Raw genomic sequence first — 40,505 nt, forward strand, 5'->3', positions numbered from 1 at the left:
ACGGTGGCGCTGGCCTCCGTGCGCGCCACCCGCGAGACCACCGTCCACGACGGGTCGGACACGCTGCGGGCGGTGGCCGGCACCCCGGAAGCCGGCGAGGTGGTGGGCGACGAGGTGTTCGACGGCAACAGCGAGGCCGCGATCTTCCCGGGCGAGCTGCCGGCCCGCGCCGAGGCGGTGCTGGAGGGCGCGGTGGAGCCGGGCTCGCTGCGCTTTCCGCGCTTCCGGCCGCCGCTGGTCAGGCCCGACGGGCTCGGCCGCCCCGGCCACCTGCCGCAGATCCGCCTGGACCGGGCGATGCAGTTCCTGATCGGCGACCGTCTGGCGTGACGATGTGTGCGACTCCGCGGAGCCTTCGAGCATGACCTCCGGCCAGAAACCCCGCGCCTTCCGGATCACGCCCGAGCCGGCCGCCGAGCCGAGCGTCATCACGACGCCGCTCGCCGCCCGGCCGCCCCAGGCCCGGATCGTGGACGAGCCCTTCGAGATCGTTGATGCCGCCGACGGCGTCGCCGTGCCGGTGGCGCCGCGGTCGCGCTCGCCCTGGGGCACCCTGTTCCTCTCGGCGGTGGGCGGCCTCGTCTCCCTCGGCGTCGGCCTGTCGGTCGAGCGGATGATCGCCGACCTGTTCCAGGCCGCCCCCTGGCTCGGCTGGGTGGCCCTCGCGCTTCTGGGACTTGCCGCGCTGGCGCTGCTCGCGATCGTGGTCCGGGAACTCGCCGGCCTGCGGCGCGAACGGAAGATCGAGCGCCTGCGCCAGTCGGCGCTGGACGCCCTCGCCACCCGCGACCACACCGGCGCGCAGGCGGTGGTGCAGGCGCTCTCGACCTTCTACGCCGACCGCGACACGCTGTCGGCGGGCCGCGCCCGGATCGACGCCGCCGCCGACGCGATCCTCGACGTGGACGACCGGATCGGGCTCGCCGAGCACGAGCTGCTGGCCGGTCTGGACCGGCAGGCGCGCAACGCCATCGCGACGACGGCCAAGCAGGTCTCGGCGGTGACCGCGCTCAGCCCGCGGGCGATCGTCGACGTGGCCTTCGTGGTGTTCGCGGCGGTGCGGCTGCTGCGCCGGATCGCGGCGATCTACGGCGGCCGGCCGGGCTTCCTGGGCTTCCTGCGGCTGGGGCGCGCGGCGCTCGCGCATCTCACCGTCACCGGCGGGATGGCGGTGGGCGAGAGCGTCATGCAGCAGGTTCTGGGGCTCGGGATTGCCGCCCGGGTCTCGGCCAAGCTGGGCGAGGGCGTGCTCAACGGGCTGATGACCGCCCGGTTCGGGCTCGCGGCCCTGAATGTCTGCCGTCCGCTGCCCTTCGTGCGGGAGGCCCCGCCGCGGCTCGCCGACGTCGCCGGCGAGCTGCTGCGCTCGGCCGAGGCCGAGCCGAAATCGTAGCGGGCTACTTGGCGCCCGCGGCGGCGCGGCGGTTGGCGATGCGGGAGAACATGTTGCCGGTATAGTCGGCGGTCTTCGGCTTCTCGGGCTCGCCGAGCTTGGCCTCGAAGGCCTCGATCCGCTTGAGCAGCGTCACGTCGTTGAACAGCGAGCTGTTGAAGTTGCTCTGGGCCCGGGGGCCGAGGGCGGTCTGCACCGCTTCGAGTCGTTCCAGAAGCTCTTTGCGCGTCACGGTGCTCTCCAGGGGCGGCTTCGGGACGAAGGACCGCCCGTACCGCCACTGAAGGGGCCGGTGGTAAACAGCGCGTTAATGCGGTGATCGCGTCGGGGATCGGAGCCTGGTCGTCGGCGGGTTCCGTGCAGCCCTGCCATTCAGGTCCGTCACACGGACAGACCCTTCAGGAACCCGGCGAGCCGCATCAACCCTTCGGGCCACGGCCCGTGCCCGCTCGCCACGTTGATATGGCCGGATTCGCCGGCATCGACCGTCAGCGAGCCCCAGGCATGGGCGAAGTCGTCGGCCCGGTCGTAGCGGCAATAGGGATCCGTCCGGCTGGCGACCAGAAGCGACGGGAAGGGCAGGGGGTCCCGCGGCACCGGCGCGAAGACGCGCGCCGCCGCGGGCACGTCGGGGTTCTCCTCCACGTCCGGGACGGAGACCAGCAGGGCGCCGCGCACCACCCCCGCGGGAAAGTGCGGCACCGCCTCGACGCAGGCCACGACGCCGAGGCTGTGGGCGATCAGGATGACCGGCCGGGTCGCCGCCGCGACCGCCTCGGCGATGCGCCCGCACCACGCCTCCGGCGTCGGGGCGTGCCACTGGTCCTGCTCCACCACCCGCGCCGTGGCGAGGCGGCCCGCCCAGCGGGCCTGCCAATGGTCTTCCTCGGAACCTCCGAGCCCCGGGACGATGAGGATGTCGCAATCGGCGGTCTTCATGTCGGATTGCCTAGAGCGGACCGGCGGAGACGTCGAGACCGCCCCGTCATTCGGCCGCGATCGGCGCGGCCTGCTCCAGCGCCTGGATGTGACGGGCGATCTGCATGGAGGCGCGGTTCTTCGCCTTGGCCTCGATCTCGAAATCCGCCCAGGCGAGATGGCGGGCGACGAGATCGTTCACCGCCCGGTTCCACATCATGTCGGAATGGGCCGCGAGATTCCGGACCGCGTGACCGGCCCCGCGCAGGGCGGGGAAGTCGGGCAGGGCATCCGGATCGCAGTCGGACGAGACTGCCTCGCGCGACACGCTGATATGGGCCACGGGCCGCACGCCGCGCCAGGACTCCGTCACCCGGGCGATCCGGGGATCGTCCGGTTCGAGGTATGCGCCGCCGCTCTCGACCCAGTGGTGGTGCAGGTCGAGCACCACCGGCACGATGTCGGCGAGTTGCAGCACCGCGTCGAGGCCGAAGACGTTCTCGTCGTTCTCCACGGTGACGAGGTCGCGCGCCACCCGGCTCGCCCGGGGCAGGGTCTCGCGGAAGCCCGCGACCCCGGGGTCGCCGGCGCCGACATGGATGTTGATGTGGGCGCCGTGCGGGTGCCAGCCGCCGCCGTAGCCCATCCGGTCGAAGATCTCGGCGTGATAGTCGAGTTCCGATAGGCCGTTCGCGATGGCCGCCGGGTTGCGGCTCGCCAGCAGGCAGAACGGCCCCGGATGGAAGCTCAGGCGCACGCCGAGCCGGCGTCCGAGGGCTCCGGCCTCCGCGAGGCCGCGCTCGACCAGCGCCGCCATCTCGGGCTCGGCGTAGATCGCCTGCGCGATGGGGTGAGTGTAGCCCGGCAGGACGTTGCTCGCCATGCGCAGGAGGCGCTCCAGGGGCGGCCGGGCCCCGACCCAGGCGATCTGGCGGGCCAGCGCAGCGAGGTTGTGGGCGACGAGGCCGGCGAGCTTGGCCCGCCGGGCGGCGGGCTCCAGCTTGGTGAGATGGGCCATGGTCACGCTGGTGAGGTTCATGTGCAGCGTGGCCTCCCGCTCCGCCTTGAGGGTGGCGTGGGTGCCGGGAGGCTCGTCCAGGACAAACTTGCAGCAGAATCCGAGGCGGGGCTGAGCGTGCATAACGGGCACAACGCGCGGAGGGCCGCAGCGTCCCCGCCAAATGCGCGGAACGGCCACGGCACGACGACGTTGGGAGTCCCGAGCGCGGCAGTTCCGCGCACTGGCCCCGATACATGCCTCCGTCACCGTCGCGTTCGACCGGACCATCCGAGACCGGCTCGATCCTGTGGATCCTGATGCTCGGCTCGGCTTTGGTCGCCCTCGCGGCGGCGCCGGCGCGGCGCGGCGTGTCGGCGGCTCCCCCCGCGAGCGAACCGCCCAGCGACCGCGAGCCGCCCGCCGGCGATCGGGGTTTGCAGAAGGGCGTGGCCGCGGGCGCGCGCTCGATCTCGGGGCGCGCCGCGCAGCTCACCGCCGCGACGCAGGCCGAGCGGGGCCGCGCCGCCGACAGCCCCACCGAGATGACGCGGTCCGGCTGGAAGGACATCGCCGTCCGGGTCTATCTGGAGTTCAACAAGGACCGGGTGCTGGCGGTCGCCGCCGGGGTGACCTTCTACTCGCTGCTGTCGCTGTTTCCCGCCATCGCCGCGCTGGTCTCCTGCTACGGCCTGTTCGCCGACGTGACCGTCATCAACGATCACCTCGCGCAGCTTCACGCGGTCCTGCCGTCCGGCGCGGTCGAACTCATCGGCGATCAGGTCAAGCGCATCGCCGCCAAGGGCAGCGGATCTCTCAGCATCACGTTCTTCTCCAGCCTGCTGCTGTCGCTCTGGAGCGCCAACGCGGCCATGAAGGCGATGTTCGATGCGTTGAACGTGGTCTACGAGGAGGAGGAGAAGCGCAATTTCTTCTGGCTGAACCTCCGGTCCCTCACCTTCACGGTGGGAGCTCTGCTGTTCATCATCATCGCGCTCAACGTGATTGTGGTCGTGCCGGTGGTGCTGAACTTCCTGGGCCTCGGCTCGACCGCGTGGCTGCTCGCGGCCCTGCGCTGGCCGGCGATCCTGATCGTCCTGCTCGGCGGCCTGTCGGTGCTCTACCGCTTCGGGCCGAGCCGGGAACATGCCCGCTGGCGCTGGGTCGGGGTCGGCAGCGTGGTCGCGGGCCTGCTCTGGCTCATCGCCTCGCTCCTGTTCTCCTGGTACGTCGCCAGCTTCGGCACCTACAACGAAACCTACGGCTCGCTGGGCGCGGTGATCGGCTTCATGACCTGGATCTGGATCTCCTCCACGATCGTGCTGCTCGGCGGCGAGATCAACGCCGAGCTGGAGCACCAGACCGCCCGCGACACCACCACGGGCGCGCCGCTGCCGATGGGCTTGCGCCGGGCGCGGATGGCCGACACCGTCGGCGCGGCCGCCTGACCGCGGCCTCGCCGGTGCGGGACGCGGCATCGCGATACGCTCCGGGACTGCCGAAAACCGTGCGCAATCCCTATATAGCCTCGCGAAAAGGGAGATCGTCATGGCCGACACGCCGACCACCAGCCCGGACACCCGCAGCGACGCGGAATGGCGCTCGACGCTGACGCCGGAGCAGTACCGGGTCCTGCGCGAGCACGGGACCGAGCGGGCCGGCACGAGCTGCCTGCTCGCCGAGAAGCGCGCCGGCACCTTCACCTGCGCCGGCTGCGGGCAGCCGCTGTTCGAGCAGGGCACCAAGTTCGAATCCGGGACCGGCTGGCCGAGCTTCTTCGAACCCCTGCCGGGCGCCGTCGAGACCACGGTGGACCGCAGCCACTGGATGGTCCGCACCGAGGTCCACTGCGCCCGCTGCCAGGGCCATCTCGGCCACGTCTTCGACGACGGCCCGGCTCCGACCGGCCTGCGCTACTGCATGAACGGCGCGGCGATGAATTTCGAGCCCGCGGAATGAGGCGCGTTCCGGCCTAACCTGGGTTCGGAATTCGGGCTCAAAAGCCGGGATATCGGGGATAGAAGGCGCCGCGGCCGGAGCCTCGACCCGATCCGGTCTTGATTTCGTCGCGTTTTTGCTTAGCGCTCTATAGTCTCAGGTTGTCGCTGTCCGGTGATTGGCGACGGAAGCGGTCAGGCTCTGACGAATACGGCGTGGCAGTCCAGCTTATACGCCGTGCGGGTCGGTTCCACTTGCACCCTTCCGTGCGGCCCGGCGGCGCTGAGGGCTGTCCGCCGGATCGGCGCACTGCCGACCAAGCGGGAGGGGTTTTGAGTTCATGAGCACCGTTCGCCGATTTCTGGTCGCACCGTCCCTGGTCCGCCTGATCCGCAAGGAGCGGGGCGGCGCCCGGATCACCGAGGGGCACTTCGCCCCGCAGGGTGGCCGCGCGTCCTATGTGCGTGTCGACGGCCAAGTCTGCCAGCTGGTCCTGGTGAACAAGGGGGCGGACGGCATCCCGGTCGAGGAGCGCACCGACGTGCCGCGCGCCCACGGCGACGCCCTGCTGGACGTCTGCCCCGGGAAGGCCGCCTACGACCGCACCACCCTGAATGCCGGCGGCCGCGAGATCGCCATCGACCGCTACGTCACACCCGGCAGCCTGGACCTGATCAGCATCACCTTCGACAATGACGGCGATGCCGCGGCCTTCCATGCCCCGAGCTGGTTCGGCCGGGAGGTCAGCAACGAGCCGGCCTTCGAGCGGCAGGCCCTCGCGATCCAGGGCGTGCCGGCCGCCGAGGAGGTGGCGCTGAGCAACGCCGCGCTCGACGCGGTGCTGGACCTGATCGAGCCCCGGTTCGGCTTCGGCCGCTACGGCAGCAGCAGCCGGAACGCCGAGTCCGACGAGGGTGCGACGAGCGCCATGCGCCGGGCCGTGACGCCGGCCGCCGCAGCTGCCCCGGCCGCCGCGCCGGTCGTTCCGGCGCCCCCGGCCCCGGAGCCGGCTGCGGCCGCGCGCCCGCCCGAACCGGCCCCCGAGCATCACCCCGAGCCGGAGCCTCAGCCGGAGCCCGCGCCGGAGGCGGCCGCGCCCGCCGAGACGCCCGCCGCCCAGACCGGCCCGGGGGACCCCTTGCACGGGGATGCCCGCATCGACGACGTCATCGAGAGCCTGTCCCAGGCGCTCGGCGCTGCGATCCACCAGCAGCCCGATCACGCGGCGGAGAACAAGGACGCGAAGAGCGAGGATCCCGCCTCGATGTTCGAGCGCTGGACCGTCCGGCCCCGCCGGACCCAGCAGCAGACCTGAGCCCACGATAAGGCGCCATGCAGACGGGCCGCAGCGCAGATCGCGCTGCGGCCCGTCCGCGTTTCGGGACCCGGCCCTCCTCGGGCGGTCCCGGGGGATCCGGACCTCTGTGCCGGGTGCCGACGGCTTGCGACGCAAGCCGCATCTCCGCTCAGGCCTGGGGCAGGGGTGGGGCGGCCCGGTCGCTCAATCGCGGATCACCACCGTCGCTCCGCCGCGGCTGCGGGCGAGGCCGAACAGGGCGGCGGCATGGCCGGGCGACAGGCGGATGCAGCCGTGGCTCGCCCGGCGCCCGAGGGCCCCGGTGGCATAGGTGCCGTGGATCGCGTAGCCGCCGCGGAAGAACATCGCGTGCGGCATCGGAGAGCCGTGATACTTGCGGGAGCGCCACATCGGCGCCATCAGCCCGACGCGGAACCGTCCGCTGGGCGTGACGTAGCCGCGACGGGCCGTGGACACGGGCCATTCATAGGCCGGATAACCGTCGACATAGACGCGCATGCGCTGCCGCGACTGGTCGATCCGCGCGACGACGCCGGCCGAGGCGGGCTCGATCAGGATGCCGGTGAGCAGCACGCCCAGGAACGCCGTTCGGGCCCGGTGGAATCCAACCACGGACACTCTCCAGAGATCACCGGATGCCGTCGATTGGCCGGCTCAGTCCGCCGGAGACCAGAAACAGCCGCGCTACTCAGCCTGCGCGCACTTGTCAGACGAGAGAAGTGACTTCGGCCGGGATCGACAGATTTTTGTCACGGATGGTTCCCGGACCATAACCGTGCGGGCGTTGAGGCGCCGGATGATAATCGCTAGCGTGCCGGCACAATGGGAGGGTGCGCGGTCGTCGCACGGGATGGACATGGCACAGGCAATCCACGCGCCGGCTCCCGCCGCAGCGCCCCGCGAGCCTTGGTACAAGGTGCTCTACATCCAGGTCCTGATCGCCATCGCGCTCGGCGTGCTGCTCGGCTGGTACGACCCGGCCACCGGCAAATCGATGAAGTGGCTCGGCGACGCCTTCATCGGCCTGATCAAGATGATGATCGCGCCGATCATCTTCTGCACGATCGTGCACGGCATCGCGTCGATCGGCGACCTGAAGAAGGTCGGCCGGGTCGGGCTGAAGGCGCTGGTCTATTTCGAGGTGGTCTCCACCATCGCGCTCCTGATCGGCGTCATCGTCGGCGAGGTGATCCGGCCCGGCGCCGGGTTCAACGCCGACCCGTCGAAGCTCGACGCCAGCAAGGTCGCGACCTACGCCAGCAAGGCGGCCGCCGATTCCACCGTCGCCCACATCCTGGCGATCATCCCCAAGAGCTTCCTCGATCCCTTCGCCACCGGCGACCTGCTTCAGGTGCTGCTGATCTCGATCCTCACCGGCGTCGTGGTGACGAACCTCGGAGAGCGGGCGGCCGGCGTAAACCGGGCGATCGACACCGCCGGCCAGATCTTCTTCCGGATCATCGGCATCATCGTGAAGCTCGCCCCCGTCGGCGCCTTCGGCGCCATGGCCTTCACGATCGGCGAGTACGGCATCCAGAAGGTCTACGACCTCGCGTGGCTGGTCGGCACCTTCTACATCACGGCGCTGCTGTTCGTGCTCGTGGTGCTCGGGACGATCGCCCGGATCGCGGGCTTCTCGATCCTGCGCTTCCTCGCCTACATCAAGGACGAGTTGCTGATCGTGGTCGGCACCTCGTCCTCCGAGACGGTGCTGCCGCAGCTCATGACCAAGATGCGCCGGCTCGGCGCCTCGGACTCGGTGGTCGGCCTCGTCGTTCCGACCGGCTACTCGTTCAACCTCGACGGCACCAACATCTACATGACGCTGGCCACGCTGTTCCTGGCGCAGGCCGTGGGTGTGGACCTGTCGATCAGCCAGTACGCGACCATCATCCTGGTGGCGATGCTGACCTCGAAGGGCGCGTCGGGCGTCACCGGCGCGGGCTTCATCACCCTGGCGGCGACCCTCTCGGCGATCCCCAACAGCCCGGTCCCGGTGGCCGCCATGACCCTCGTGCTCGGGATCGACAAGTTCATGTCCGAGTGCCGCGCGCTCACCAACCTCGTGGGCAACGGCGTCGCCTGCGTGGTGGTCAGCCGCTGGGAAGGCGAGCTCGACGTGGCCAAGCTCAACGAGGTGATGGCCCATCCGCTCGCCATCGGCACCCACATCGCCGACGAGGCGCCGCAGCCGATGGGAACCGACAGCAAGGTCGCTGCCGCCGAGTGATGGGGTCGCCCGCGGCAGGATCCGGGGGGCGCCCGCGCCTCGGCATCGATCTCGGCGGCACGAAGATCGCCGGGATCGTCCTGGGCCGGGACGGCTCGACCCTGGCCGAAGCCCGGGTGGCCGCCCCGCGCGGCGCCTATGGGGAAACCGTCGAGGCCGTGGCCGATCTGGTCCTGCGTCTCGAAGCCGAAGCCGGTATGCCCTGCAGCGTCGGAATCGGCATGCCGGGGAGCCTGTCCCCGGCGACGGGCCTCGTGCGCAACGCCAACTCGCACTGGCTCAACGGACACCCGTTCGCGGCCGATCTCGAGCAGCGGCTGCAGCGGCCTCTGCGGATCGAGAACGACGCCAATTGCCTGGCTGTGTCGGAGGCAATCGACGGTGCCGGCGCCGGGGCCCGTGTGGTCTGGGCCGTGATCCTGGGAACCGGCGTCGGCTCCGGCATCGCCCTCGACGGGCGAGTCCTCACGGGCCGCAACGGCATCGCGGGCGAATGGGGCCACGGTCCCCTGCCGGCCCCCCGCGACGACGAGCGACCGGGTCCCGCCTGCTATTGCGGCCGCCGGGGCTGCGTCGAGACCTGGCTGTCCGGGCCCGGGCTGGCGGCGGACCACGCCCGGCGGCACGGCGGGAACCTCACCGCGGAGGCCGTCGTCGCCGAGGGCCGGACCGGCAGTCCGGCGGCGCAGGAGACGCTGGCCGCGCATCTCGAGCGGCTCGGGCGCGCGGCCGCCCAGGTGGTGAACCTGCTGGACCCGGATGTGATCGTGATCGGCGGCGGCCTGTCGCGGATCCCGGAGCTGATCGCCGGCCTGCCGGCCGCGATCGCCCCCCATGTCTTCTCGGACACCTTCGACACCCCCATCCGGGCAAGCCTGCACGGGGACGCATCGGGCGTGCGCGGCGCGGCGTGGCTGTGGGAGGCAGAGGGCGCCTGATCCCGGCCAGGGCCCCCTTGCATGATCGGCCGCCCCTTGCACGATCGGCCGCCCGCGGCCCGCGCGACGGGTCTCGGATGCGCCGTCAGCCGGGCCAGCTCGCACGGTCCGCCCCGCCGGGCTGGGCGGCCGGCGCCCCTTTTCACCAACACGTTCCTTGCCGGCGCGCGGGGGGCAGGGCAGGGCTAAGAAGCCCCCCAGACCCGAAGCCCCGATGATCGTCCGCACCCGGCCCAACCTGCTGACCCTGCTGTTCACCCTGCGCGGCTCGATCCTGCCGCGGGTGGCGCCGAAGCTCGCAGGGATCGTCGCGGTGTCCTGCGCGGTGGTCTGGGCGGAATCGCGATGGCCCGAACTGTTCCCGGTCACCGCGGGGGTCACCCCGTTCACGGTGGTCGGCCTCGCCCTCTCGATCTTCCTGAGCTTCCGCAACAACGCCTGCTACGAGCGTTGGTGGGAAGCCCGGAAGCACTGGGGCAACCTGATCGGCGAGGTGCGCAACCTCGCCCGCATCCTCCCGGCCCTGCTGCCGGAGCGGGAGGCGGCGCGCCAGCTCCGACGCCTCTCGGCCTTCGCCCACGGGCTTCATGCCCGCCTGCGCGCCCTCGACGAGGCCGCCGCGGTGGGCCGGATGAGCCCCGGATCGGACCTGTCGGGCCCGAATCCCACCGACTCGATTCTGGGCGCCATCACCCGGGACCTGGCCGCGCTGATGCGCGCGGGCGGGCTCAGCGACATCCAGTTCGGCATCCTCGAAGCCCGGATCGAGGCGCTGTCGGGCGTGCACACCGCCTGCGAGCGCCTCGCCAACACGCCGCTGCCCTTCGCCTACACCCTGTTGGTGTACCGGACCGCGTGGCTCTACTGCCTGCTCCTGCCGGTGGGCCTCACGGGCTCACTGGGCTGGGCGACGCCCGTCGTGGTGGCGCTCGTGGCCTACACCTTCTTCGGCCTCGACGCCCTCGGGGACGAGCTCGAGGAACCGTTCGGCACCGAGCCGAACGACCTGCCCCTCGACGCCATGGTCCGCGCCGTCGACCGGATCGTGCACCACGCCCTCGGCGAGCCGATGCCGGACGCGCTCGCGCCGGATGGGTATTGGCTGCGCTAGCGTCGGCGCCTAGCCGTTCCAGGCGCGCAGCACCGGCTCGGCGCGGTCGTGTTCGTAGCCGAGCACCGAGACGCTCGCTGTGCCGAGGACGAGAAGCGCCCCTCCCTGCGGCGGCAGCCCGATCCAGCGCGCGGCGAGCACCCGCAGGACATGCGCGCTGGAGAACACGACGAGGTCGGCATCACGGGCGCGGGCCCGGGCGATGATCCGGTCCGCCCGAACGCCGACCGCCTCCGCCGTCTCGCCGCCGGGGCAGCCGTCGCGGAACAGGCGCCAATCCGGCCGCTCGGCCAGGATCGCCTGCGTGGTCCGGCCCTCGTAGGCGCCGTAATCCCACTCCGCGAGATCCGGATCGATCACGCGCCGGTCACCGAAGCCCGCCAGCGCGCAGGTCGTGGCCGCCCGGCTCGACGGGCTCGACCAGACCTCCGCGTAGGAGCGGGCCGCGAGGCGCGGGGCGAGGGCGCGCGCCGCTTCCTCGCCCTCCGGGGTCAGGGGAATGTCGCTGCGCCCGGTATGCTGGCCGGATCGGCTCCAGGCGGTCTCGCCGTGGCGGACCAGCGTGATCTGCGGGAACGGGCTCTCGGACATGCACGCCTCCCCGGGCCCGCACTCGGCGGCCCTGCCATCAACGCGGCCGCCGCGCTTCGGTCTCATCCACCTGGCAAACCCCCGCAAGTTCGTGCTTGCGCCCACCGCGAAACGCACATAAACATATCTTTATGTCTATTGAACGCAGGCAAGAGGCGGGATCGATCCCCTTTCCGGAAGCCCTGGGCGTCCTGCGTGCGGCCGCCGAGGAGACGCGCCTGCGCATCCTGGCGCTGCTCGCCGAGGGGGAACTGTCGGTGTCCGACCTGACCGACATCCTCGGCCAGTCGCAGCCGCGGATCTCGCGGCATCTCAAGCTTCTGGTGGAAGCCGGGCTTGTCGAGCGTCACCGCGAAGGGGCCTGGGCGTTCTTCCGGCTGTCCGACGCCCGCGCCGGCCTGGCGGATCCGCTGCTGTCCGGTCTCGACCGGACCGCACCGCCCCTGTCGGAGGACCGCGCCCGTCTCGATGCCGTGCGGGTGCAGCGGGCCGAGGCGGCCGAGACCTTCTTCGCCCGGCTGGCGCCCAAATGGGACGAGCTGCGCTCCCTGCACGTGCCGGAGGCGATCGTGGAGGCGGCGGTGCTGGACGCCCTGGGCGACCGGCCGATCGGCAGTTTGATCGATCTCGGCACCGGGACGGGCCGCATGCTCGGCCTGCTGGCTCCCCGGGCCAGCCGCGCCACCGGGCTCGATTCGAGCCATGCCATGCTGTCCGTCGCCCGGGCCAACCTGGAGCGCCAGGGTCTGTCGCGGGTGGATCTGCGGCAGGGCGACATCCACGCGCCGCCCTTCGCCCGGTCGAGCTTCGACCTCGTGGTGGTCCATCAGGTGCTGCATTATCTCGACGACCCGGCCCGGGCGCTCCGCGGCGCCGCGCGGCTGGTGGCGCCGGGCGGCCGTCTGCTGGTGGTGGATTTCGCGCCGCACGAGCTGGAATTCCTGCGCACGGGCCAAGCCCACCGACGCCTCGGCTTCTCCGCCGAGCAGGTCTCCGGCTGGCTCGCGGAGGCCGGTCTCGCCACGGTCGGCACGCGCGATCTAGCGCCGCGCGAGTCGGGTCAGCTCACCGTCACCCTCTGGCTGGCCCAGGACGGTCTGGCCGACGAGACTGAACAGCCCCGGCGCGCCGTCGCCTGACATCCAGAACCTTCGCAGACTTCGTCTGAACCGATCGACATAGAGGACGAGACCCCGATGCGCCGCTCCACCCACCGCGCCAGCCGCGACGGCTACCACCCGATCCGCGTCTCGATCGAGTTCTTCCCGCCGAAGACCGAGGAGATGGAGAAGATCCTCTGGGGCTCGATCGAGCGTCTGGCGCCGCTTCAGCCGAGCTTCGTCTCGGTGACCTACGGGGCCGGCGGCTCCACCCGGGAGCGCACCCACAACACGGTGGCCCGGATGGTCCGCGAGACCGGCCTGAAGCCGGCCGCGCACCTCACCTGCGTGGACGCCACCCGGGAGGAGATCGACGCGGTGGTCCAGTCCTACTGGGATGCGGGCGTGCGCCACATCGTGGCGCTCCGCGGCGACCCGGCGGAGGGCGTCGGCCACGCCTACCGGCCGCATCCGGGCGGCTACGCGTCGACCGCCGAGCTGGTCGAGGGGATCAAGCGGATCGGCGACTTCAAGGTCTCGGTCTCGGCCTATCCCGAGAAGCACCCGGAGGCGGCCTCGCTCGACGCGGACATCGAGGCCCTGAAGGCCAAGGTCGATGCCGGCGCCGATCAGGCGATCACCCAGTTCTTCTTCGAGAACGAGGTCTTCCTGCGCTACCTGGAGAAGGTCCGGGCCGCGGGGATCACGATCCCGATCATCCCGGGCATCCTGCCGGTGCAGAACTTCAAGCAGGCGGCGAACTTCGCCCGCCGCACCGGCGCCTCGGTGCCCTACTGGCTGGCCGCAAGGTTCGAGGGCCTGGAAGACGACGTGGAGACCCGCCGCCTCGTCGCCGCCGCGGTGGCGGCCGAGCAGGTGCTCGACCTCGTGGACGAGGGCGTCAACGACTTCCACTTCTACTCGATGAACCGCTCGGATCTGGTCTACGCGATCTGCCACCTGCTCGGCCTGCGCGCCCAGGCGCCGAAGCTGGCGGCCGCCAAGGCGGCGGCTTAATTCCCGAGGCCGCGCTCGACACCCCCGATCCGTCCTCGCGAGCGCAGCGAAGCGACCCAGGACAGCGCGACATCCGTGAGCGTGGCGCTGCTGGACGGCTTCGCTCCGCTCGCAGAGACGGGGACGCCTCCGCGCCCATGGTACGGAAGCGTCTGGTAGAATGAAGGTTTTCACCCTCCTGAGGTGCCGCGCGAGCGGCCTCGAAGGCGGGCTCCAGGGAACACCGAGATATCTGGAGGCCTCCTGCGAGGCCTCCGCTTCGCTCCGGCACCTCGGGACGAGGTGATCTGACAGGACGCATGATGACCGATTTTGCCCCCGTCGACGGTACCGCGATCGCACAGGCGCTGCGCCAGCGCGCGGCGGAGAAGATCCTCGTCCTCGACGGGGCGATGGGCACCGTGATCCAGCGGCTGAAGTTCTCGGAAGAGGATTTTCGCGGCGACCGGTTCAAGGATCACGGCCACGATCAGAAGGGCAACAACGACCTCCTGATCCTGACCCAGCCCGACGCGATCCGGCAGATCCACCTCGACTACTTCCTGGCCGGCGCCGACGTCTGCGAGACCAACACCTTCTCGGGCACCACCATCGCCCAGGCCGATTACGGCATGGAGTCGATCATCCACGAGTTGAACCGGGAGGGCGCGCGTCTCGCCCGCGAGGCCGCCAAGCTCGCCGAGGAGACGGACGGCCGCCGCCGCTTCGTGGCCGGCGCCATCGGCCCGACGAACCGCACCCTGTCGATCTCGCCGGACGTGAACAACCCGGGCTTCCGGGCCGTCACCTTCGATCAGGTCAAGCAGGCCTACGTGGAGCAGGTCCGCGGCCTGATCGACGGGGGCGCCGAGCTGATCCTGATCGAGACCATCTTCGACACGCTCAACGCCAAGGCCGCGGTGGCGGCGGCGTGGCAGGTCTTCGACGAGACCGGCATCCGGCTGCCGATCCAGATCTCCGGCACGATCACGGATCTCTCGGGCCGCACCCTGTCGGGTCAGACCCCGGCGGCCTTCTGGCACGCCCTGCGCCATTCCGATCCGCTGACCTTCGGCCTCAATTGCGCGCTGGGCGCCCGCGAGATGCGCGGCCACATCGCCGAGCTGTCGCGGATCTGCGACACGCTGGTCTGCGCCTATCCGAATGCCGGCCTGCCCAACGAGTTCGGCCTCTACGACGAGAGCCCGGAGGCCATGGGCAAGCTCGTCGGCGAGTTCGCCGAATCCGGCCTCGTCAACATGGTCGGCGGCTGCTGCGGCACCACCCCGGACCATATCCGCGCCATCGCGGAGGCCGTCGCCGGCAAGGCGCCGCGGCCGATCCCCGAGATCCCCCGCCTGATGCGGCTGTCGGGCCTCGAGCCCTTCGTGCTCACGCCGGAAATCCCCTTCGTGAACGTCGGCGAGCGCACGAACGTCACCGGCTCGGCCAAGTTCCGCAAGCTCATCACCAACGGCGACTACGCGGCGGCGCTCGACGTCGCCCGCGATCAGGTGGCGGCCGGCGCCCAGGTGATCGACGTCAACATGGACGAGGGCCTGCTCGACTCCCAGAAGGCGATGGTCGAGTTCCTCAACCTCGTCGCCGCCGAGCCCGACATCGCCCGGGTGCCCGTGATGGTCGATTCCTCGAAGTTCGAGGTGATCGAGGCGGGGCTCAAGTGCATCCAGGGCAAGCCGATCGTGAACTCGATCTCCATGAAGGAGGGCGAGGAGAAGTTCATCGAGGCGGCACGCGTCTGCCGCTCCTACGGCGCCGCCGTGGTGGTGATGGCCTTCGACGAGCAGGGGCAGGCGGATTCCTACGAGCGCAAGGTCGAGATCTGCACCAAGGCCTACCGGATCCTGACCGAGCAGGTCGGCTTCCCGCCCGAAGACATCATCTTCGACCCGAACATCTTCGCGGTCGCCACCGGCATCGAGGAGCATAACGGCTACGGCGTCGCCTTCATCGAGGCGACCCGCACGATCCGCGAGACCCTGCCGCACGCCCACATCTCGGGCGGCGTCTCGAACCTGTCCTTCGCGTTCCGCGGCAACGAGCCGGTGCGCGAGGCGATGCACGCGGTGTTCCTGTTCCACTGCATCCAGGCGGGCATGGACATGGGCATCGTCAATGCCGGCCAGCTCGCCGTCTACGACGAGATCCCGGCGGAGCTTCGCGAGCTCTGCGAGGACGTGGTCCTCAACCGGCGCGACGATTCCACCGAGCGCCTGCTGGAGGCCGCCGAGCGGTTCAAGACCGGCGCTTCGGCCCAGGCCAAGACCGCCGACCTGACCTGGCGCGAGGCGCCGGTCGGGAAGCGCATCGAGCACGCCCTGGTCAACGGCATCACCGAGTACATCCTGGCCGACACCGAGGAGGCCCGCCAGGGCGTGGAGCGGCCGCTCCACGTCATCGAGGGCCCGCTGATGGCCGGCATGAACGTGGTCGGCGACCTGTTCGGCGCGGGCAAGATGTTCCTGCCGCAGGTGGTGAAATCCGCCCGGGTGATGAAGCAGGCGGTGGCCTATCTCGAGCCCTACATGGAGGCCGAGAAGCTCGCCAATGGCGGCGACGGCAAGCGCCAGGCCGCCGGCAAGGTGCTGATGGCCACCGTGAAGGGCGACGTCCACGACATCGGCAAGAACATCGTCGGCGTCGTGCTGGCCTGCAACAACTACGAGATCATCGATCTCGGCGTGATGGTGCCGGCCGCCAAGATCCTGGAGACCGCCAAGCGCGAGCAGGTCGACATCGTCGGCCTGTCCGGCCTGATCACCCCGTCGCTCGACGAGATGGTCCACGTGGCGGGCGAGATGGAGCGCGAGGGCCTGGACGTGCCGCTGCTGATCGGCGGCGCCACCACGAGCCGCGTCCACACGGCGGTGAAGATCCACCCGGCCTACGCCAAGGGGCAGGCCGTCTACGTCACCGACGCGAGCCGGGCGGTCGGCGTGGTGTCGAGCCTGATCTCCAAGGAGACCCGTGGGCCCACGATCGAGAAGGTCCGGGCCGAGTACGCCAAGGTCGCCGACGCCCATAAGCGCTCGGAGGTCGACAAGCAGCGGCTGCCGCTGGCCAAGGCGCGGGCCAACGCCTTCAAGGTCGACTGGTCGGGCTACAAGCCGGCCAAGCCGACCTTCACCGGCACCCGGGTCTACGGCTCCTACGAGGTCGCCGACCTCGTGCCCTACATCGACTGGACGCCGTTCCTGCAGACCTACGAGTTCAAGGGCCGCTTTCCGGCGATCCTGGACGATCCCGAGCAGGGACCGGCCGCCCGCGCCCTCTACGAGGACGCGCAGGCGATGCTGAAGCAGATCGTTGAGGAGCGCTGGTTCAACCCGAAGGCGGTGATCGGCTTCTGGCCGGCCAACAGCGTCGGCGACGACATCGCGCTCTACACCGGCGAGAGCCGGTCGGAGCGGCTCGCCACCTTCCACGGCCTGCGCCAGCAGCTCTCGAAGCGCGACGGGCGCGCCAACACCTGCCTGTCGGACTTCGTGGCGCCTTCCGAGACCGGCATCGCCGACTATGTCGGTGGCTTCGTGGTGACGGCCGGCCTGGAGGAAGTGCGGATCGCCGAGCGCTTCGAGCGGGCCAACGACGATTACCGGGCGATCCTGGTCAAGGCGCTCGCCGACCGCATCGCCGAGGCCTTCGCCGAGCGGATGCACGAGCGGGTGCGCAAGGAGTTCTGGGGCTACGCGACGGAGGAGGCCTACGCCCCCGAGGAGCTGGTGCTGGAGAAATACGACGGCATCCGCCCGGCTCCCGGCTACCCGGCCCAGCCCGACCACACCGAGAAGACGACCCTGTTCGACCTGCTGCGGGCCGAGAGCCGGATCGGCGTGAAGCTCACCGAATCCTACGCCATGTGGCCGGGCTCGTCGGTGTCGGGGATCTACATCGCCCACCCGGAGGCGCATTATTTCGGCGTCGCCAAGGTGGAGCGGGATCAGGTCGAGGATTACGCCGTCCGCAAGGGCATGGATGTCCGCGAGGTCGAGCGCTGGCTCGGGCCGATCCTGAACTACGATCCGGCGCGGTACTTGGCGCAGGCGGCGGAGTAGGGGCGGGGGCTCGACGCACCACGAGGCCATACGGTCTTAGGTCGGAGCGCGGGTCCCTCTCCCGAACGGGAGAGGGACCCGCGCTCCCTGATCAGCGGCAATGTCCACCGGAGATGTGTGAACAGCGCATCCTGTCCGGGGAAGCGGCGTTTCGGATGAAACGGAACCCCTGTCCCGGGCGCCTGCGCCGCCAGCCGAATGCGAGCCTGGGATGGAAGAGTCCTCAGGCCGCCTTCCCGATCGTGAAGTCGACGTGCACGGCGTCGTAGGGAAAGACGATGCGCTCGTCGTCCGTACGATCCAGGATGCCGGCATTCAGGAGCGCGTGCACGTCGGCGTGGATGTTCTTTACGTCCCGATCCAGCAACCGCGCCACGGCGCGCAGCGACATGGGCTCCTGGCCCGCGAGCGCTCGGATCAGCGCCCAGCGACGGGGCGTCAGGACGGTCCACAAGCCCTCGACGCTGGGGAAAGAGATGAACGCGCCGCGCTTCTCGCCCCGGAAGGCCGCCAGTACGCGGGCACTAGCCTCCTCGACCGAAGAGACGCCGATGGTCACGGTTCTCATGACTCCCTCCAGGGTTCGACATCGGCCCAGAAATCGGCCAGCAGGGCCTCGGGGGTGGTAAAGCGATAGGCGATCTCCGCCTCGCCGACGTGCCTGTGGTCGCCCTTGCCGGCTTCGTTGTCATAGCGAAGCACGCATGCACCATCGACGACGAGGGCGAGCCGGTACTTGAAGGCGTGGCTGCTCTCGCGGACAGGCGTCGGCACGCGCCAGACCACCAGCTCTGCGAACGACCGCCCAGGGATGATTGCGATTCGCTCCTTGAGCAGGAGTTCGGCCTTCACGTCAGCGAAAATGCCGGTGGCGACGGCTGTTGGCAAGAGAACCAACACACGTCGGGGAGTCGAGTCGACAGCGTGCCTGCCGCCTCTGGGTCCCGCCTGAGATTCCGCTGGCCCTCACCGGGCCGCGTGCAACGAAAACGGAAATGGAACCCGGGATCCGCCCCGCAAGTCATCGCGGAGCGGTTCGCCGTATGATGCGGCCTCAGCAGGTCCCAGCGCCCCGGGTATTCACGTAGAGCGCGTAGACCGAGTGCGTCGCCGTCATCAGCAGCAGGTTGCGGTTCAGGCCGCCGAAGCACAGGTTGGCGCAGCGTTCGGGCAAGCGAATCCGACCGATCAGCTTACCCTGCGGTGTGAGCACGATGACCCCGTCCTCGGCCTCGCTCATCCCCCAGCCGCACCAGAGGTTGCCGTCGACATCGGCCCGGAACCCGTCCGGCGTGCCGGTGCCGGCGTCGTAGAACACGCGGCCGTTGGCGGTCTTCGTGCCGTTCTCGACCACGTCATAGACGCGGATCAGGCGGTTGGGCTTGGCCCGGGCCTCGATCAGGTACAGCTTCGTTCCGTCCGGCGCGAAGCACAGGCCGTTCGGCCCGGCCACACCCTCGACCACGACGCTGGCCTGCCCGGTCGCCGGATCGATCCGGTAGACGTTGCCCGGCAGTTCCGGGGCCGCCATCGCCTCGTGGGGGTTCGGCCCGAAGGCGGGATCGGTGAACCAGACCGCGCCGTCGGCATGGCAGACCACGTCGTTGGGCGAATTCAGCGGCTTGCCGTCGAACCGGTCCATCAGCGTGGTGATGGTCCCGTCATGCTCGGTCCGGGTGACGCTGCGGGTCCTGTGCTGGCAGGTGATCAGCCGCCCCTGCCGGTCGCGGGTGTTGCCGTTGGCATAGTTCGACGGCCTGCGGAATTCCGAGAGCGAACCCGACGCCTCCTCCCACTTCATGATCCGGTCGTTGACCACGTCGCTGAACAGCAGCGCGCCCCTGTCGCCGAACCAGACCGGCCCCTCGGCCCAGCGGAAGCCCGTGGCGACCCGCTCCACCGTCGCCGAGGCGAGGCGGTACTTGGCGAAGGCCGGATCGAGGATCTCGACGGCCGGGTCCGGCACCCGCTGCGACGGCTCCCAGCCGGCCCCGGCCGCCCGCGCGGCGCCGAGCAGGGCCGCTCCGGCGAGCAGGCCCCTGCGTGCGATCATCACCATGTGTCCTCCCTGTGATCGGGCCCGCCGCCTGTTGCCGACGGCTCGGGCCGGTCAGTGAATCTCGGGTTCCGGGATCCCCCCGGCGCCCTCCAGAAAGTCGAAGTCGCAGCCCTCGTGGGCCTGCCGCACGTGCTGGGCGAACAGGCGGTTGTAGCCCCGGGGATAGGCCCGGTCGGGCGGCACGAAAGCCTTCACCCGCGCGGCAATCTCGGCATCGTCCAGGTGCAGGTGGATCCGGCGCGCGGCCACGTCCACGCTGATCAGGTCGCCGTCGCGCACGGCGGCGAGCGGGCCGCCCGCGGCCGATTCCGGCGCCACGTGCAGGATGCAGGCGCCGTAGCTCGTCCCGCTCATCCGCGCGTCCGAGATGCGGACCATGTCGCGCACGCCCTGGCGGAGCAGGACCTTGGGGATCGGCAGCATGCCCCATTCCGGCATGCCGGGCCCGCCGATCGGGCCGGCATTGCGCAGGATCATGACGTGGTCGGGGGTGACGTCGAGGTCGAGGTCGTTCACCGCCGCGCTCATCGCGTCGTAGCTGTCGAAGACCAGCGCGGGGCCGGTATGCTGCAGGAGCCGCGGGTCGGCGGCGGGCGGCTTGATCACGCAGCCGTCCGGCGCGAGGTTGCCGTAGAGGATCGCGGTCCCGCCCATCGACACGATGGGCTTGTCGAAGGGGCGGATCACGTCGTCGTTGAAGACCTTCGCGCCGGCGAGCCCGTCGCCGATCGTGCCGCCGGTGACCGAGCGAGCGTCGAGGTGGAGGAGGGGGGAGAGCCGCGCCATCAGCGCCCGGATTCCGCCCGCGATGTGGAAATCCTCCATCAGCCACTGCCCCGAGGGCCGGAGGTTGGCGATCACCGGGACTTTCTGGGCGACCTCGTCGAACGCGGTGAGCTTCACCGGGATGCCGGCCCGGCCCGCCATGGCCACGAGGTGGATCATCGCGTTGGTGGAGCCGGCCAGCGCGTTGTGGACGACGAGCGCGTTGTCGATGGAGCGCCGGTCGAGGATGTCGGAGGGCTTCAGGTCCTCCCAGATCATGTCCACGATGCGCCGGCCGCAGGCGCTCGCCATGCGGGGATGGTCGGCGTCGGCCGCCGGGATCGAGGCCGCGCCCGGCAGGGACAGGCCCAGCGCCTCGGTGATCGCCGTCATGGTCGAGGCCGTGCCCATAGTCATGCAGGTGCCGGCGGAGCGGGCGATGCCCGCCTCCATGTCGTTCCACTCCTGCGTGGTGATGGTGCCGGCCTCCTTCTCGGCCCAGTACTTCCAGACATCCGAGCCGGAGCCGAGGATCTTGCCCCCGAAATGCCCGCGCATCATCGGCCCCGCCGGGAGGAAGATCATCGGCAGGTTCATGGAGATGCCGCCCATCACGGTGCCGGGCGTGGTCTTGTCGCAGCCGCCCATCAGCACCGCCCCGTCCACCGGATGCTGGCGCAGCAGCTCCTCCACCTCCATGGCCAGGAGGTTGCGGTAGAGCATCGTGGTCGGCTTGACGAAATTCTCGGACAGCGACAGCGCCGGCAATTCGATCGGGAAGCCCCCCGCCTGCCAGACGCCGCGCTTCACCTGCTCCACGCGCTCGCGGAAATGCAGGTGGCAGGGATTGATGTCGCTCCAGGTGTTGATGATGCCGACGATGGGCTTGTTGCTGAAATCCGCCCGCTCATAGCCCATCTGCAGCATGCGCGAGCGATGGCCGAAGCTGCGCAGGTCGGTGGCGCCGAACCAGCGCTGGCTGCGCAGGTCGCCCAGGTCCTTCTTGCGCGCGGTCATCGCTCTGTCTCCGGTCTCAGGGGCTCGGGCCGGCGGGGCGGAACGCGCCGCCGGTCCCATCGCGCGGGTCCGCCTCCACCCGGCCTGACCGGACAGAGACGACCGTGATCGCCGCCGAGGCGAGCGCGCAAGCGGCCAGGAAATAAAGTCCCGCCTCGTAGCTGCCGGTGTAATCCTTGAGCCAGCCCAGGACGTAGGGACCGACGAAGCCGCCGAGATTGCCGATCGCGTTGATCAGGGCGATCCCCCCGGCCGCCGCGGGCCCGGACAGGAACTCCCCCGGCATCGCCCAGAAGGCGGGCTTGCTGCCGTAGAGCCCGATCGTCGCCACTGACATCGCCGTCAGCGCCCAGAGGCTGCCGAGCAGGGGGCCGGAGGCGACGAGGCCGAGGGCGGCGACCAGCGCGGCGATCACGAAGTGCCAGCGCCGCTCGTTGCGCCGGTCCGACGACCAGCTCCAGGCGACCATGCCCAGGGTCCCCACGACGTAGGGTACCGCCGTGGCGACGCCCGTCTCCCAGTCGGTGAGATGCAGGCTCTTCAGGATCGGCGGCATGAAGAAGGTGATGCCGTAGGTGGCGGTGCCGATGGTGAAGTAGATCGCCCCGAGGGCGAGCACCCGCCGGTCGGTGAGGGCCTGTTTGAGGGTGAGATGCCCGTGAGCCCTGAGCGTGCCCGCACGCTCCGCCGCGAGTTCGTCCCTCAGCCAGCACCGCTCCTCGGCCGCGAGCCAAGCCGCCTGTTCGGGCCGGTCCGTCATCAGCGCCAGAACCGCGCAGGCCAGCAGGATCGAGGGCGCGGCCTCCAGGAGGAACAGCCACTGCCAGCCGTGCAGGCCCAGCACGCCGTCGAGCTGGAGCAGCGCCCCCGAGATCACCGCCGTGAGGGCATTCGAGCCCGGCACCGCCAGGAACAGGGCGGCGACCACGCGGGCCCGGTACCGCTTCGGGAACCAGAAGGTGAAGTAGAGGATCACGCCGGGGAAGAAGCCGGCCTCGGCCACGCCCAGCAGGAAACGCAGGGCCAGAAAGCTCACCGGGCCGGTGATGAGGACCATGCTGCCCGCCACCAGTCCCCAGGTGACCATGATCCGGGCGATCCAGAGCCGCGCCCCGGCGCGCTCCAGAAGGACGTTGCTCGGAATCTCGAAGAGGACGTAACCGAGGAAGAAGATGCCGGCAGCCCAGCCGTAGAGCGTGGCGGAGAACCCGAAGTCCCGCTTCAGGCCGAACGCGGCGAAGCCCACATTCGTCCGGTCCATGTAGGCGACGAAGTAGATCAGGACGATCAGCGGCAGGAGTCGCCACGACACCTTGGCGACCGTCCGCCGCTCGATCTCCGGCGCCGCAGCGCCCCCGCGCAACCCCGCCGCCATGGCGTCCCCCCGAGTCGAATCCGACGCGTTCCGGCCCGTTGCCGATCGCGGGCCGGGCTGGAGCGGGCCGGTCCGGCACGCTCAGCGGCCGGTCCGCTTCCGCCAGGCGGCGAAATCGGCGAGGCTCTGTTCGTCGGTGGCAGGGTAGAGGCCGAGGATTGTGCGGCCCTTGCGAACCTCCTCGGTGACGAAGTCCTCGTAGGCGGTCATCTCGACGGCCTCGTCGGCGACGGCGTCGGCGAGATGGGCCGGGATCACCGCCACCCCGTCGCCGTCGCCGACGATCACGTCCCCGGGGAAGACGGGCGCGTCGCCGCAGCCGATCGGCACGTTGATGTCGATCGCCTGATGGAGGGTGAGGTTCGTCGGCGCCGACGGGCGCGCGTGATAGCTCGGCATCTCCAGCCGGGCGATCTCGTCGGCATCGCGAAATCCGCCGTCGGTGACGAGCCCGGCGCAGCCGCGCACCATCAGCCGGGTGGCCAGGATCGAGCCGGCGGAGGCCGCCCGGGCGTCCTTGCGGCTGTCGATCACCATCACGGCGCCGGGCGGGCACTCCTCCACGGCCTTGCGCTGCGGATGCGCGCGGTCCCGGAACACCGTGATGGGGTTCAGGTCCTCCCGGGCCGGGATGTAGCGCAGGGTGTAGGCCTCGCCGACCATCGTCGGGCCGCCGGCCTTCAGGGGCAGCACGCCCTGGATCATCTGGTTGCGGAAGCCGCGCTTGTAGAGGGCGGTCATCAGCGTCGCCGTGCTGACGGTCTTCAGCTTGGCGCGCGTCTCAGGGGACATCCCGGACATCCGCTCCTCCTCCCTGGGCCTCGGTCTCGGCACCCGCGAACGGTGACAATCACATGTCGCTTGCGCCGGCCTTGGCTCCCGCCCACGCTGAACGCGGACTGATATCCCAGATCTTGAGTAGCACGGTGCGCGGCGCCATTGTCAACCGGCACGGGTTGCGACAGACAGGATCCGACATCGACGGGGAAGCCCTTGGCCGGATTGGGATTTGCGGGCGGCGGACAGGTGCCGCCGGAGGATGGGCGCAGGCCGCGCTCCCTCGCCGAGACCGCCTATGACGCCATCGAGCAGATGATCATCAGCCGCCGTCTCGCCCCGGGCGCCATGGTCTCGGAGGGCGAACTCGGCGCGGAGCTGGGCCTCGGCCGGACGCCGGTCCGCGAGGCTCTGGCACGGCTCAAGACGATCGGGTTCGTGGAGGTCCATCCGCGGCGTGGCGTTCTCGTCACCCAGGTGGACGTCATCAAGCATCTCGAATTGCTGGAGGTGCGGCGGCCCCTCGACGAGACCGTGGCCCGCTGCGTCATCGCGCGCGGCACGGCGGAGGACATGGCACTTTTGCTGGACCGGGCAGCCGGATTGCGCAGCGCCGCCGAGGCCCGCGATCGGGAGGCCTATTTCCGGACCAAGCGCGGCCTGCACGAGGCCCTCGTCGGCGCGGCCTACAACGCGACGCTCACCGGCACCATGGCGGCGCTCCACGCCCAGTCCCGTCGGTTCTGGTACACCTACGAGCCCACCGCCAGCTTCCTGGATTGCGCCGGGATCCACGGGGCGATCCTGTCCGGCATCGCGGCGCGGGACGAAGCGGCGGCCCTGGCCGGGATCGGAACGCTGTTCGACTTTCTCGACCGGATGACCCGCCGGGCCCTCGACCGGCGGCCCCTGGTCTGACAGGTTGACCGCCCCGAACCCGCCCCTATCCTGAAACTGGGATATCAGCGGCATCCCAGCGGCGGGCGGAACGATGGCCGATCCCGGCGGAACGCCCCGGATGCGGCCCGAGGGCCAGGGAGGAACGGCTTGAGCGGATTGCCCCCACGCACCGGCGCGCAGGTGCTCGTCGACCAGCTCCGCGCCCAGAGCGTCGAGCGCGTGACCTGCGTCCCCGGGGAGAGCTACCTCGCGGTGCTCGACGCCCTGCGCGACAGCGGCATCGACGTGCTGGTCTGCCGGCAGGAGGGCGGCGCGGCGATCATGGCCGAGGCCGCGGGCAAGCTCACCGGCCGCCCCGGCATCTGCTTCGTCACCCGGGGGCCGGGCGCCACCAACGCCTCCGCGGGCGTGCACATCGCCCGCCAGGATTCGACGCCGATGATCCTGTTCGTCGGCCAGATTGCCCGGCGGATGCGGGACCGCGAGGCCTTCCAGGAGGTCGATTACCGGCAGATGTTCGGCGGGCTCGCCAAATGGACGGTGGAGATCGACGACGCGGCGCGCATTCCGGAGATCCTCGCCCGGGCGTTCCGGGTGGCGATGCAGGGCCGTCCCGGTCCCGTCGTGGTGGCCCTGCCGGAAGACATGCTCGACGACGTCGTGGCGGTGTCCGACGCGCCGCGCGTCGTCCCGGCCGCCCCGGCCCCGTCCGGGGACGATGTGGAGCGTCTGCGGGCGATGCTGGCGGAGGCGCAGCGGCCGATGGTGCTGCTCGGCGGCTCCCGCTGGACGCAGGGCGCCGTCGCCACCCTGGCCGCGTGGGCCGCGCGCCACGAGCTGCCGGTGGCGGTCTCGTTCCGGCGGGCGCAGCTCTTTCCCGCCGACCATCCGAACTTCGCGGGCGAGCTCGGGATCGGGCCGAACCCAGCGCTGCTAGCCCGGATCCGGGAGGCCGACCTGCTGCTGATGGTAGGCGGACGCCTGTCCGAGATGCCGGCGCAATCCTACGGCCTCCTCGGCATCCCCAATCCCGGGTTGCCCCTGGTCCACGTCCATGCCGACGCGGCGGAGCTCGGGCGGGTCTATCAGCCGGTGCTGGCGATCGAGGCGGCGCCCGAGACCTTCTGCGCCGCCCTGCCGGATTTCACGCCGACCGGGAGCGGTCGCGCCGCCGAGGCCCACGCCGCCTACCGCGCATGGTCCGAGACGCCGGAGCCGAAGCCCGGCGCGTTCCAGTACGGGGAAGCGATCACGTGGCTGCGGGAGCGGCTGCCGCGGGACGCGGTGATCTGCAATGGCGCCGGCAATTTCGCCACCTGGGTCCACCGCTACTACCGGTTCCGCGCCTTCGGCACGCAGCTCGCGCCGACCTCGGGTTCCATGGGATACGGCCTGCCCGCCGCGGTGATGGCGAAGCGCAGCCGCCCGGAGCGGATCGTCGTGGCGCTCGCGGGCGACGGCGACGTGATGATGACCGTGCAGGAATTCGCCACCGCCGTGCAGTACAGGATCGCCATCGTGGTGGTCGTGCTCGACAACGGCATGTACGGCACGATCCGGATGCACCAGGAACGCGAATATCCCGGCCGCGTCTCGGCGACCGAGCTGCGCAACCCCGACTTCGCGGCGCTCGCCCGCGCCTGCGGCGGCCATGGCGAGCGCGTGGAATGCACCGCGGACTTCGCGCCCGCCTTCGAGCGCAGCCTCGCCTCCGGCCTGCCGGCGATGATCCATTGCCGCGTCGATCCCGAGGCGCTCACCCCGACCATGACCCTCGCGGCCATCCGCGAGAAGGCCCTGGCGGCGCAGCGGGGCTGACCGCCCGTCACGCGTCCGTCCCGGTGCGGCCCGCCCGCACCCCTACGAAGAGGAGCAGCTCATGACCCTGCGCGGCGAGAACCTGATCGGCGCCGAGGCACGGCGCGGCACCGAGGCGGCCGTCCGGGCCGTCGCGGCGGCCACCGGCGAATCCCTGGAGCCGGATTTCCCCGGCGCGAGCCTCGGCGATCTCGACCGGGCCTGCGCCCTGGCGGAGGCCGCCTTCGACACCTACCGGGAGACCGATCCGGAGACGCGGGCCGGCTTTCTGGAGGCGATCGCCGCCAACATCCTGGAGACCGGCGACGCCCTCGTCACCCGCTGCATGGAAGAGACGGGGTTGCCCCGGCCGCGGATCGAGGGCGAGCGCGCCCGGACGGTGGGCCAGCTGCGCCTGTTCGCCGGCGTGGTCCGCGAGGGTAGTTCCGTCGCAGTGCGGATCGATCCGGCCCTGCCGGACCGCAAGCCGCTGCCCCGGCCGGACCTGCGCCTGCGCCGGATCGCCGTCGGCCCGGTGGCGGTGTTCGGCGCCTCGAACTTCCCGCTCGCCTTCTCGGTGGCGGGCGGCGACACCGCCTCGGCCCTGGCGGCGGGCTGCCCGGTGGTGGTCAAGGCGCACCCGGCCCATCCCGGCACCTCGGAACTGGTCGGCCGCGCCATCCAGAAGGCGGTGGCGTCCTGCGGCCTGCCCGAGGGGACCTTCTCACTGCTGTTCGATGCCGGCCAGTCGATCGGGCAGGGGCTCGTGGCCGATCCCCGGATCGCCGCCGTGGGCTTCACGGGCTCCCGTCGGGGCGGCACGGCCCTGATGGCGATCGCGGCCGCACGCCCGGTGCCGATCCCTGTCTATGCCGAGATGAGCAGCATCAATCCGGTGCTGCTGTTCCCGGGCGCGCTGGCCGCGCGGGGCGCCGAGATCGGCCAAGCCTTCGCGGCGTCGCTGACGCTGGGCGCCGGACAGTTCTGCACCAATCCTGGCCTGATCCTGGCGCTGCCCGGCCCGGGCCTCGACGCCTTCCTGGAGGCGGCCGGCGCGGCCCTGCGCGACAGCCCCGCCGCGACCATGCTGACGCCCGGCATCCAGCGCGCCTACCGGGAGGCCGTCGCGCGGGTGGCCGGGCACGCCGCCGTCACCCGCATCGCCGAGGGTGCGGAGGGCGGGGTGACACAAGGCCGGGCCAGCCTGTTCGCCACGGACTCGGACGTGTTCCTGGCGGATCCCGCGCTGCAGGAGGAGATGTTCGGGGCCTCGGGCCTCGTGGTGCGCTGCGCGGATCTCGCGGCGATGCGGGCGGTGCTGGAGCATCTGGAAGGCCAGCTCACGGCGGCGCTGCACCTCGCGCCGGAGGATCACGCGGCGGCGCGGGACCTGCTGCCGCTCCTGGAGCGCCGCGTCGGCCGCATCCTGGTCAACGGCTTCGGGACCGGGGTCGAGGTGGCGCACGCGATGGTGCATGGCGGCCCCTATCCGGCGACCTCGGACGGGCGCACGACTTCGGTGGGCAGCCTCGCCATCGACCGGTTCCTGAGGCCGGTGAGCTACCAGGACGTTCCCGACGCGCTGTTGCCGGCAGCGCTTCAGGCCGCCAATCCGCTGGGCCTGCCCCGCCGGATCGACGGCGTCCCCGAGCGCCGGTAAGCCGCTGCGGGCGGGGGCCAGACGGCCGCGATCCACCGCTTGCCAGGGGCGGGCGCGGCGTCTAGACAGCCTCCGCTCACCTTGGGGCGTCGCCAAGTGGTAAGGCAGCGGTTTTTGGTACCGCCATTCCCAGGTTCGAATCCTGGCGCCCCAGCCAAATTTCCAGCTAAGTCTCTCAGAACGTTCTGCTTCTCGTCCTGGCGCCCTGCGGGGTGAGCCGGTTGCTACACACCGCTGCTACACAGACCGCCTCACAGGCGGCGGAGGAGCGGGTGGGCTCGATCGCCAACGTCGTCCTGCGGGGACGCATCTTCCACTTCCGACGGCGCGTACCCGGTGGTCTAAGACCGCGGCTGCACCTCGACGAACTGGTGCGCAGCCTCGCCACGGCCGACCTACGCACTGCCAAGCTGCGCGCCTGTCGGTTATACCTCGCCTCGGAGCGCCTGTTCGCGGCCCTCTTCGCGAGCCCAATGCTGACCGACGACCAACTCGCCCGCCTCGTGCAGGACTTCTACGGGCTGATCCTCGAAGAAGAGAGCCGGGGACGGCTCACCCACGGGGCGATCCCGAACGACGTGCGCGCGCGCCGCGTCGTCGGGTACGAGACGATGGCCGCCCGGAACCGCGAGGCGCTCGCCTGCAACCGTCTTGAGGAAGCGGGCTTCGTCACGGACGCGATGCTGCGCAAACAGGATCTGGCCGCGACTGATCTAAGCCCGACCGAGCTCGCCCAGGCGCGACACGCCATGCTGCGCGCCGGCATCGACTTGGCCGAGGCGCTGAAGGCCCGCTACGAGGGTGACTTCAACTACGAACCTCTCGATCGCCTGCTCAAGGTGCAGCTGGCCGCCCTCGACCAAGCCTCACCGCCACCCTCGTCGGCACCTGAACCCGCCCTCCGCCCGTTCGAGCGTAGCGACACACCGGCGCCCTCCGCCGAGCTCCTGTCAGTCATAGGAGCGGCGTTCCGCACGACACAGGTCGCCACCGAGACCTGGGACAAGCAGACGGCGGCGCAGGCCGGGGCGACGTTTCGGCTGTTCGTGGACGTGTGTGGGGACCGGCCGCTCGCCGCCTACACCCGCAAGGACGCCGGCCGCTTCCGGGCTCAGGTCGAGCGGCTACCGAACGATTACGGCAAGCATCCACGCTACCGCGGCCTCACCGTCGAGGCGATCCTAGCCTTGCACGCAGCACTGCCCGAGGGACGACGTACGCCTCCGATCACCCAGCGAACGGCCAAGCGCCACTTTTCGGCGCTCTCCGCGCTATGGACTGCGGCGGTGGCGCGGGACGAGGCAGCCTCCAACATCTTCTCGGGCTTCCGCTTCGGGGGCGGGCGCAAGGCCAGCGAGCAGCGCGATATGTGGGAGCGGGCCGAACTCGGTCGCCTGTTCGCGACGCCCGTCTGGGTGGGCTGCGCGTCCCCGACTCGACGCACCACGTCGGGCAACCTCATAGTGCGGGACGAGAAGTTCTGGCTGCCCCTGATCGCCGTGTTCTCCGGCATGAGGCAGGAGGAAATCTGCCAGCTCCGCATCGAGGACATCCGGCAGGACGAAGGTGTCTGGTTCATCGACATCAACGACCGCCCGCCGCGCAAGCTCAAGAACGCGACTGCCGTGCGCCGCGTGCCGATCCACTCCGAACTGATCCGCCTGGGCTTCCTTGCCCACGTCGACCGGCAGCGGCGCATCAAGCAATCGCGGGTCTTCCCCGGGCTCGAACCGGGCGGGGCCGACGGACGCCTCGGTCACGCCTTCACGAAGTGGTTCACCCGCTACCGCCGCGACGTCGGGGTCTACCGGATCGGGCTCGACTTCCACTCGTTCCGCCACACAGCAACGACGCTGATGCACCAAGCCGGCGTTGCGACCGCCGTGATCGACCACGTCACCGGCCACGTGACGGCGGGCGAGACGGCGCGGTACACCAAGCGCTCGACCCTGCCGCAATTGCAGAGCGCCATCGAGACGATCGCGATCGGGGTGGACTTCACCCCGCTCCACGCCGACGTGCAGCGGTAGGCCGGCGGCAGGGAGAGGCCGCCCACGGCCGGGCAGGGGCCAGCTTTCAGCGCCGCCGCCCGCCCCGGAGCGGCGCGGGCGGCGGCGCCCCCTCGGCCGGCGCGACGAACAGCTCCCCCAGCGGCACCGCCAGTGCCTCGGCGACCTTGTCGAGCAGGTCGACCGTCGGGTTCTCCGCCTGCCGCTCCAGGCCGCCGAGATACGCCCGGTCCACGCCTGCGTCCGCCGCCAGCCGCTCCTGACTCAGACCCTGCGCCACGCGCACCCGCCGCAGGTTCCACGCCACCAATGCCCGACCCTTCATGAGCCAGGATCAGCGGCCAGCGCGGGCTATCTAACCACTGGCTATAGCCACACGGTACGGCTAAGCTAAAGCGGCGGCAGGGGGACCGCGGGGGCGGACGACGAACACGATGCGCGTTCGCATCCACCGCGGCACGCGCGAGATCGGCGGCACCTGCGTCGAGCTGGAGCACGGCGGCGCCCACCTGCTGCTCGACCTCGGCCTACCGCTCGACGCCGAGCCCGACGACGCGAGCCGCCACCCGGCGATCGAGGGGCTGGCCGGCGGCGGCAACCTCCTTGCGCTCCTGCTCTCTCACGGTCATCGCGACCACGTTGGCCTCGCTCACCTCGCCGGGCCGGACCTTCCAGTGGCGATGGGCGCGGCCACGCTGCGCATCCTCAAAGCGGCGGCCGCCTTCGTCCCGGACACCCACGTCCCAGCCAACGCGATCACTTTCACCGAGGGGCACACCCTCACCTTCGGCCCGTTCACGGTCACGCCGCGGCTCGTTGACCACTCGGCCTACGACGCCTACGCCCTGCTGGTGGAAGCCGGCGGTCAACGGCTGCTCTACTCCGGTGACCTGCGCGCCCACGGGCGCAAGGGCGCGCTGTTCGAGCGCCTCGTGCGCGACCCGCCCCGCGGGATCGACACCCTGCTGCTGGAGGGTTCGAGCCTCGGCCGGCTGGAAGACGACCGCACTTTCCCGACCGAGGCGGAGATCGAGACGCGCTTCGTCGGGCTGTTCGAGGATACCGCCGGCCTCGCCCTGGTCGCGGCCTCGGCCCAGAACATCGACCGCGTCGTGTCGCTCTACCGCGCGTGCAAGCGCACCGGCCGTACACTGGTCCTCGACCTCTACGCCGCCGAGGTGCTGGCCGCGACGGGCAACCCACGCGTGCCCCAGTCCGACTGGCCGGGCGTGGCCATATTCGTACCGCACCACCAGCGCGTGTGGGTCAAGCGCACCGGCCGCTTCGACCTGATCGAGCGGCATGGGGCGAACCGCATCTACGCCGAGCAGCTCGCGACGCTCGCCCCGCGCGCGGCGCTGCTATTCCGGCACTCGCTGCTGCCCGACCTCGACCGCGCCGGGTGCCTCGCGGGCGCGCAAGCGATCTGGTCGCAATGGGCGGGCTACCTCGACCAGCCCCGGGGGCAGGCCCTCGCCGCGGATCTGGCGGAGCGCGGCATCCCGCTCGCCCACGCCCACACCTCGGGCCATGCCGGCATCCCGGACCTGAAGCGGCTCGCGGCGGCGACCGCGCCCCGGCAGCTCGTGCCGGTCCACACCTTCATGCCCGAGCGCTTCCCCGCGCTGTTCGGCGCAAACGTCACGATCAGGGAGGACGGGCAGTGGTGGGAAACGGCGGCATGAGCGGCACGGACGCGGCGGGGGTGACCGGCACGGGGGACGCCACGGGGATCAATGCCACGACCGCGGCCCCGTACCGGAGCCTCGGCGAATCGTTCCTCGCGGCGCTGGAGGCGCTCGCGCACGCACCGCACGGGGGCTGGTGGTCCGACGTGCTCGCCGACCCGGACCTTCTGCTGGCGGTGCGCGACCGCTCGCTCAACGTCTACCACCGCGGCGCCTCGCTGTTCCGCATCACCCTGGCGGGCGCGGGCGTGGCGGCCGAGACACACGCCAAGTACCTCGTACGTCAGCGCCAAGCGCTGACCCGGCTCGGCCCGGACGGGGGCTTCGACCTCGACTCGGGCAGCGCGGTCTGGACGCGGTACGACGGGCCCGGCACGCTCGCCGAGATGAAGCGGGCAGCCGCGGCACTGTCCGGTCTGGAGAAGACCGGGTTACACGCGCTGGTGCAGGCCAGCCCGAACGTCGTCGACGTCGAGATCGCGCTCACCGGTGCGGCGTCCGCGACCGCCCCCGTCGAGCAAGACGAAGCAGAGGCGGACGCCGCGCTCCTCGCACCGGACGCCGAGACCCCCGCTGCCTCAGCCCAACCTCGCCTCCGCCAGGACCGGCTCGACGTGGCAAGCCTGGAGGAGCGGGGCGTACCGAGCGAGGCCTGGCTCGTCTTCCACGAGGCCAAGCTCGCGGCGAACCCGGGGCTTCGTTCGACGACCACCCCGGCGATCGTCGCGCAGGTCGCGCGCTACCGGGCGAGCCTGACTGCGCAAGCCGAGCGGCTGGCGGCGGGCTACCCGGCGCTGTGCTGCGACCTCGTCCGTCTCGACGCCCTGCGCCGGGCCGTGCTCACCGCCCGCGGCCTCGACCTCGCGGCGCTGCCAGCGCGCGACCCGCTCGTGGCAGAGGTCGCCTCCGGGTCGCGACGGCTCCGGGTCGACCCCGAGCCGCGCCTCGTGGTGTTCGGCTTCGACGCCGATCAGCGCGACGGCTGGCTGCGGGCGGTCACCGAGGAGTTGCGCGGCCGGCACGGGCTGCGGGTCTACGCGGTCGGTAAGCCCGGCGGGCGCACAGCCGCCGCCTTCCGCCGCCCGGCCGACGCGGGCGCCGCCCCGACGCCCGACGCGGCCTGACGACCCTGCCCACATCGGGTGCGACCGCCGGACGCAGCATGAATCGGCGTCCGGCGGTAAAATCCCGGGGTGGGCAACGGGTATCCCTCTCCTCGGCTCCTCCGGACCGTCCGCGAGATCCCTTCGTCATGTCCAGGCCGTCTCGTCACCCCGCCACGAACCGCCGCGCGCTGCGTCTCCCCTGGCAGGCTTACACCGCCACGACCGCGTTGAGGCTCGGCGCGATGCTGGCGCTCACGCTGGCCGCGGCACCCGCCCATGCCGACTCGCCGTTCGAGGGGCGCTACCAGGGCCGCGGCGACGGTCGGCTCGACCTTCATGTGTTTGAGTTCGGCGACGGCAGCGGCGCCCACTTCGTCATCGCTGAGACCGCAATCCCGAATGAATGCACCGGCGAGCTGCGCGGCCTAGCCAAGCCCGGGGGCGCGGGGGCGCTGGTGCTGACCCGCAAGGAGAAGGGATCGGACGAAGCCTGTACCCTCACCCTGCGCTTCGGCCCGGACCGCAAGCGCGTGCGGGTGGAGGAGCAGGGCTGCGGCGACTTCCATGGGGCGTCCTGCGCCTTCGGCGGCGCGCTGGCCCGCCGCTGAGAGTACCCCCCGGCCGGGCGTTCCCGCGCCCGGCTGGTCTGACCCAGCTCACATCCCGCCACTCCTCTCGATGGATCCCCCCATGATGCGCGCGATGCTGCCGCTCGCCCTGTTGCTGCTGGCCGCCTACCCGGCCCGAGCCAACCCGCCGGTTGACGATATGAAGTCCGGCGGCTGCCTCGAACTCAAGCTCGACGGCCGACCCACCCCCTGCAACCACGACTTCCGCTTCGTCGATGACGGCAAGGGCGAGATCAGCTTCCTCACCGGCTATGGCGACGGCCGGGGCGCCCCGAAGACGGTGCTGGCACTGTTCACCGCCCAGGCGCCCGATATGGAGAACGCCTTCGGCTACGCGCTGCGCCTGACGAACGTGACGCTGATGACCTACGACAGGCCGACCACCCAGCGGATGTGGAAGGCCGCCGGCCTGTGCTTTTTGGTCAAACCGAACCCGGTGCGGGCCGGCGGGAAGCTGGTGCAGCAGGACATCGTCGTGATGTGCTCGGCCACGCTCGCCGATCCGGGCGCGCCCGTACGGCGTATCGACTGGAAGTTTGTGTTCTGACGGGGATGGGCACCATGAGCACGTCCCTCACCGGCACGGATGCCGCCGCACCGGGTCCCGACACCCCTTCCGGCGAACCGCCCGCCCCGTACGTTGGCATCTTCTGGGGCGTTCCGGACGACGGGCGCACGGTGCTGGTCACCGACCGCACGCCCCTAGCGGAGGCGGAAGCCTACGGCGACTGCCTCACCCACCCGCGCGGGCACCACGAGGTCTGGGAGGCATGGCGCCGGCTCGGAGCCACCGCGCTGCGCCGCCGCGGCCTGCCACCGGCGATCGCGGGCTACGAGTACGAGGCGTTCCCGCGCGGGCGGGTGGTCTACATGCGCGGGCCGGCACTGTTCACCCTCTACGCGGACCGGCGCCTGCAGCGGCCGGAGATGATCGCCGACCTCGTCCAGCTGTTCGGTCTGACCGGACAGGACCACGTAGTGCACTCGGACGCGCACTACCGTACCCACGTCTGACCCGGAGGACACACAGCATGGGCGGCAGCTCAGCCGACATCGAGGCGCTGCTGGTCGACGTCACCGACCCAGGCGATCCAACACCGGGGATGCTGCCGGCAATCTTCCGCGACATCGTCGGGCGGCTCGACGCGACCGGGCTCGCCTACGCCGTGGTCGGACGCATCGCCCTGACGCTGCACGAGCAGGCCCGCTTCGTCGGCGAGATAGAGATCGTCGCCGACCTCGGCGCGGACATGGGCGAGCGCGCAACGGAACTGGCGCGGGCGACGCGCGCCCGGTTCACGGCGCACATGGACCCGCAGCGGTGCCGACGTCCCATCGTCCTGACGCTGCGTCCCTGCACCGGAGCGACCGAGACTCAACTGCTGGCCGAGGCCGTCACCCGCCCGTGGTTCGGCGTGCCGGCGCAGCTGGCGAGCGCGGAGCACCTCCTCTGGCTCTGGTGCCACACCGAGGCTCCCGACCATCCAGCGGACGCTGCCGCGCTGATCGCGGGCGGCACGGTCGACCTCCACCGCGTACACGGCCTGCTGCGCGAAACAGACGATTTCGAGGAGATCGGGCAGATGCGACTGCGACTGGCAATCGGCGACGCGGTCTTGTCGACGACGTCCTCGTTCAGCCGGTTCATGGCGGAGCGGCGAGCCCGGCTCGACCCGAACCACGTGCCGATCTGGCGGCTACAACGGGCGGAGGCCGCGGATGGCGACGAGCGCTGAGGGGGCGGCCGTCCGACAGGTCCCAGCCCTGCATCGCTGCGTATGACGACCGCGTCCGCGGCTGTCTCGCGGCCGTCGCGACGACTACATTACAGCGAAAATTGATCCGAGCGGCGGTAGACGAGCTGGACCAGCAGGACCGCCTCCACCGCCTATGACGCGCCTGCCGGTGGGCGCCGGCGTACCCGCGGCAGGCGGTTGACTAACCCCCTTGTCTTGGCACCCGTACCTCAATGCCCATACGGCTTGGCGCGCCTGAGAACCCCGCCTGACTGACCCGTCAGCACCGAGGCCACCCGACCCGGACCATCGCCGTTCTCGCGCCGATCCCCGCCCCGCCAAGTGTCTGAAACTTGGCACCTCTCGACGGGCCGGTTCTGCCGACAAGCGGCCTCGACGTCGGCCAGCGACCTGTAGCTCGCACTCGCGAGAAAAGCGGGTCACGGTTCCGCATAGCTGGGCGAGGCTGACGCGAACTCGTGACCCATTCCGGGCATTGAGAATGTCCGCTTGGGGGCGGCCAGCCCGCGGCTATGAACCTTCGGCGAAGTTGACTGGGGGTGTTGTGCTCTACCGCGGTTTAACGCCCTTTTGGCGCATTACGAGGCGTTTGCTCGAGTGTCCTTTTTAGACCGTTGCCGTTTCTGCTCGTCAGGGACTCTAGCGATCCGTTCGCATTGGGCGAACAGCTTTTGCGCGTAACGCCGCCCTGGGGCCGGGGTTCTGTTGTACCCGCCCGTGCCGCGTCGCGACCATTGGGACGGACAAACGCCGCGAGAAGCTCCTGCGCGCTCCTGCCGCCACCCCAATGCGATGGCGGCAGGACCCGAAGCTCTTCAAGATGGCGGGCCTTCTCGCAAGTCGCATCCTCGACGGTGACCGTCATTCCCACGCAGTCCGACACTCCAAACGTGCTGTATGCAAAAACCTAGTTTGCATACAGCGGCGCAGGTTCTCTGCGCTTTGGCGTAGCGAGCACGCGGCTGCCAACCCACACTTGTTCTCTTTTTGTTCACAGTGTAAAACAGCGGGCTCACGTGGGATGCGGGGTCAGCGCTCTGCACGATCCAACTCACCCCGAAAGGAGCCCGGGACAGGGGGCGGCGATCGTATCGTCTGGGTTGTCAGCGTCCTTGCGCCAAGCCAGTCTCGGCCGCAGTGAACGACACCTGAGGTCGTTGCATTCGCCGCTGGGAGGGCAGGTGACAAACACCATTATCCGCGTCGCGATCCACAACCTGACCAAAACCCAGGGGGCCTTCGTCGTTAAGCATGGAAAAAGCGATCTGAAAGTCACTCAGACGATGCAACGCGTGATCGACGACCTCACCGCTCTCTACGCCAAGCGGACCTCGAAATCTTACGGGAAATTCGCGGTCGATGAAGATCGATTTCCGACCGAGAAGCACCTCCGCGCCTACTTCAACGTCCAGCCCAGTGACTTCACGACGCTGACGCACAAAATGATGGAAACGCTGAAAGCTCAGGCGGGCTACAAGGGCGCTGCCACGGGCGGCCACGTCTTCTTCGCTCACTTCGAGCGCGAAGAACGGCAGTACCTCCTTATCGCGATCGTCAACGAGAAGCTCGGCGCATCGATGACGAGCGACCTCGATGTCCAGGATGTCCGCCATCTCGACATGGACGGTTTTCGGTTCGCGGGCCGCATCAACATGACCAGCTGGGCCAACGGCGAGGAGCGCTACATCGGCTTCTTGAAGGGAAAGCGGGAGGTCTCCGAGTACTTTAAGGAATTCCTCGGCTGTGACACTACGGTCCAGAACCGCCGTGACACGGCCGAGCTCGTCCAGGCGCTGATGGCATTCGCCACAGATGAAGGCATGGACACCCCGAGCAAGGACGATTTCCTCGCCCGCGCAAAAACCATCTGCGAGCGTTCGGCCAAGGCTCAGGAGGAACTCAGCTTCGAGGCGCTGGCCAACGAACTGAGCCCGCAGGATCCCGAGAGGCTGATGACCGTTCTGGCCGATCCCGATCTGCGCCTCAACGACGGCTTCGTGCCTGATCGCCGCGCCCTCGGACCGCTGATCAAATTCAAAGGCAAGACCTCGACCTGGAGCATCGAGTTCAACCGCGACGCGATCACCCGCGGAAATGTGCGGTTCAACGCTGAGGACAACACCCTCACGTTGACCGGCCTGCCCGAAGATCTCACAGCGCAGCTGCGCGCTGAGTACAGCCAAGATGGCTAGGATCACATTCGATCAGCTGACCCTGCTGTATCGTCATATCGCCTTCGATCAGAACGGCGATCAGGGAAGGCTGTCGATTGCGACCCAAGAAGTCCTGGAGGTCATCCAACTCATCGAAGATGACCAGGATGTCGCTGTTGACGCAGACATCGTGGTGCTCGAAGACGACGCGCTTCAAGTCGGTCAGATCGTATCAGTCCGCGTCGGCCCACCCCGGACCGCGCTCGGCTCCCTCGTTCGCGACTTCGACGGGTTGCTCGATAGCCCGGAAGCGCGGGTCAAAGAACCGCGCGCCTACTTCGTCATCGACGGCGGTATCACACCGGACATTGATCCTTGTCCCGAGCGCTTAGCGACCTATCGCAAGGTCCTCGAATTCACGAAGCTCGTCGGCGAAGCAGCGGTATATGTCGATCAATCCAAAAGGGAATTGATCTTCATCAAGGATGGCAAGTTCAGCGTTCCGCTGGCGTATAAGGCCGCCGACTTGGACCGTGTGAGCGTCTCCAACGCCGACGCCATTCTCAGCGCGTGCGCCGACGAGATTCACCGAGACCAGAAGCTTGCGATCCTCGCCGAAGCCGTCATCGGGATCTGCGCGTCTCAGCCGGTCGCAGTCCGGTTTCGCCACCTCATCGCAAACCTCGGTTCGGTGAACGAGGAAGTTCGCAACGGCTATCAGCTGTTCGCGTCCAGCTTCTCTTACTCGAAGATCCGCAACGAGATCGAAGCCGCACGCATCGATTATCTCAACAAGATCCATAAAACGATTATCGATATCCAGACGCAGTTGCTCGGTATCCCTGTCGCGACGGTCATCGTCGCCTCGCAGCTGAAAGTCACATCCGCCTGCGGCGTCGAGTTCTGGACCAACTTCGCCGTCGTCGTGGGAGCGTGGATCTTCGTCGCGCTCTTGGCGATCGCCATCGGAAACCAATGGGCGACGCTGACGTCCATATCCGACGATATCGCGCGCCAAAAAACCAAGTTTCAGCGGGACTTTGCGGCGCTCAGCAATCAGTTCGATACGATTTTCGTCACCCTTGCCGGTCGGATCAAATGGCAGCGAAGGTTTCTGGGGTTTGTTGGCGTGCTCGCAGTCGTCGGGGCAGCGGTGGCCACGTTCATCGCGTATCGAGTGACCAACGTCCCGTACATGAGCTGTTGGTCGGGTGAGGTCTCGGCGTCGGCACCAACACCGATCCCGCCGGCTGTGGCGCCTGTCGCACCGGCTCCGACGCCTCCGTCGCCTGTCTCGCCGCCCAAGCCAAGCCCGCCACCCGATTCGGCTCCACCAACGCGCGCCGAGCCGAAAATGGCTCCCACGCCACAGGCCTACCCGCAGCCGTAAGTGGTTTGCGCTGTCAGAAGCGCCAGGGGAGGAGAGGACACTCCGTGTCCCCGCAGTTCGGCTGATAGCTCGGTAGAACCGATCGCATAGGAGCGGCTCGCTCCAGGGGCCGACACGGCGACGGTCATCCGAAACTGCATGCCCACTACCGGGCGGTCATCTGATTTCCGTTCATGGCACGCAGCTACGGCGCGAGTGGGGTGGGATGCTGATGTCTCCCCAGAAGGAGCTGCATCATGCCTACCACGAACAAGACCGCCCGCCGGCCCTGGTATCTCGGCCGCCTCATCGGTCCCAAACCGCCGTTCAAACCCAAGCACATCTGGGCGACTCGCACCCGCCTGCAGCACGAGGGCCGTACCCGCGACCTCGCCCTGTTCAACACCGCCATCGACAGCAAGCTGCGCGGTTGCGACCTTGTCCGCCTGCGCGTGGCCGACATCCACCTCGGCGATGGCATCCGCCTGCGCACCACCATCGTCCAGCAGAAGACCGGACGGCCCGTCCCGTTCGAGCTGACCGAGACCACCCGTGAGACGCTGGCGGCATGGCTGAAGCTGCGGGGGCTTCGAGCCAGCGATTAGCTGTTTCCGAGCCGCAGCCGCCCGGGCGAGCACCTGACGACGCGCCAGTACGGCCGCCTGGTCGACGAGTGGGTCACGTTGATCGGGCTCGACCCGGCGGGCTACGGCACGCATAGCCTGCGCCGGACGAAGGTGGCGCTGATCTACCGGCGGACCGGCAACCTGCGAGCTTGTCAGCTGCTGCTGGGCCATACGAAACTGGAAAGCACGGTGCGCTATCTCGGCATCGAGGCGGACGACGCGCTCGTAATGTCGGAGCAGACCGACATCTGATCATTACCGCGGCGGCCTGCGCGGGCCGCCGCACCCAGCCCTCCACCGTCCGAGAAGGGTGGTTTTCCGCCGATCTCCTTTGGAGGATCAGCGGCGCAGAACGAGACGTCCGCTCAATCTACCATCCAGACCCGCTACAAGAGCCTCGGTATGCGGATGCCGGGCAGCCGCCCCTCATCTGACACCTCAGGCTGTTAAACCGGCGGTGGGCTTCCTGATCTCGTAATCGCGCATTCCCGGTCCCGGTCCTTTGATCTCAAGGTTTCCCGCATCCCCGAGGGCCTGGATACGACCGAACAGCACGATATCGCTGACGCCCTGACCCGGCGGATCAACCTCAACGGCGAGGTGGTGCAAGGTGCGACCGATCACCCTCGCCGCGACCTCCCAGTTTGTCGCGGCCTGAGCGATGAGCACGGCGTCGTAGTGTGTCAGCGGTGCCGATACCAAGCGGCCATTGCGCACGATGCGCAGCGGTGCATCCTCGCTCCTCAATGCTGCCCACCTCGCTGCGGCAGCATTGCACTCGGAGCGAGAGAAGACACGTCGCCTGTCCCTCAGGCGGGACGCGATCATGTCCTCGCGACGCATGATCCCGAGCGACCAGGGCGTTCGGACGCCGTCACGCGTGACGAAGTCGAGGGCTGTGGCGTCGATGATGTCGAAGGGGCGGCCATTCATGCGGAACGCAAATTCGAGGAAACTGGCGTGCTCGGTCGCGTCGCTCATGCAAACCCAATAGACGGGATGCACGCGGGTCGACGTGGCTTCCATCCATGGCTCCTCTGCCTCGCGCTGGTCGGCGTAGGGATCGGGTCGCAGGACGGCTCTGAGCCACGCGTGTCGAACATCTGGGTCCGGCGGATTGATGGGGCCGAAATTCAGGTCGCCCGAGAGCGCGATGACCCGCGCTTCGTCGCCCTGTGACCGAAGAGCGTCACGGATGGTGTCCGCCCTGCT

The 40,505-nt window shown here is 69.9% G+C and carries 36 protein-coding genes, 1 tRNA gene and 1 pseudogene (1 of these 38 running past the window's edge); 25 read left to right on the top strand and 13 right to left on the bottom strand.

What is annotated here, in order from left to right; translation table 11 throughout:
* Together BM396_RS24470 and BM396_RS24475 are read left to right on the top strand one after the other, a co-directional pair.
* Positions 1 to 330 carry the final stretch of a YcjX family GTP-binding protein gene (locus tag BM396_RS24470; protein ID WP_043354447.1) on the top strand. Its footprint begins 1,116 nt before the window's first position, so only the last 330 of its 1,446 coding nucleotides appear in the window; the start codon falls outside the window, past its left edge; the stop codon is at positions 328 to 330.
* A 31-nt stretch (positions 331 to 361) separates the two neighbouring features.
* The gene (locus BM396_RS24475) at positions 362 to 1,393 is read left to right on the top strand and encodes a YcjF family protein (protein ID WP_043384384.1); all 1,032 of its coding nucleotides are present in this window, start codon (positions 362 to 364) and stop codon (positions 1,391 to 1,393) included.
* A 4-nt stretch (positions 1,394 to 1,397) separates the two neighbouring features.
* On the opposite strand, the gene BM396_RS24480 is transcribed toward BM396_RS24475, so the two are convergent.
* The 3 genes from BM396_RS24480 to BM396_RS24490 form a co-directional block, all read right to left on the bottom strand.
* Positions 1,398 to 1,625: a hypothetical protein gene (locus tag BM396_RS24480; protein ID WP_012319110.1), complete on the bottom strand. Its 228-nt coding sequence runs from the start codon at positions 1,623 to 1,625 to the stop codon at positions 1,398 to 1,400.
* 149 nt (positions 1,626 to 1,774) lie between these two features.
* Positions 1,775 to 2,332: an RBBP9/YdeN family alpha/beta hydrolase gene (locus BM396_RS24485; RefSeq protein WP_043384382.1), complete on the bottom strand. Its 558-nt coding sequence runs from the start codon at positions 2,330 to 2,332 to the stop codon at positions 1,775 to 1,777.
* 46 nt (positions 2,333 to 2,378) lie between these two features.
* Entirely contained in the window at positions 2,379 to 3,452 is a 1,074-nt protein-coding gene (locus BM396_RS24490) for a UV damage endonuclease UvsE (protein WP_043384380.1), read from the bottom strand.
* A gap of 113 nt (positions 3,453 to 3,565) precedes the next feature.
* Here BM396_RS24490 and BM396_RS24495 point away from each other — a divergent pair, with 113 nt between their 5' ends.
* From BM396_RS24495 to BM396_RS24505, 3 genes are all read left to right on the top strand, one after another.
* A complete protein-coding gene (locus BM396_RS24495; protein WP_043384377.1) occupies positions 3,566 to 4,756 on the top strand; it encodes a YihY/virulence factor BrkB family protein in 1,191 nt (396 codons plus the stop codon).
* Positions 4,757 to 4,856: 100 nt separating this feature from the next.
* Positions 4,857 to 5,267 (top strand): peptide-methionine (R)-S-oxide reductase MsrB, encoded by a 411-nt coding sequence (msrB, locus tag BM396_RS24500; RefSeq protein ID WP_043354431.1) that lies wholly within the window; start codon positions 4,857 to 4,859, stop codon positions 5,265 to 5,267.
* 319 nt (positions 5,268 to 5,586) lie between these two features.
* Positions 5,587 to 6,561, top strand: coding sequence for a CYTH domain-containing protein (locus BM396_RS24505; RefSeq protein WP_043384373.1), 975 nt, complete (start codon positions 5,587 to 5,589; stop codon positions 6,559 to 6,561).
* 186 nt (positions 6,562 to 6,747) lie between these two features.
* Here the strand turns inward: BM396_RS24505 and BM396_RS24510 are convergent, their stop codons facing one another.
* Positions 6,748 to 7,176 (bottom strand): L,D-transpeptidase, encoded by a 429-nt coding sequence (locus tag BM396_RS24510; protein ID WP_244538946.1) that lies wholly within the window; start codon positions 7,174 to 7,176, stop codon positions 6,748 to 6,750.
* A 244-nt stretch (positions 7,177 to 7,420) separates the two neighbouring features.
* Here BM396_RS24510 and BM396_RS24515 point away from each other — a divergent pair, with 244 nt between their 5' ends.
* From BM396_RS24515 to BM396_RS24525, 3 genes are all read left to right on the top strand, one after another.
* Positions 7,421 to 8,794, top strand: coding sequence for a dicarboxylate/amino acid:cation symporter (locus tag BM396_RS24515; RefSeq protein ID WP_043354440.1), 1,374 nt, complete (start codon positions 7,421 to 7,423; stop codon positions 8,792 to 8,794).
* Complete coding sequence (locus BM396_RS24520) at positions 8,794 to 9,732, top strand: ROK family protein (RefSeq protein WP_043384370.1); 939 nt, start codon at positions 8,794 to 8,796, stop codon at positions 9,730 to 9,732. Before BM396_RS24515 ends, BM396_RS24520 begins: the two co-directional genes overlap by 1 nt.
* A 214-nt stretch (positions 9,733 to 9,946) precedes the next feature.
* Positions 9,947 to 10,843 carry a bestrophin family protein gene (locus BM396_RS24525; RefSeq protein WP_043384367.1) on the top strand — a complete coding sequence of 299 codons (897 nt, stop codon included), beginning with the start codon at positions 9,947 to 9,949 and terminating at the stop codon, positions 10,841 to 10,843.
* A gap of 9 nt (positions 10,844 to 10,852) precedes the next feature.
* Here BM396_RS24525 and BM396_RS24530 read toward each other — a convergent pair whose 3' ends face one another.
* On the bottom strand, positions 10,853 to 11,434 hold the full coding sequence (locus BM396_RS24530) for a histidine phosphatase family protein (protein ID WP_043384363.1): 582 nt from the start codon (positions 11,432 to 11,434) through the stop codon (positions 10,853 to 10,855).
* Between the two features lie 131 nt (positions 11,435 to 11,565).
* Here BM396_RS24530 and BM396_RS24535 point away from each other — a divergent pair, with 131 nt between their 5' ends.
* From BM396_RS24535 to metH, 3 genes are all read left to right on the top strand, one after another.
* Entirely contained in the window at positions 11,566 to 12,573 is a 1,008-nt protein-coding gene (locus BM396_RS24535; protein WP_043384360.1) for an ArsR/SmtB family transcription factor, read from the top strand.
* 57 nt (positions 12,574 to 12,630) lie between these two features.
* Positions 12,631 to 13,551: a methylenetetrahydrofolate reductase [NAD(P)H] gene (gene metF, locus BM396_RS24540; RefSeq protein WP_043384357.1), complete on the top strand. Its 921-nt coding sequence runs from the start codon at positions 12,631 to 12,633 to the stop codon at positions 13,549 to 13,551.
* Between the two features lie 302 nt (positions 13,552 to 13,853).
* Positions 13,854 to 17,606, top strand: coding sequence for a methionine synthase (gene metH, locus BM396_RS24545; protein WP_043384497.1), 3,753 nt, complete (start codon positions 13,854 to 13,856; stop codon positions 17,604 to 17,606).
* 223 nt (positions 17,607 to 17,829) lie between these two features.
* On the opposite strand, the gene BM396_RS24550 is transcribed toward metH, so the two are convergent.
* From BM396_RS24550 to BM396_RS24575, 6 genes are all read right to left on the bottom strand, one after another.
* On the bottom strand, positions 17,830 to 18,174 hold the full coding sequence (locus BM396_RS24550) for an HVO_A0114 family putative DNA-binding protein (RefSeq protein WP_043384355.1): 345 nt from the start codon (positions 18,172 to 18,174) through the stop codon (positions 17,830 to 17,832).
* Entirely contained in the window at positions 18,171 to 18,458 is a 288-nt protein-coding gene (locus tag BM396_RS24555) for a toxin-antitoxin system TumE family protein (protein ID WP_043346246.1), read from the bottom strand. Before BM396_RS24555 ends, BM396_RS24550 begins: the two co-directional genes overlap by 4 nt.
* A gap of 202 nt (positions 18,459 to 18,660) precedes the next feature.
* A complete protein-coding gene (locus tag BM396_RS24560; RefSeq protein ID WP_244447769.1) occupies positions 18,661 to 19,665 on the bottom strand; it encodes an SMP-30/gluconolactonase/LRE family protein in 1,005 nt (334 codons plus the stop codon).
* A gap of 51 nt (positions 19,666 to 19,716) precedes the next feature.
* A complete protein-coding gene (gene araD / locus BM396_RS24565; RefSeq protein WP_043384352.1) occupies positions 19,717 to 21,447 on the bottom strand; it encodes an L-arabinonate dehydratase in 1,731 nt (576 codons plus the stop codon).
* 16 nt (positions 21,448 to 21,463) lie between these two features.
* The gene (locus BM396_RS24570; RefSeq protein WP_051044628.1) at positions 21,464 to 22,822 is read right to left on the bottom strand and encodes an MFS transporter; all 1,359 of its coding nucleotides are present in this window, start codon (positions 22,820 to 22,822) and stop codon (positions 21,464 to 21,466) included.
* A gap of 81 nt (positions 22,823 to 22,903) precedes the next feature.
* The gene (locus BM396_RS24575) at positions 22,904 to 23,623 is read right to left on the bottom strand and encodes a ribonuclease activity regulator RraA (RefSeq protein WP_043384349.1); all 720 of its coding nucleotides are present in this window, start codon (positions 23,621 to 23,623) and stop codon (positions 22,904 to 22,906) included.
* A gap of 192 nt (positions 23,624 to 23,815) precedes the next feature.
* Here BM396_RS24575 and BM396_RS24580 point away from each other — a divergent pair, with 192 nt between their 5' ends.
* The 5 genes from BM396_RS24580 to BM396_RS24600 all read left to right on the top strand — a co-directional run bounded on the left by BM396_RS24580 (position 23,816) and on the right by BM396_RS24600 (position 29,986).
* Entirely contained in the window at positions 23,816 to 24,517 is a 702-nt protein-coding gene (locus BM396_RS24580) for a GntR family transcriptional regulator (RefSeq protein ID WP_043384346.1), read from the top strand.
* Positions 24,518 to 24,646: 129 nt separating this feature from the next.
* The gene (locus BM396_RS24585; protein ID WP_043384343.1) at positions 24,647 to 26,317 is read left to right on the top strand and encodes a thiamine pyrophosphate-binding protein; all 1,671 of its coding nucleotides are present in this window, start codon (positions 24,647 to 24,649) and stop codon (positions 26,315 to 26,317) included.
* 61 nt (positions 26,318 to 26,378) lie between these two features.
* A complete protein-coding gene (locus tag BM396_RS24590; protein ID WP_043384341.1) occupies positions 26,379 to 27,956 on the top strand; it encodes an aldehyde dehydrogenase (NADP(+)) in 1,578 nt (525 codons plus the stop codon).
* Positions 27,957 to 28,038: 82 nt separating this feature from the next.
* A tRNA-Gln gene (locus BM396_RS24595) sits at positions 28,039 to 28,113 on the top strand.
* A 115-nt stretch (positions 28,114 to 28,228) separates the two neighbouring features.
* Complete coding sequence (locus tag BM396_RS24600; RefSeq protein WP_051976127.1) at positions 28,229 to 29,986, top strand: site-specific integrase; 1,758 nt, start codon at positions 28,229 to 28,231, stop codon at positions 29,984 to 29,986.
* A 46-nt stretch (positions 29,987 to 30,032) separates the two neighbouring features.
* Here the strand turns inward: BM396_RS24600 and BM396_RS24605 are convergent, their stop codons facing one another.
* A complete protein-coding gene (locus tag BM396_RS24605) occupies positions 30,033 to 30,290 on the bottom strand; it encodes a helix-turn-helix domain-containing protein (protein ID WP_043384339.1) in 258 nt (85 codons plus the stop codon).
* Between the two features lie 109 nt (positions 30,291 to 30,399).
* Here BM396_RS24605 and BM396_RS24610 point away from each other — a divergent pair, with 109 nt between their 5' ends.
* The 9 genes and pseudogenes from BM396_RS24610 to BM396_RS24650 all read left to right on the top strand — a co-directional run bounded on the left by BM396_RS24610 (position 30,400) and on the right by BM396_RS24650 (position 39,545).
* Positions 30,400 to 31,650 carry an MBL fold metallo-hydrolase gene (locus BM396_RS24610; protein ID WP_043384336.1) on the top strand — a complete coding sequence of 417 codons (1,251 nt, stop codon included), beginning with the start codon at positions 30,400 to 30,402 and terminating at the stop codon, positions 31,648 to 31,650.
* Positions 31,647 to 32,777: a hypothetical protein gene (locus tag BM396_RS24615; protein ID WP_081948696.1), complete on the top strand. Its 1,131-nt coding sequence runs from the start codon at positions 31,647 to 31,649 to the stop codon at positions 32,775 to 32,777. Before BM396_RS24610 ends, BM396_RS24615 begins: the two co-directional genes overlap by 4 nt.
* A gap of 128 nt (positions 32,778 to 32,905) precedes the next feature.
* Positions 32,906 to 33,367 carry a hypothetical protein gene (locus BM396_RS24620; RefSeq protein ID WP_139239538.1) on the top strand — a complete coding sequence of 154 codons (462 nt, stop codon included), beginning with the start codon at positions 32,906 to 32,908 and terminating at the stop codon, positions 33,365 to 33,367.
* A gap of 82 nt (positions 33,368 to 33,449) precedes the next feature.
* Positions 33,450 to 33,935 (top strand): hypothetical protein, encoded by a 486-nt coding sequence (locus BM396_RS24625; RefSeq protein WP_043384328.1) that lies wholly within the window; start codon positions 33,450 to 33,452, stop codon positions 33,933 to 33,935.
* 14 nt (positions 33,936 to 33,949) lie between these two features.
* Complete coding sequence (locus tag BM396_RS24630) at positions 33,950 to 34,402, top strand: hypothetical protein (protein ID WP_051976129.1); 453 nt, start codon at positions 33,950 to 33,952, stop codon at positions 34,400 to 34,402.
* Between the two features lie 17 nt (positions 34,403 to 34,419).
* On the top strand, positions 34,420 to 35,124 hold the full coding sequence (locus tag BM396_RS24635; protein ID WP_043384325.1) for a hypothetical protein: 705 nt from the start codon (positions 34,420 to 34,422) through the stop codon (positions 35,122 to 35,124).
* Positions 35,125 to 36,326: 1,202 nt separating this feature from the next.
* Entirely contained in the window at positions 36,327 to 37,337 is a 1,011-nt protein-coding gene (locus tag BM396_RS24640) for a nucleoid-associated protein (RefSeq protein WP_043384483.1), read from the top strand.
* Positions 37,330 to 38,688 (top strand): hypothetical protein, encoded by a 1,359-nt coding sequence (locus tag BM396_RS24645; protein WP_051976125.1) that lies wholly within the window; start codon positions 37,330 to 37,332, stop codon positions 38,686 to 38,688. The genes BM396_RS24640 and BM396_RS24645 overlap by 8 nt, the downstream gene beginning before the upstream one ends.
* Positions 38,689 to 38,924: 236 nt before the next feature.
* A pseudogene (locus BM396_RS24650) lies at positions 38,925 to 39,545 on the top strand (tyrosine-type recombinase/integrase).
* A 186-nt stretch (positions 39,546 to 39,731) separates the two neighbouring features.
* Here BM396_RS24650 and BM396_RS24655 read toward each other — a convergent pair.
* Positions 39,732 to 40,505: DUF3658 domain-containing protein (locus BM396_RS24655; protein WP_091994988.1), on the bottom strand; the 774-nt coding region annotated here is incomplete at its 5' end.

This window comes from Methylobacterium sp. UNCCL125, assembly GCF_900116795.1.
In the GTDB taxonomy this organism is placed as follows: Bacteria; Pseudomonadota; Alphaproteobacteria; order Rhizobiales; family Beijerinckiaceae; genus Methylobacterium; species Methylobacterium fujisawaense.

What these genes read in the sequence shown, in the direction of transcription:
- BM396_RS24630 (WP_051976129.1), top strand. Translation starts at nt 33,950, where the DNA reads ATGAGCACGTCCCTCACCGGCACGGATGCCGCCGCACCGGGTCCCGAC.
- BM396_RS24515 (WP_043354440.1), top strand. Translation starts at nt 7,421, where the DNA reads ATGGCACAGGCAATCCACGCGCCGGCTCCCGCCGCAGCGCCCCGCGAG.
- BM396_RS24475 (WP_043384384.1), top strand. Translation starts at nt 362, where the DNA reads ATGACCTCCGGCCAGAAACCCCGCGCCTTCCGGATCACGCCCGAGCCG.
- metH (WP_043384497.1), top strand. Translation starts at nt 13,854, where the DNA reads ATGACCGATTTTGCCCCCGTCGACGGTACCGCGATCGCACAGGCGCTG.
- BM396_RS24625 (WP_043384328.1), top strand. Translation starts at nt 33,450, where the DNA reads ATGATGCGCGCGATGCTGCCGCTCGCCCTGTTGCTGCTGGCCGCCTAC.
- BM396_RS24620 (WP_139239538.1), top strand. Translation starts at nt 32,906, where the DNA reads ATGTCCAGGCCGTCTCGTCACCCCGCCACGAACCGCCGCGCGCTGCGT.
- araD (WP_043384352.1), bottom strand. Translation starts at nt 21,447, where the DNA reads ATGACCGCGCGCAAGAAGGACCTGGGCGACCTGCGCAGCCAGCGCTGG.
- BM396_RS24635 (WP_043384325.1), top strand. Translation starts at nt 34,420, where the DNA reads ATGGGCGGCAGCTCAGCCGACATCGAGGCGCTGCTGGTCGACGTCACC.
- BM396_RS24610 (WP_043384336.1), top strand. Translation starts at nt 30,400, where the DNA reads ATGCGCGTTCGCATCCACCGCGGCACGCGCGAGATCGGCGGCACCTGC.
- BM396_RS24570 (WP_051044628.1), bottom strand. Translation starts at nt 22,822, where the DNA reads ATGGCGGCGGGGTTGCGCGGGGGCGCTGCGGCGCCGGAGATCGAGCGG.
- BM396_RS24505 (WP_043384373.1), top strand. Translation starts at nt 5,587, where the DNA reads ATGAGCACCGTTCGCCGATTTCTGGTCGCACCGTCCCTGGTCCGCCTG.
- metF (WP_043384357.1), top strand. Translation starts at nt 12,631, where the DNA reads ATGCGCCGCTCCACCCACCGCGCCAGCCGCGACGGCTACCACCCGATC.
- BM396_RS24550 (WP_043384355.1), bottom strand. Translation starts at nt 18,174, where the DNA reads ATGAGAACCGTGACCATCGGCGTCTCTTCGGTCGAGGAGGCTAGTGCC.
- msrB (WP_043354431.1), top strand. Translation starts at nt 4,857, where the DNA reads ATGGCCGACACGCCGACCACCAGCCCGGACACCCGCAGCGACGCGGAA.
- BM396_RS24535 (WP_043384360.1), top strand. Translation starts at nt 11,566, where the DNA reads ATGTCTATTGAACGCAGGCAAGAGGCGGGATCGATCCCCTTTCCGGAA.
- BM396_RS24525 (WP_043384367.1), top strand. Translation starts at nt 9,947, where the DNA reads ATGATCGTCCGCACCCGGCCCAACCTGCTGACCCTGCTGTTCACCCTG.
- BM396_RS24590 (WP_043384341.1), top strand. Translation starts at nt 26,379, where the DNA reads ATGACCCTGCGCGGCGAGAACCTGATCGGCGCCGAGGCACGGCGCGGC.
- BM396_RS24520 (WP_043384370.1), top strand. Translation starts at nt 8,794, where the DNA reads ATGGGGTCGCCCGCGGCAGGATCCGGGGGGCGCCCGCGCCTCGGCATC.
- BM396_RS24490 (WP_043384380.1), bottom strand. Translation starts at nt 3,452, where the DNA reads ATGCACGCTCAGCCCCGCCTCGGATTCTGCTGCAAGTTTGTCCTGGAC.
- BM396_RS24495 (WP_043384377.1), top strand. Translation starts at nt 3,566, where the DNA reads ATGCCTCCGTCACCGTCGCGTTCGACCGGACCATCCGAGACCGGCTCG.
- BM396_RS24530 (WP_043384363.1), bottom strand. Translation starts at nt 11,434, where the DNA reads ATGTCCGAGAGCCCGTTCCCGCAGATCACGCTGGTCCGCCACGGCGAG.
- BM396_RS24560 (WP_244447769.1), bottom strand. Translation starts at nt 19,665, where the DNA reads ATGGTGATGATCGCACGCAGGGGCCTGCTCGCCGGAGCGGCCCTGCTC.
- BM396_RS24615 (WP_081948696.1), top strand. Translation starts at nt 31,647, where the DNA reads ATGAGCGGCACGGACGCGGCGGGGGTGACCGGCACGGGGGACGCCACG.
- BM396_RS24605 (WP_043384339.1), bottom strand. Translation starts at nt 30,290, where the DNA reads ATGAAGGGTCGGGCATTGGTGGCGTGGAACCTGCGGCGGGTGCGCGTG.
- BM396_RS24485 (WP_043384382.1), bottom strand. Translation starts at nt 2,332, where the DNA reads ATGAAGACCGCCGATTGCGACATCCTCATCGTCCCGGGGCTCGGAGGT.
- BM396_RS24645 (WP_051976125.1), top strand. Translation starts at nt 37,330, where the DNA reads ATGGCTAGGATCACATTCGATCAGCTGACCCTGCTGTATCGTCATATC.
- BM396_RS24575 (WP_043384349.1), bottom strand. Translation starts at nt 23,623, where the DNA reads ATGTCCGGGATGTCCCCTGAGACGCGCGCCAAGCTGAAGACCGTCAGC.